Origin of the sequence: Rhodococcus sp. YH1 (assembly GCF_009939605.1) — a bacterium.
GTDB classification, from domain to species: Bacteria; Actinomycetota; Actinomycetes; order Mycobacteriales; family Mycobacteriaceae; genus Rhodococcus; species Rhodococcus aetherivorans.
In genome coordinates, this window is the sequence record NZ_WVTE01000232.1 from 1 (window position 1) to 42,646 (window position 42,646).

At 71.2% G+C, this 42,646-nt stretch carries 41 protein-coding genes and 2 pseudogenes; 26 read left to right on the forward strand and 17 right to left on the reverse strand.

Features of this window, described 5'->3' with window-relative positions; genetic code table 11:
• Positions 1-236 (reverse strand): aldolase/citrate lyase family protein (locus tag AIIKEEIJ_RS20485; RefSeq protein ID WP_338020996.1); only part of this gene is annotated, 236 nt, incomplete at its 3' end.
• A gap of 259 nt (positions 237-495) precedes the next feature.
• Between AIIKEEIJ_RS20485 and AIIKEEIJ_RS20490 the strand changes: the two genes are divergently transcribed.
• The 3 genes from AIIKEEIJ_RS20490 to AIIKEEIJ_RS20500 are packed head-to-tail and all read left to right on the forward strand — an operon-like array spanning position 496 to position 2,901.
• Entirely contained in the window at positions 496-1,647 is a 1,152-nt protein-coding gene (locus tag AIIKEEIJ_RS20490; RefSeq protein ID WP_102799480.1) for an acyl-CoA dehydrogenase family protein, read from the forward strand.
• 19 nt (positions 1,648-1,666) lie between these two features.
• On the forward strand, positions 1,667-2,431 hold the full coding sequence (locus AIIKEEIJ_RS20495; protein ID WP_029546198.1) for a GntR family transcriptional regulator: 765 nt from the start codon (positions 1,667-1,669) through the stop codon (positions 2,429-2,431).
• Between the two features lie 17 nt (positions 2,432-2,448).
• Complete coding sequence (locus tag AIIKEEIJ_RS20500; RefSeq protein WP_006941443.1) at positions 2,449-2,901, forward strand: MaoC family dehydratase; 453 nt, start codon at positions 2,449-2,451, stop codon at positions 2,899-2,901.
• Here the strand turns inward: AIIKEEIJ_RS20500 and AIIKEEIJ_RS20505 are convergent.
• Positions 2,829-3,524 carry a pyridoxamine 5'-phosphate oxidase family protein gene (locus AIIKEEIJ_RS20505; RefSeq protein WP_029546196.1) on the reverse strand — a complete coding sequence of 232 codons (696 nt, stop codon included), beginning with the start codon at positions 3,522-3,524 and terminating at the stop codon, positions 2,829-2,831. The two genes, AIIKEEIJ_RS20500 and AIIKEEIJ_RS20505, sit on opposite strands and share 73 nt — an antisense overlap.
• 19 nt (positions 3,525-3,543) lie before the next feature.
• On the opposite strand from AIIKEEIJ_RS20505, the gene pdxR reads away from it, so the two are divergent.
• Positions 3,544-5,046 carry a MocR-like pyridoxine biosynthesis transcription factor PdxR gene (gene pdxR, locus AIIKEEIJ_RS20510; protein ID WP_202917338.1) on the forward strand — a complete coding sequence of 501 codons (1,503 nt, stop codon included), beginning with the start codon at positions 3,544-3,546 and terminating at the stop codon, positions 5,044-5,046.
• A 32-nt stretch (positions 5,047-5,078) separates the two neighbouring features.
• Here the strand turns inward: pdxR and AIIKEEIJ_RS20515 are convergent, their stop codons facing one another.
• Positions 5,079-6,149 (reverse strand): alanine racemase, encoded by a 1,071-nt coding sequence (locus AIIKEEIJ_RS20515; protein ID WP_029546192.1) that lies wholly within the window; start codon positions 6,147-6,149, stop codon positions 5,079-5,081.
• Between the two features lie 117 nt (positions 6,150-6,266).
• On the opposite strand from AIIKEEIJ_RS20515, the gene AIIKEEIJ_RS20520 reads away from it, so the two are divergent.
• The 5 genes from AIIKEEIJ_RS20520 to AIIKEEIJ_RS20540 all read left to right on the forward strand — a co-directional run bounded on the left by AIIKEEIJ_RS20520 (position 6,267) and on the right by AIIKEEIJ_RS20540 (position 10,654).
• Positions 6,267-8,072 (forward strand): N-acyl-D-amino-acid deacylase family protein, encoded by a 1,806-nt coding sequence (locus AIIKEEIJ_RS20520; RefSeq protein ID WP_029546190.1) that lies wholly within the window; start codon positions 6,267-6,269, stop codon positions 8,070-8,072.
• On the forward strand, positions 8,069-8,701 hold the full coding sequence (locus AIIKEEIJ_RS20525; protein ID WP_006941449.1) for a TetR/AcrR family transcriptional regulator: 633 nt from the start codon (positions 8,069-8,071) through the stop codon (positions 8,699-8,701). The genes AIIKEEIJ_RS20520 and AIIKEEIJ_RS20525 overlap by 4 nt, the downstream gene beginning before the upstream one ends.
• A gap of 20 nt (positions 8,702-8,721) precedes the next feature.
• Positions 8,722-9,600 (forward strand): alpha/beta fold hydrolase, encoded by an 879-nt coding sequence (locus AIIKEEIJ_RS20530; RefSeq protein WP_161996461.1) that lies wholly within the window; start codon positions 8,722-8,724, stop codon positions 9,598-9,600.
• Positions 9,601-9,614: 14 nt separating this feature from the next.
• Positions 9,615-10,070, forward strand: a complete 456-nt coding sequence (locus AIIKEEIJ_RS20535; RefSeq protein ID WP_231772428.1) for a nitroreductase/quinone reductase family protein — start codon at positions 9,615-9,617, stop codon at positions 10,068-10,070.
• 86 nt (positions 10,071-10,156) lie between these two features.
• Positions 10,157-10,654 (forward strand): GNAT family N-acetyltransferase, encoded by a 498-nt coding sequence (locus tag AIIKEEIJ_RS20540; protein ID WP_231385953.1) that lies wholly within the window; start codon positions 10,157-10,159, stop codon positions 10,652-10,654.
• A gap of 141 nt (positions 10,655-10,795) precedes the next feature.
• On the opposite strand, the gene AIIKEEIJ_RS34085 is transcribed toward AIIKEEIJ_RS20540, so the two are convergent.
• The 4 genes from AIIKEEIJ_RS34085 to AIIKEEIJ_RS20565 form a co-directional block, all read right to left on the reverse strand.
• Positions 10,796-11,782 carry a monooxygenase family protein gene (locus AIIKEEIJ_RS34085; RefSeq protein WP_338020994.1) on the reverse strand — a complete coding sequence of 329 codons (987 nt, stop codon included), beginning with the start codon at positions 11,780-11,782 and terminating at the stop codon, positions 10,796-10,798.
• A 233-nt stretch (positions 11,783-12,015) separates the two neighbouring features.
• Positions 12,016-12,645 carry an antibiotic biosynthesis monooxygenase gene (locus AIIKEEIJ_RS20555; RefSeq protein WP_006941464.1) on the reverse strand — a complete coding sequence of 210 codons (630 nt, stop codon included), beginning with the start codon at positions 12,643-12,645 and terminating at the stop codon, positions 12,016-12,018.
• A gap of 421 nt (positions 12,646-13,066) precedes the next feature.
• Positions 13,067-14,749: an alpha/beta fold hydrolase gene (locus AIIKEEIJ_RS20560; protein WP_161996470.1), complete on the reverse strand. Its 1,683-nt coding sequence runs from the start codon at positions 14,747-14,749 to the stop codon at positions 13,067-13,069.
• 88 nt (positions 14,750-14,837) lie between these two features.
• On the reverse strand, positions 14,838-15,062 hold the full coding sequence (locus AIIKEEIJ_RS20565) for a hypothetical protein (RefSeq protein ID WP_161996462.1): 225 nt from the start codon (positions 15,060-15,062) through the stop codon (positions 14,838-14,840).
• Positions 15,063-15,711: 649 nt separating this feature from the next.
• On the opposite strand from AIIKEEIJ_RS20565, the gene AIIKEEIJ_RS20570 reads away from it, so the two are divergent.
• From AIIKEEIJ_RS20570 to AIIKEEIJ_RS33170, 5 genes and pseudogenes are all read left to right on the forward strand, one after another.
• The gene (locus AIIKEEIJ_RS20570) at positions 15,712-16,434 is read left to right on the forward strand and encodes a GNAT family N-acetyltransferase (RefSeq protein ID WP_161996463.1); all 723 of its coding nucleotides are present in this window, start codon (positions 15,712-15,714) and stop codon (positions 16,432-16,434) included.
• A gap of 209 nt (positions 16,435-16,643) precedes the next feature.
• Positions 16,644-17,657 carry an extensin family protein gene (locus AIIKEEIJ_RS20575; protein WP_238406500.1) on the forward strand — a complete coding sequence of 338 codons (1,014 nt, stop codon included), beginning with the start codon at positions 16,644-16,646 and terminating at the stop codon, positions 17,655-17,657.
• A gap of 222 nt (positions 17,658-17,879) precedes the next feature.
• The gene (locus AIIKEEIJ_RS20580; protein ID WP_161996464.1) at positions 17,880-18,578 is read left to right on the forward strand and encodes a UPF0158 family protein; all 699 of its coding nucleotides are present in this window, start codon (positions 17,880-17,882) and stop codon (positions 18,576-18,578) included.
• Positions 18,579-18,836: 258 nt separating this feature from the next.
• The gene (locus tag AIIKEEIJ_RS32695) at positions 18,837-19,007 is read left to right on the forward strand and encodes a hypothetical protein (RefSeq protein ID WP_174824758.1); all 171 of its coding nucleotides are present in this window, start codon (positions 18,837-18,839) and stop codon (positions 19,005-19,007) included.
• Between the two features lie 156 nt (positions 19,008-19,163).
• Positions 19,164-19,554: pseudogene (locus AIIKEEIJ_RS33170) on the forward strand (IS3 family transposase); the annotation flags it as partial.
• 80 nt (positions 19,555-19,634) lie between these two features.
• Here AIIKEEIJ_RS33170 and AIIKEEIJ_RS20590 read toward each other — a convergent pair.
• A complete protein-coding gene (locus tag AIIKEEIJ_RS20590; protein ID WP_006941478.1) occupies positions 19,635-20,510 on the reverse strand; it encodes a hypothetical protein in 876 nt (291 codons plus the stop codon).
• A gap of 325 nt (positions 20,511-20,835) precedes the next feature.
• On the opposite strand from AIIKEEIJ_RS20590, the gene AIIKEEIJ_RS20595 reads away from it, so the two are divergent.
• Together AIIKEEIJ_RS20595 and AIIKEEIJ_RS20600 are read left to right on the forward strand one after the other, a co-directional pair.
• The gene (locus tag AIIKEEIJ_RS20595) at positions 20,836-21,117 is read left to right on the forward strand and encodes a hypothetical protein (RefSeq protein ID WP_006941479.1); all 282 of its coding nucleotides are present in this window, start codon (positions 20,836-20,838) and stop codon (positions 21,115-21,117) included.
• A 188-nt stretch (positions 21,118-21,305) separates the two neighbouring features.
• Positions 21,306-21,707, forward strand: a pseudogene (locus AIIKEEIJ_RS20600) (dihydrofolate reductase family protein); the annotation flags it as partial.
• Positions 21,708-21,874: 167 nt separating this feature from the next.
• On the opposite strand, the gene AIIKEEIJ_RS20605 reads toward AIIKEEIJ_RS20600, so the two are convergent.
• On the reverse strand, positions 21,875-22,273 hold the full coding sequence (locus tag AIIKEEIJ_RS20605; RefSeq protein ID WP_029546168.1) for a DUF5313 family protein: 399 nt from the start codon (positions 22,271-22,273) through the stop codon (positions 21,875-21,877).
• Between the two features lie 146 nt (positions 22,274-22,419).
• On the opposite strand from AIIKEEIJ_RS20605, the gene AIIKEEIJ_RS20610 reads away from it, so the two are divergent.
• The 3 genes from AIIKEEIJ_RS20610 (at position 22,420) to AIIKEEIJ_RS20620 (ending at position 25,426) form a co-directional block, all read left to right on the forward strand.
• Positions 22,420-23,646: an acyl-CoA dehydrogenase family protein gene (locus AIIKEEIJ_RS20610; RefSeq protein ID WP_072636293.1), complete on the forward strand. Its 1,227-nt coding sequence runs from the start codon at positions 22,420-22,422 to the stop codon at positions 23,644-23,646.
• A gap of 91 nt (positions 23,647-23,737) precedes the next feature.
• Complete coding sequence (locus tag AIIKEEIJ_RS20615; protein WP_161996465.1) at positions 23,738-24,715, forward strand: alpha/beta hydrolase fold domain-containing protein; 978 nt, start codon at positions 23,738-23,740, stop codon at positions 24,713-24,715.
• Positions 24,716-24,820: 105 nt separating this feature from the next.
• Positions 24,821-25,426 carry a TetR/AcrR family transcriptional regulator gene (locus AIIKEEIJ_RS20620; protein ID WP_006941488.1) on the forward strand — a complete coding sequence of 202 codons (606 nt, stop codon included), beginning with the start codon at positions 24,821-24,823 and terminating at the stop codon, positions 25,424-25,426.
• Positions 25,427-25,432: 6 nt separating this feature from the next.
• On the opposite strand, the gene AIIKEEIJ_RS20625 is transcribed toward AIIKEEIJ_RS20620, so the two are convergent.
• On the reverse strand, positions 25,433-26,503 hold the full coding sequence (locus AIIKEEIJ_RS20625; protein WP_006941489.1) for a class I SAM-dependent methyltransferase: 1,071 nt from the start codon (positions 26,501-26,503) through the stop codon (positions 25,433-25,435).
• 191 nt (positions 26,504-26,694) lie between these two features.
• Between AIIKEEIJ_RS20625 and AIIKEEIJ_RS20630 the strand changes: the two genes are divergently transcribed.
• Positions 26,695-27,093, forward strand: coding sequence for a VOC family protein (locus tag AIIKEEIJ_RS20630; protein WP_006941490.1), 399 nt, complete (start codon positions 26,695-26,697; stop codon positions 27,091-27,093).
• On the opposite strand, the gene AIIKEEIJ_RS20635 is transcribed toward AIIKEEIJ_RS20630, so the two are convergent.
• Together AIIKEEIJ_RS20635 and AIIKEEIJ_RS20640 are read right to left on the reverse strand one after the other, a co-directional pair.
• Positions 27,090-27,911, reverse strand: coding sequence for an alpha/beta fold hydrolase (locus AIIKEEIJ_RS20635; RefSeq protein ID WP_161996466.1), 822 nt, complete (start codon positions 27,909-27,911; stop codon positions 27,090-27,092). The two genes, AIIKEEIJ_RS20630 and AIIKEEIJ_RS20635, sit on opposite strands and share 4 nt — an antisense overlap.
• Complete coding sequence (locus AIIKEEIJ_RS20640) at positions 27,908-29,455, reverse strand: ATP-binding cassette domain-containing protein (protein WP_161996467.1); 1,548 nt, start codon at positions 29,453-29,455, stop codon at positions 27,908-27,910. Before AIIKEEIJ_RS20640 ends, AIIKEEIJ_RS20635 begins: the two co-directional genes overlap by 4 nt.
• A 230-nt stretch (positions 29,456-29,685) precedes the next feature.
• Between AIIKEEIJ_RS20640 and AIIKEEIJ_RS20645 the strand changes: the two genes are divergently transcribed.
• The 3 genes from AIIKEEIJ_RS20645 (at position 29,686) to AIIKEEIJ_RS20655 (ending at position 34,013) form a co-directional block, all read left to right on the forward strand.
• Positions 29,686-31,461 carry a penicillin-binding transpeptidase domain-containing protein gene (locus AIIKEEIJ_RS20645; protein ID WP_161996468.1) on the forward strand — a complete coding sequence of 592 codons (1,776 nt, stop codon included), beginning with the start codon at positions 29,686-29,688 and terminating at the stop codon, positions 31,459-31,461.
• Between the two features lie 83 nt (positions 31,462-31,544).
• Entirely contained in the window at positions 31,545-33,221 is a 1,677-nt protein-coding gene (locus AIIKEEIJ_RS20650; protein WP_051359215.1) for an NTF2-like N-terminal transpeptidase domain-containing protein, read from the forward strand.
• A 54-nt stretch (positions 33,222-33,275) separates the two neighbouring features.
• A complete protein-coding gene (locus tag AIIKEEIJ_RS20655; RefSeq protein ID WP_006941495.1) occupies positions 33,276-34,013 on the forward strand; it encodes a sulfite exporter TauE/SafE family protein in 738 nt (245 codons plus the stop codon).
• Positions 34,014-34,020: 7 nt separating this feature from the next.
• On the opposite strand, the gene AIIKEEIJ_RS20660 is transcribed toward AIIKEEIJ_RS20655, so the two are convergent.
• The 5 genes from AIIKEEIJ_RS20660 to AIIKEEIJ_RS20680 all read right to left on the reverse strand — a co-directional run bounded on the left by AIIKEEIJ_RS20660 (position 34,021) and on the right by AIIKEEIJ_RS20680 (position 39,365).
• The gene (locus AIIKEEIJ_RS20660) at positions 34,021-35,487 is read right to left on the reverse strand and encodes a peptide MFS transporter (protein WP_006941500.1); all 1,467 of its coding nucleotides are present in this window, start codon (positions 35,485-35,487) and stop codon (positions 34,021-34,023) included.
• A 78-nt stretch (positions 35,488-35,565) separates the two neighbouring features.
• Positions 35,566-35,943, reverse strand: coding sequence for a DUF3054 domain-containing protein (locus tag AIIKEEIJ_RS20665; protein WP_006941502.1), 378 nt, complete (start codon positions 35,941-35,943; stop codon positions 35,566-35,568).
• Between the two features lie 79 nt (positions 35,944-36,022).
• Positions 36,023-36,577, reverse strand: coding sequence for a YceI family protein (locus AIIKEEIJ_RS20670; protein WP_006941512.1), 555 nt, complete (start codon positions 36,575-36,577; stop codon positions 36,023-36,025).
• Positions 36,578-36,689: 112 nt separating this feature from the next.
• On the reverse strand, positions 36,690-37,823 hold the full coding sequence (locus tag AIIKEEIJ_RS20675) for a lysylphosphatidylglycerol synthase transmembrane domain-containing protein (protein WP_338020995.1): 1,134 nt from the start codon (positions 37,821-37,823) through the stop codon (positions 36,690-36,692).
• 69 nt (positions 37,824-37,892) lie between these two features.
• Entirely contained in the window at positions 37,893-39,365 is a 1,473-nt protein-coding gene (locus AIIKEEIJ_RS20680) for an adenylate/guanylate cyclase domain-containing protein (RefSeq protein ID WP_161996472.1), read from the reverse strand.
• Between the two features lie 168 nt (positions 39,366-39,533).
• On the opposite strand from AIIKEEIJ_RS20680, the gene macS reads away from it, so the two are divergent.
• From macS to AIIKEEIJ_RS20695, 3 genes are all read left to right on the forward strand, one after another.
• Positions 39,534-40,751, forward strand: a complete 1,218-nt coding sequence (gene macS / locus AIIKEEIJ_RS20685) for a MacS family sensor histidine kinase (protein WP_161996469.1) — start codon at positions 39,534-39,536, stop codon at positions 40,749-40,751.
• Between the two features lie 40 nt (positions 40,752-40,791).
• Positions 40,792-41,421, forward strand: coding sequence for a response regulator (locus AIIKEEIJ_RS20690; protein WP_050036440.1), 630 nt, complete (start codon positions 40,792-40,794; stop codon positions 41,419-41,421).
• A 120-nt stretch (positions 41,422-41,541) separates the two neighbouring features.
• Positions 41,542-42,646 (forward strand): BTAD domain-containing putative transcriptional regulator (locus AIIKEEIJ_RS20695; protein WP_202917343.1); only part of this gene is annotated, 1,105 nt, incomplete at its 3' end.

Here is a 42,646-nt window from a genome sequence, read left to right on the forward strand (position 1 = left end):
CCGAGGGCGGCGCAGGCGCGCAGGTCGTCGGCGAACCACGGCGTGCCGGGACCGTTGACGCGGACCGCGATCGCGCGGCCGGTGCCGCGGGTGGACACCAGATCGGCGACGAGGTCGCGGGCGGTGTCCTTGAGGGCGGTGGCGACGGCGTCCTCGAGGTCGAGGACCACCTCGTCGGCCGAGGAGGCCAGCGCCTTGCCGGCCTTGCGTTCGTCGGAGCCGGGGGCGACGAGCACGGCTCGCCGGCGGCGGGGCTGCGCAGGATTCACGGATCAACCTCTGCTGTGGGGCGGTCGGGAACGGGATAAATGTACGGCCATTGTCCGGTCCGGCGCTACCCGGCGCCGACTCATAAGCGAGGACTGGGGCGACGCATAGGCCGTTCAGGGGGTGTCTCGCGCCCAGAGGTATTGACATCGCGAGGGCGTGAGGCCAAAAATGGCCGTACAAATGACGGGTGGGATCGCAGGTCCCGTGTCGATTCGAGGATTTTCCGTGAGCTACCTGAGCGACGAAGAGACCTTCCTGGTCAAGACGGTGCGCGAGTTCATCGACCGGGAGGTCAAGCCGTCGGTGCAGGAGGTCGAGCACGCAAACGAGTACCCCGAGAAGTGGATCGAGCAGATGAAGCAGATCGGGATCTACGGGCTGGCGGTGCCGGAGGAGTACGGCGGGATGCCGGTGTCGATGCCGTGCTACGCGCAGGTCACCGAGGAACTCGCCCGCGGCTGGATGTCGCTGGCCGGCGCGATGGGCGGGCACACCGTCGTCGCCAAGCTGCTGTCGCTGTTCGGCACCGAGGAGCAGAAGCGCACGTACCTGCCCCGCCTGGCCACCGGCGAGGTGCGGGCGACGATGGCGCTGACCGAGCCCGGCGGCGGCTCGGACCTGCAGGCGATGACCACCACCGCCCGCCGGGACGGCGACGACCTGGTCATCAACGGCGCCAAGACGTGGATCACCAACGCCCGCCGCGCCGGGCTGATCGCGCTGCTGTGCAAGACCGACCCGGCCGCCACCCCGCGGCACAAGGGCATCTCCATCGTCCTGGTCGAGCACGGGCCCGGCCTGACCGTCTCGCGGGATCTGCCCAAGCTCGGCTACAAGGGCGTCGAGAGCTGTGAGCTGAGCTTCGACGGCTACCGTGCCCCGGCGACGGCGATCCTCGGCGGCGAGCCCGGCCGGGGCTTCGCGCAGATGATGAAGGGTCTCGAGACCGGCCGCATCCAGGTCGCGTGCCGCGCCCTCGGTGTCGCAGCGGCCGCGCTCGAGGACTCCCTCGCCTACGCGCAGCAGCGCGAGACCTTCGGGCAGCCGATCTGGAAGCACCAGTCGATCGGCAACTACCTGGCGGAGATGGCCACCAAGCTCACCGCGGCGCGGCAGCTGACCCGCTACGCGGCGGAGAAGTTCGACAGCGGCGAGCGGTGCGACATGGAGGCCGGCATGGCCAAGCTGTACTGCTCGGAGATCGCGATGGAGATCGCGCTGAACGCGGTGCGCATCCACGGCGGCTACGGCTACTCCACCGAGTACGACGTCGAACGCTACTTCCGCGACGCCCCGCTGATGATCGTCGGCGAGGGCACCAACGAGATCCAGAAGGGCGTCATCGCGTCCCAACTGGTGGCCCGCGGCGGCCTGTGACCAGCCGTCACTAGGATTCATGGTCGTCATGGGCGAACGCGACACGGAACCGGCGTACGCGCAGCTGTCGCGACGGCTGCGCGAGGCCGTCGACGCCGGTGAGTACCGCGGCGGCGTCCGCCTGCCCACCGAGGCCGAACTCGCGCAGCGTTACGGGCTGAGCCGGCAGACGGTGCGGCGCGCGTTCCAGGACCTCGTCGCCGACGGCGTCGTCTACCGGGTGCCCGGCCGCGGCACGTTCGCCAACGAGGACGGGCGGCGCTACCGGCGCCAGCTCGGCTCCATCGAGGACCTGCTCGACCTCGCCGCCGACACCACGATGGAGATCGTCGCGCCGCTGCGCCGCGGCGTGCACATCGAGGCCGCGAGCCGGCTGCGCCTGGACACCGATCTGGTGCACGCGGTGGTGCTGCGCCGCGTGCACGACGGGATCCCGTTCGCGCTGACCACCGTGTACCTGCCCGATCACGTGGCCGCGCACGTGCAGGGCGCCCCGGAGCTCGCGGCCGGGGCGTCGAGCCGGAACACGGTGATGGGCCTGCTCGAGCCGTACCTCGAGCACCCCATCGTCGAGGCGGCCCAGACGATCACCGTCGCGCGGGCCACGGAAGAGGTTGCGCGCGAGCTGAACTGCGGGCCCGGACATCCGCTGCTGCGGGTGGACCGGCTGTACTCGAACGATGCGGGCGAACCGACCGAGCTGTCCGTCAGCTACTTCCTGCCCGAGCACTACACGTATCGCGTCACCCTCCGCCGCGCCGGGCACCGGCCACTGCGGCCCTGACACAGGAGAAATGGAACATGCGGACCTTCAACGGAATCGACGAGATCGAGGCGGCCGTCGGCGAGGACCTCGGCCACAGCGACTGGCTCGAGATCACCCAGGAACGGGTGAATCAGTTCGCCGATGCCACGGGCGACCATCAGTGGATCCACGTCGACCCCGAGCGGGCGAAGTCCGGCCCCTTCGGCCGGACCATCGCCCACGGCTACCTCACCCTCTCGCTGCTGCCCGTCCTCGGATCGCAGATCTTCGCCATCGAGGGCCTGAAGATGAAGATCAACTACGGCGCCAACAAGGTTCGCTTCCCGTCGCCCGTCCCGGTGGGTTCGAAGGTGCGGGCGACCGCGAAGTTCGCGTCCCTCGAGCGCACCGCCAAGGGCGCGAACCTCACCGTCACCTACACCGTCGAGGCCGAGGGCGCCGAGAAGCCGGCGCTGGTCGCGGAGACCATCGTCGTGCTCGTCGCGTAGCGGTCCACCAGCCTGCGGACGGACGCGGGTACAGGCACGTCGTCCGCGACCCACGGCGCGGCGACCGGCCGGCCCGCGACCGTCCGCAACGGGACCACGCCCGCCCAGGAGCCGTCGCTCATGTCGGGCGCGGACGGCGGTGCGTCGCGGATCTTGACCGTCCACTGCCCCGGCCGGATGGGCAGCGCCAGGGTGGCCGTGGCCGCCAGTTCCTTCCTGGTGTGTGCCCGGGTTTCGGCGCTGCGCCCCGGTATCAGGCCGTCCGACAGGACGTCCAGTGCGCCGGCGGACTCCTCTGCGGACAGGACGGTGACTTCGCCTCGGACCACGGCGGATCGGAAGTTCGCGGACGAGTGGAACAGGTCCTGCGCCACGACGACGCCGTCGAGGATCGACACGCACACGGCCACCGGCGCCCCGGACGTCGCCAGGCGCAGCGCGCCCGCTCCGGTGGAGCCGTGCAGGAGGAGCCGGTCGCCGTCGCGCGCGTAGAGCATCGGTACGACCCACGGCAGGCCGTCGGCGACGGTGGTGAACGTGCACGTGACCGCCGCGTCCAGTACCGCGTCGAGGTCGGCCCGCCGGGTCCGGGCCCGTTCGGGATAGCGCCTGATGTTGTCCATGCAGGCGAGCCTCGTCGATATGCGGACCGATGAACAGATCCACAAGACCCGCCGAATTCAGGACCAGTATTGTCGTGCCGTGCCCCGCGTCGCGCCCGTCGTCCATCTGACCTTCGAGCTGCCCGACACCGGCGCCCCCCTGCGGCAGCGTCTCGCCGAGGCCGTCGTCGACCGCATCCGGTGCGGTCACATCCGGGTCGGCGATCTCCTGCCGTCGACCCGCACGCTGGCCGCGGAGCTCGGGGTGTCCCGTGGCTGCGTGGTCGAGGCGTACGACGAGCTGTGCGCCTCGGGCTTCGCTGTGGCCCGGGCGGGCTCGGGTACGCGCGTCGCGGCCGGAGCGGACGTGGCGGCCCGGGCGCACGCCGCATCACACCCGGTCGTGGCCGCCGCGCCGCCGTCGGAGCCGGACCGGGCTCGTCGCGCGCCCGTACTGGACCTGCGGCCGGGCATACCGGACCCGGCGCTGGTCTCGGACGCGGAGTGGCGCCGGGCCTGGCGTGCGGCCGCCGCGGCACCACGCACCCTCGGCGTCGCCGATCCGGATGCGCATCCGGAGCTGCGCCGGGCGCTGGCCGATCACCTCCGGCGGACGCGGGGCCTCGCCTGCGGCCCGGACGAGATCGTCGTGTTGCCGGGCGTCGCCGCCGCGATCCGGGTGCTCGCGATCGCCGCGACGCTGCGGGACCGCGACGTCGCGTTCGAGGACCCGGGGTACGGCCGTGCGCGACGGGCGCTCGTCGGCGAGGGCGCCCGGCCGCGGCCGATCCCGGTGGGGGAGGACGGTCTGGATCCCGACCTGGTGCGGGAGACCGACGCCGCGGTGTACTGCACACCCGCTCATCAGTATCCGATGGGGGCGCGCATGCCGGTGTCCCGTCGGGCACGGCTCGTCGCCCGTGCCGCCGAGACCGGGACTGTCGTCGTCGAGGACGACTACGACGGCGAGTTCCGATACGACGTGTCCGCACTCCCGGCGCTGCGCAGCATCGACGGCGGGCGCGAGTGCGTCGCCTACGTGGGGACTGCCTCGAAGATCCTGTCGCCGGATCTGCGGCTCGCGTGGCTGATACCGCCGGTCCCGCTGCGTTCGCGGATCGCGGCAGCCGTGACCGAGAGCGGGGAGGTGGCGTGTTCGGTCACCGCGTCCGCGCTGGCCCGGCTGATCGAGTCGGGGGCGCTGTCGCGGCATCTGGCGCGTGCGTCCCGCACGTACCGCGCCCGGCGGTCCGCGTTCGTCGGTGCGCTACGCGATCTCGAGCGGTTCGGCGTGTCGGTGACCGGTATCGAAGCGGGTTTGCATGTGGTGCTGCGTTTTCCGGAGGACGTCGACGACGTGGCGGTCGCCGCCGCAGCACGACGGCTCGGGGTGGAGAGCGCGCCGCTCAGCACGTACAGCGCGGCCCCCGGCGGTCCGCGCGGACTCGTGTGCGGGTACGCGCGGTTGCCGGAATCCCGGGCGGTGGACGCGGCCGACGCGATCGGGGCGGCCCTGCGCGGTGTGTCCTTCGGGCTGTCCTAGCCGCCCAAAGGACGCACCGGCGGCGGAGCCGCCTACGTGTTGCAGCCGCGGGCGGCGACGGGCCACCGGTCGACGACCGTGTCCCCGGCGACGACGATCAGGTCGTCGGCGAGATTGACCGTGGTGCACACGTGATTGGGGATCACCCGGACCCGGGTGCCGAGCGCGGGGCGATCGGCGGCGTCCGGCCACTGCACGGTGGCGTGGTGCTCGGACAGCGCGACGATCCGTGCGTCCGGTGCGCCCAGGATGCGGCCGTAGCCCGTCGCCCAGGCGGCGCGATCGGCGCCGAGCACCTTGCTGCCGGCGTCGAGCACCACCGTGTCGTCACGCGCCGACACCACCGTCGACAGCGCCGTCAGCGCGATCGCGTCCGCACCGGCCGTGCCCAGCTCGAGCTGCTGCGCGTCGCCGAAGACGTACACGCCCGGCCGCAGCTCGGTGGCAGCCGGCACGTCGAGGTGCGCGGTGGGGGTCGAGCCGCCGCTGACCACGCTCGCGTCGTGTCCGGTGGCCGCCACCGCCGCCACCGCCCGGCTCAGTGCCGTGGCCTCGTCCGCCGCCGCGACGGCCGGCCGACCGGGCCCGTAGGAGTGCCCCGGGAACGTGAACACGCCGCGCACCTCGAGCCCGACCGAGGCGGCCGCGACGGCGACCGACCCGGCCCGCTCCGGGGCGACCCCGGTGCGGTGGTGACCGCTGTCGACCTCGACGAGCACGTGCAGGCCCGGTCGGGCGTGCTCGGCGAGTGCCCGCGCGCCCTCGGCCGAGTCCACCCCGACGGTCAGGCGGACCTCCGCGGCAAGCGCACGCAGCCGGGCCCCGCGCGCGGCGTCCGTCCACAGGGGATACGCGATGAACAGGTCGCGGAAACCGGCATCGGCGAAGACCTCGGCCTCGGAGACCGTCGCGACGGTCAGCCCGACGGCGCCGGCGGCGATCTGGCGACGGGCGATCTCGACGCACTTGTGCGTCTTGGCATGCGGGCGCAGGGCCACGCCACGAATGCGCGCCGCGTCGGCCATCCGCGCGATGTTGCGGTCGAGGATGTCACGGTCGACGAGCAGAGCGGGGGTGGCGGGGACGGCCGGGAACGCGGGCATGGCCGCACTCTATTCGTGGCCCCGACCGGTCCGGCGCCTGCCCGGGGAGTTACCGAAAATAGAGAGCGGTCGTCCTCTTTCTCGCTATGCTCGGTGCATCGACGTGAGGGAGGTCACATGGACACGACACCGGCGCCCGCCGAGTTCGACCTGGTTGTCCGCGGAGGTCTGTGGTTCGACGGCACCGGCGCACCCGGCGTCGTCCGCGACCTCGGTATCCGGGACGGCGTGGTGGCGGCGGCGAGCGCCGAACCGCTGCCCATCGGGCCGGACACCGAGGTGATCGAGGCGGAAGGCCGGTGGGTGATGCCCGGCTTCGTGGACCCCCACACCCACTACGACGCCGAGGTGCTCGTCTCGCCCGGCCTGCCCGAGTCGGTGCGGCACGGCGTCACCACCGTCCTCATGGGCAACTGCTCGCTCTCGACGGTGTTCGTGCCGCCGCTCGACGCCGCGGACCTGTTCAGCCGGGTCGAGGCGCTGCCCCGCGAACACGTGCTCGCCGCGCTCGAGCAGGGCAGGACCTGGTCGTCGCCCCGGGAATACGTCGCCGCGCTCGACGCCCTGCCGCTCGGCCCGAACGTCGCCGCGTTCATCGGGCATTCCGACGTCCGGGCCGCCGTCCTGGGGCTCGGCCGCTCCACCGATCCCGCCAGCGCTCCGAGCCGTGCCGAACTCGCCGCGATCGAGGCCGGTATCGAGGACGCCCTCGACGCCGGATTCCTCGGCGTGTCCACCATGACGAATCCCTGGGACAAACTCGACGGCGATCGCTACCGCTCCCGCACGCTGCCCTCGACCCACGCCTCGTGGTCCGAGTTCCGCCGGATACACCGCATCCTGCGCCGCCGCGGCCGCGTCCTGCAGGCCGTGCCGAACCTCAACACCAAGTACGACGTGGCGTTCTTCGCCCTCGCCACCACCGGCCTGGGCCGCAAGCCGATGAAGGCCGCCGTGCTCGCCGCCGCCGACACCAAGGCCGAACGCTGGGTGCACCGCATCTTCGCTCCGATCGCCTTCGCCGCCAACCGGATCGGCCGCGGCGCCTTCCGCTGGCAGCACCTGCCCACCACGTTCGAGGTGTACTCCGACGGGATCGACCTCGTGGTGTTCGAGGAGTTCGGCTCGGGGCGGGCCGCCCTGCACCTGAAGGAGGAGGTCGCCCGCAACGAGCTGCTGCGCGACGAGGCGTACCGCCGCTGGTTCCGGCAGGACTTCGACAAGAAGTTCTCGCCGCGCGTGTGGCACCGCGACTTCGACGACACCACCATCGTGGAGTGCCCCGACGCGTCGCTCGTCGGCCGCTCCATCGGCGACGTGGCGCGCGAACGCGGTGTGCACCCGGTGGACACCTTCCTGGACCTCGTCGTCGAACACGGACGGAAGTTCCGCTGGCACACGGTGATCGCGAACGATCGGCCGGAGGTGGCCAACCGGCTCCTGCGGCAGCCCGGCGTGACCGTCGGCTTCTCCGACGCCGGCGCGCACCTGCGCAACATGGCGTTCTACAACTACGGCATCTGCATGCTGCGCCGCATCCACGAGTACGCCGGGCGCGGAAAGCCCGTCATGCCGCTGGAATCGGCGATCCACAAGCTCACCGGTGAACTCGGCGACTTCTACGGCATCGACGCCGGGCACCTGCGCATCGGCGACCGCGCCGACCTCGTGGTGGTCGACCCGGCCGGTCTGAACGAGGACACCGACGCCTACCACGAGGCGCCCATGCCCGAGTTCGGCGGACTGAGCCGCATGGTCAACCGCAACGACGCCGCCGTCACCGCGACCGCGGTGGCCGGGCGCGTGGTGTTCCGTGCGGGCGAGTTCGTGCCCGGCTACGGCGCCACCGTCGGCACCGGGCGCTTCCTGCGCGCGGGCGTCGACGCGCGTGGACCCGTGCCGGCGCGGAGCGGCACCCGATGACGGAAGCGCCGGAGCGAGAACGACACCCGGTCGCGGGGCGGCGCACCCAGCAGCAGCGCCGCACGGCCACGATCGAGCGGATCCTCGACGCGACCGTCGAGGCCCTCGGTGAACTCGGCTACACCGCCACCACCATCGGGGAGGTGTGCCGCCGCTCCGGGGTGTCCTCCGGTGGGGTGTTCCGGCACTTCCCGGCCCGGCTCGATCTGATGGTCGCCGCCGCCGACGCCGTCCGCGAGCGGCAGTTCGCGAACTTCCGGCTCGGGCTCGAACAACTCGGTGGGCCCGGCGACAGCCCCGAGTCGGTCCGCGAGTGCCTGCGGCTGCTGCGGGCCGCGTGCCGCGCCCCGATCAACGCCGCCTGGTACGAACTGCTCGGCGCGGCGCGCACCGATCCCGCGCTGCGCGCCCGTCTCGCTCCGATGGCGCAGCGGTACCACGCCCAGATCGCCGAGTTCGGCCGCACCCTGCCGATCGCCTCCCGGTTCGAACCGGCGGAATTCGACACGCTGCTGTTCACGATCGTGCACCTGCTGGACGGGGAGGCCGTCGCCGCGGTGGTCCACCCGCAGCCCGAGCAGGAGGAGCCGCGTCTCGCTCTGGTGGCCCAGCTGGTGACCGGAAGGTGAGAGCGAAGTAGGTTCGGGTAATGAGCATCGACAACGAATCGGCGCCGAAGTGGTTCGTCGAGGCACTTGCCGCGCCGGTGGAGACCGGCAACGTCGAGGTCGACGGCGTCTCGATCGCCTACCGCGCGTGGGGTGAGGAGGGCCGTCCCGGCATCGTGCTGGTGCACGGCGGGATGGCGCACTCGCGCTGGTGGGATCACGTCGCACCCCAGCTCGCCGAGGGCCGGCGCGTCGTCGCGCTGGACATGAGCGGGCACGGGGACAGCGGCCACCGCGACGGCTACTCCCTCGAACTGTGGGCCGCGGAGGTGCTCGCGGTGGCGCAGGCCGGCGGGATCGCCGGGCCCCCGGTGCTGGTCGGCCACAGCATGGGCGGGATCGTCTCCTTCGCGGCCTCCCATCTGTACGGCGACCGGCTGGACGGGGTGGTGATTCTCGACTCCCCGATCCGGGACCTGACGCCCGAGGAGATCGAGATGCGGGCGCAGGCCGCGCGGGAGCGCAGTGGCACGAAGGTGTATCCGACGGCGGAGGAGGCGATGGCGCGGTTCCGGCTGGTCCCGCCCCAGGAGACCGCCGAGCCGTACGTGCTCGAGCACATCGCGCGGCAGTCCATGCGGCAGGTGCCCGGGGGGTGGAGCTGGAAGTTCGACGCCCTGCGGATGACCAAGGACCGGCGCACCAGCCTCGAGAGCTTCGAGGCGAAGTGCCGCATCGCCTACTTCCGCTCGGAGAACGGCATCGTCGGTCCCGACCTGCTGGCCCGGATGCGGCCCCAGTTCGGTTCGGACGCGCTGGTGACGGATCTGCCGGTCGCGGGACATCACCCGGTCATCGACCAGCCGCTGGCGGTGGTCACCGCCGTGCGCACGGTCCTGGCGGCCTGGTCGCCGGCGTGAATCCGATCCGGCCGGTGGCGGTGAAACTGGGGAGCCAGCCGTGGCTGCCGCGGTTCGGCAAGCAGATCGTCACCGTCGACCACACCATCCAGCGGGTCACGTTCGGCCGCGTCACCCTGCTCACCCTGGCCGGCCTGCCGGAGCTCGTCCTCACGGTCCGCGGCCGCAAGAGCGGGGTCGAGCGGAGCACGCCGCTGCTGGGCGTTCCGCACGACGACGCCTGGCTCGTCGCCGGCTCGAACTGGGGGATGCCGGAGCTGCCCGGCTGGGCCCGCAATCTCGACGCCGCCGACGAGGCCCGGGTCACCTACCGCGGCCGCGAGACCGTGGTGGTACCGCGACGCTCGGAGGGCAGCGAGCGGGCGATCCACTGGGAGGTGCTGGTGGAGGTGTGGCCCAACTACGAGGTGTACGCCCGGCGCACCGAGCGGGAGATCCCGATCTACGTCCTCGCGCCGTACGAGGACTGACAGGGCTCGCCGAATCGGTCAGGGTCGGCATCGGCCCGCCGACGAGCGCTGCGTGCGGTATCTGCCCGCGTTGCTAGTCTCGAACCGTGCGGGAGGCTTCGGAGTTCCACGTGCGGGCGCCCGGACCGGCCGACGCCGATGCGATCGCTCGGGTGCTGATCGTCACCTGGCGTGCCACGTACGGGCACCTTCTCCCGAGCTCCTTCTTCGACGACGACGCGCTCGAACAGCGGACGGCCATGTGGCGCTCCATGCTGAACGGGCCGCGGCGGCCGCCGCGACTACGCGTTGCAGAGGCTCACGGGGAGATTGTCGGGTTCGCTTCTGCAGGCATACCGATAGACGACGAGGACCCCGTCCGAGATCTTCAGCTCTACACCCTCTATCTCCTGCCCGAACACCACGGGAGTGGTGCGGGTCAGGCACTTCTCGACGCGGTTCTGGCCGGGGACCGTGCGCAACTCTGGGTCGCCGAGGACAATCCCCGCGCGCACAGCTTCTATCGTCGCAACGGCTTCCTGCCCGACGGAGCGGAGAAGAACTACCCGGGCACGGCTCTCGTCGAAGTCAGACTCGTCCGATAACCGGCCCCCTGTGACAACCACCGCGAGCGACGGGTATCCCTGTCTGCAGCGCCGGGGCCGGGCGGAACCGCAGTCGGGGCCCGGCGGGGGCTGCTTCCCCGGACCGGTCGCCGCGCCCACTCGGAACACCAGGGAGCAACGTCAGCGCGTCTCTGGTTCGTCGGCGTAGTAGTTGCTCTCCAAGACCACGGGCGCGACCGTTGCCGGCGTCGTGTCGCCCGCGCGCCGTCGTGCGGAGAACATCGCTCCGCGGGCCGGCACGCGTGGGGCAACCCGCGCGAGACCGGTCGGCTCGGCCATGTCGTCGTAGATCGCCTCGACGCCGCCGCGCATGAAGTAGGTCTCGTGCCAGAACCCGGTGCCGCCGGAGTCGCGCAGGAACGTGCGCCACCAGAGCCGATGCGGGTCGGAGCGGGTCCAGCGTTCCAGACTGTCCAGGTCGCGCCAGTATTGCCGCATCCCGGCGTGGGGCGGAAGCAGGGACCAGATGAAGTCCTCGTGCAGCAGCAGCCCGTCGGGCTTGTCCTTCCACGATCGGTTGATCTGCGGTCCGAGCCCCAGCATCCGCAGCAAGCCGCGAGGACGATTCACGCGCATTCCGAGGTAGACGACGACCAGGTCCGGGTAGCCGGACAGGTCGATGGTCGAACGGTCGACACGCATGACACGGTCCTTCGTCGGCAGGTGGCCGTCGGCCTTCGTTTCGAGCAGACCCTTGAGGTTCTCCAGGTTCACGGCAAATTCCCGTCGGAGGCCGGCGGCAACCAGCGGGTCACCGAGCTTGAAGAGGCCCCTCTGCTCCATCCGCATGCGGCACGTCACCCGGGTCCCGTCGGCCGTCGTGTCGGTCAGATACGCCGCCTCGAAACTGCTCGGTCCCGAAGCCCCGGTGAAGGTGATCTTCGTGTTCGGCTCGTAGTGGACGTACTCGTTGGTCAGCTCGAGCTTGCGTCCCATGAATCTACGGACAGCGACATGCCTGGTACCTACTCCCGGCGGTCCGTCGGTGATCCGGCGTACTTCCAGCAATCCGTCTTGCCATCGGGGAGCGTTGGTCTGGTCCGCGACAAAGGTGAACACTTCGCCGATCGGGCGCGCGATGACAGTGCTGTCCTCGACTTCGATCATGGCGGCCTCCTATCCGGCCTCGCACCGCCGCCCCCCACCGGGTGTGAGTGATGGTGACCGGTCTCCGGTCCCTGAATCTACGTCTTCGGACACGGCATTCATGTCTTCGGACACGGTTTCGGTGCGTAGACCGCTCCCCTTGCTCGAGCACATATTCGATTTTCGAACGCCGGCCGGTCGCTGCGGCAGCCGGCGCAACCGGCCGGGGTCGTCCTTCTCGAAAGTTGATCAGCTCACGCCATCTCGGGGACGTGCAGGTGCGCGATGGCGAGCTCGAACTCGCAGGTATCGAGCACCTCGGCGCCCGCCGCGCGAGCCACTTCGGCCCGGATGCTGTCGACGCGTTCTCTGCTGCGTTCCATCGCCTCGGCGCTGTCGAACGTCAGCGACGACACCCCGCGACCCGCGGCGCGGTCGAGCATCAGGCTGGCGCTGCAGAAGCCCTCGAGTTCCTCCATCTGGGGCAGTGCGGCCATCTTCCACATGTCCACGCCGCGGTCCATGTGGGCCGGCTCGGTCTTGACCCATGTGACGCGGCACCAGGCCCCGCGCTCGGAATGGTGGTCGCGATGCATGACAGCGATCTCCCACCGCGAGACCTCCGTGGTGCCGTGGAAGATCTCGGCGGCGGCGTCACGCAGCGTCCGCACCGGGCCCTCGCTGGCGCGTAGCGATTCCTCGTCCCGCCACGAACTGGTCGCGATGCACCGGCCCGAGCCGCGATCGATCAGCAGGGACATTCCGAGGCAGCCTTCGATGTCCGCCAGCGCGGGCATCACTGTGTCGCGTACGTGCTTGATCCCGGCGTCGATGTACGACGGATGCGCGTGAATTGTGGTGGAGCGTGCGAACATGATCGGCACCCTTCTCCTCAGGGCGGCGCCGACGCGGCGTCGCCGGTCATTCCCCCGTGCTTCACCCTGCTCCCTCAATCCGCCGGAGGCAATGGGCGGTGGCCGATTCTCTCGGCGGCCAGGAGCGGTCGCAGTCGTCGCGGGCTCGCGGGGTCTCGTGTTTTCCGAGGTGCATGCCCTCGGTGTCCACAGCAGAATGCTGCGCCGGTGTTGTGTCACCACGCCGTCGGGTGCGTCTGCGCGTTGTCCGACGGGTACGGGAGGCGCCCGTTCCATGGGTCGATGCAACGATCGGAAGGCGTTGCAAACCCGAGACGTCTCCAAGGTGCCGGAGAGCGGGTCTCCAGCAGGAGCAGAGCGGTCGTCACTACCGCTGTGGTGGGACACCCGTCCGGGTCCGGGTCCGGACGGGTCGTCGGGGGACGGGCGGTCAGCCGGCGGGCAGGTCGCGCACGTACCGGCCGGGAGCGGCGTCGAGCGCGGGATGCTGCGCACTGCCGGGTGCGTCCGGCGCGGCGGTTTCCTCCCCGCCGCGGGCGAGCACCCAGTCGGCCCAGGCCTGCCACCAGCTGCCCTGCTGCCGCTCGGCGTTCTCGAGCCAGGCATCCGGGTCCGGGCCGGGTGTGCCCCCGGTCCAGTAGTGTGCCTTCGGATTGCCCGGCGGGTTGACCAGGCTGGCGATGTGCCCGGAGAAGCTGAGCGCGAATTCTGTTTCTCCACCGAGCAATTGGGTGGTGCGGTAGCAGTTGCGCCATGCGGTCAGATGGTCGGCGATGGCGCCCGAGACGAACGTGGGCACGGTGATCGACTTCAGGTCGACGGGCGTGCCCAGCACGGCGAGCCGGCCGGGCTCGACGAGCACGTTGTCACGGAAGATGTCGAGGAACTGACCGTGCAGGGCGCCGGGCAGGTTGGTGCCGTCGTCGTTCCAGGCGAGGATGTCGAAGGCCGGTGGGGTGCGACCCATGAGGTAGTTGTTGACGACGTAGTTGAACACCAGGTCGTTCGGGCGCATCCAGGTGAACGCGGACCCCATGTCGCGGGCGCTGATGATGCCCTTGCGGCGGGACCGGCCCTTGGCGAACCGGATCAGGCCGGGCCGGGCGAACGCGCCGAGCAGTGCCGGATCGCCGAAGTCCAGCATCGTCACCGCATAGGCCATGCTGTGCACTCGGGTGTCGCCCTGCGCGGCAAGGTGATTGAGCACCGTGGTGGCGATGATCCCGCCGGCGCAGAAACCGATCAGATTCACGTCGTCGCTGCCGGTGATCTCCCGCACCTCGTCGATCGCCCGGATCACCCGGCCCGCGTACGTGTCGAAGTCCCAGTCGCCCTGCTCGGCGGTGGGATTGCGCCACGACAGCAGGAAGGTCTGCAGGCCCCGGCCCACGCTGTACTCGACGAAGCTGCGTCCCGGCCGCAGGTCCAGGAAGTAGTACCGGCCGATCGGCGGGGGCACCACGAGCACCGGCCGGCGGCGGACCGTCTCCGTGGTCGGGGTGTACTGCAGCACCTCGGCGACCTCGTCGCGGGAGATCACCGCACCCGGGGTCACCGCAAGGTCCTTCCCGACGGTGAAGGCGCCGCGCTGGACCATCGACGGCATGCCCCGGTTCTCGATCAGATCGGAGACGAAGTGCTTGGTGCCGCGTGCGAGGCTGAGTCCGGCGGTGTCGAACGCCTCCTTCAGCGCCGCGGGGTTGGTCCACAGGTAGTTCGTCGGGGCCAGGGCCGCGGTGAGGATGTCGGCGGCGAACCTGGCCTCGGCCGTGCGTCGCGGGCCGATCGCGCGACCGACCTCGTCGACGACTCCGTCGACGGCCTCGGTTGCCGCCAGGTAGGTCTGCCCGAGCCGGCGGTAGGCGGGGTTCGCACTCCACGCCGAGTCGGCGAACCGGCGGTCTCCCTTCGCCGGAGCCACCGTCGACCGGCCGACGGCGATCTTCGCCAGTTCCCTGCCGAACGACACGCCGTGCCGGGCCACCGCCCGGCCGTGACCGAACACGTCGGCCAGGGCGCCGACGGCCGGCCCGAGCCTCGGTGGCGCGACGTCCTCGCCACCCCCGATCGACTCCTCGACGCTCTCACCGATCACGGTTCGTGCCTGGGCCATCATGCGCCTCCCTTCGACTCCTGGATTGTCTCACCGAATTGATGCTGTGACGTCCAACAGTATCGAATTACATTAGGCGGTAAGACATTCAGACGGTATGTATCCATGTCGGCATGACGCGGCCGCTCGGGGGCCGGCGCCGTCGAACCGGGACGAGCGTCCAGTTCCACGCCCGCGAGCCGGAGGTGACGGTCGAGACCGCCGCGGACGAGTTCGCTCGGGCGGCGGACACCGCGCCCCCTGCGGCCCTGAGGCCGCAGCCCAGGCTCGTCGGCTCGACCAGGTCCCGGAGATGGTCGCCGATGCCGTGCATCTGCTCGAGGATGTTCCGTCGAGGAGATCGCGGTGGTGCTCGATTACGACCCGAGGCTACCGCCGTCCCGTCGCTGTCCTGACAGCCGAGTCCGGCAGCCGCGTTTCGGCCCAGCCGTGGTTTCCGGCGAGGGTCCGCTCCGTGAGACGCCCGGCTCGGGTCTCGAGCAGATTCCTCGGAAACGCGGGCGAAGCCATACCGCCGGGGGCACACTCGAGACAGGACTTCGTCTTCCCCGGTCCGGACCGGGGAAGAGGGTTGAGGGCAGGCCGTCGTCCGTGAGGAGCAGCACCCTGTTCGGGTACGACCACACCGTCGACTACGCCGCGTGCTTCTGAGCCCGCGGGAGGAGCCGCGACGCGCGTCGCCCTTCTCGTGTCGGCGCGATTGCTCGGGTTCCGCCATTTCACGGCCCGGACCACCCAGTTGCGGCGCAGAAGACTCCGTGCCCAGGGATCGGCGCAATGCTGTCCGGCCTTGCGTCGGAGATTCGGCGGCCGTATCGAGAGATGCGACGTCGAGAAATGACCACGGCATGCCCGGCCTGACCTGACCGCAGAAGGGGAACCGGTTCGTGCACCGACCGACGTTGCGTCGCCGCCGCCCGCGGTGCCGTGCCCGACCGGCGCCTTCTCCACGGCCCGGTCCGTTGACCGCGAACGATCTCGTCCTGCGAGGCACCACTGCCGCCGATCTCGACGCCACAGCGCAACTGCACATCGAGCAGCTGCCTGTCGGGTTCTTCCCCGCTCTGGGGCCGCGTTTCATGCGTCGCTGGCACAGGACATTCCTCGACTCACCGCATGCAGTGGCGTTCGTCGCGGTGCGTCGGTGCGACTCCGGCGAGGACGTGTGCGCCTTCCTGTTCGGATCGACCGACGAATCGGCACACATGCGGGCGGTGCTGGCCGACCGCCGCTGCATGCTGGCCCTGGCGTCGACCGCAGCCTTGTCGCTGCTGCATCACCCACCACTGGCGGTGCGGTTCCTGCGCACACGGGCGGGGCCGTGGACCCGACGCCTTCTTCGCACGATCACCTCACGGCCTGCCGCGCACTCGGCCCAGATCGATCCCGTGCCGGTAGCTCTGCTGGCCGCGGTCGCCGTCCGGCCGCCGCTGCGGGGTAGCGGGGTCGGTGCGTGCCTGGTCGAGCTGTTTCTCACCCATGCGCACGAGCGGGGCGCTGCAACAGCCGAGCTGCTCACCAGCGCCGGCCCGGACGGCGCCGGCGCGTTCTACGAACACCTGGGATGGAGCCCGGTGCGCGAACACCTCACCCGCGACGGCGTCGCCGTACGCAGCTATCGCCACCCCGTCGTGCCTCCGGCCCGCCCCGGCAGTTTCTGCGACCGGTGCGGGACAGATCCCTGATGAATCTGACCCGGCGTCAGCTGTTGACGTTGCTGACCGCGGGCTCGGCCGCCGCCGTGGCATCGTGCGCCGTCGAGTCGACCCCGTCCGAACCTGCGCACCCGGCAACCACGCCGACACCGCAGCAACCTCACCCTGGTCCCGGAGCCGGCCCACTTCGTTCTCCGTTGTCCGCCGACGCGAGTCGCTGGCGGCCGGCCCCAGGCGAAGTGTCCCCGGAGATCAAGCGCACCGCGGCGGCGTTTCTGGAAACCGCCGGCAACTGGAGCGACGACGGGACGGCCGTCGACAACCTCGTCCGGGCCGGCGCGTCACCGGCGGCGGCAGCGACCGCGTCCGTCCTCCAACCGGCCACCGCCCGCGCCGGGGAACTGACCGTGGTCTATCCGCAGTACGGCGGGCTGGCCCGCGACACCGCGGCGGTGATCGCCTTGGTCGGTCAGAACCTGCGCACCGTCTCGGGGCCCTGGATCCGAGAACTCGTCGTGGACGTGCGGCTGGCCCGAGAACCCGGCGGCAACTGGACCGTCGAGCGACTCGTCCCACCGACCTCGCTGGGTGCGCCGCTGCCGTTGACCGACACGGCCGCAGCGGTGCTCGCCGACCCGAAGATCGTCCTGCCGGACCCCGCCCGGAGCGACGTCCGCACCGGCAGGATCGACACCCAGCTGCTGGCGATACTTCACGCACTGTCCCGGGAGTTCACCCTGACGGTCCAGGTGATGCATACCGGCCACATCCAGACGGTGTTTCCGACCGCGCGGGTGTCCAACCACGCCGTCGGACGAGCCGTGGACATCCGCGAGATCGACGGTCGGCCGGTGGTCGCCCCGGCCGGTGACGATCGACCGCTTCGGCTGATGCGGCGAGCCGCCGAGTTGGGGGCCACCGAGGTCGGTGGACCTGTCGACCTCAACGGAGTACGCAAGGGCTTCTTCTCCGACCGCGTCCACCACGATCACATCCACCTCGGTATCACCGCCGGCGCACCTGCGGTAGGTGCTCGTCCCTGCAGGAGCTGCACCAGGTCACCGCATCGGGCACCCACAACAGCGGCTTCTGCTTTGCCCGCAGATGGTGGTAGGTCGGACCGTCGTTCCATCGCCGAAGCACGCCAGGCGCGGACCCGGGTCGAAGCAGCCGCTCGCGCGCAGGAGCAGGCTGCGCGGGCGGCGGTGGTGCATCTGCGCCGCCCTGGGCTGTCGGTGTGGGTATCGCAGTGATCCTCGGTGTCAGTCCGCAACGGGATTCGCAGCTCGACCGTGAGGCGGTCCGAAAAGCGAGTGCCTCGCTTTCATGTCGGTGCGAGGGAGCCATGGGCCGTATGGCGCCTGGGCGCTCGTCGTATCGGACGGTGCGGCTGTCGCGCCAGCGGCAGGGAAGTGGTCGACCGGGAGGCCGAAACGATGCCGCGTCGGGGCCGGTGCGATTATCGTCGGCACTCGATGGAGACCGGCTGGGACGAACACGCGGTGCGGGCGCTGCGTGCCGCTCTGCACACGAGTACCGACACGGTCCTCGAGCTGGTGCGGGGACGACCCGCCGATGCGGTCTTGCAGTTGATCGGTGACGCGCTCGTCGCGGCCGTCGACGATCGGCTGCCCGGAGCGCGGGAGGTGGCCACCCGGTGCGCCGCGGCGCTGCACGTGCGCGGCTGGACCGGAGACGCGGAGCTCGCCGACCAGCTCGAGGCCGCACTGGCCCGGGCCACTCCGACGCTCCGGCCACTGCCGGTCGATCTCGACGAGCTGTCATCGCAGCTCGAAGGCGACGTCGTCTACGGCGGCGGCCGTCTCGACCTCGAGACCGGGCACACGTGGCCGGCCATGGTCATCGACGAGATGTCCGACGACGACGCGGACGGCGACCCCGACCGCTGGTTGTTCGTCGAGTGCGTCGGATCGCGCCCCGGTTACCGCGACATGGAGGTGTTCCTCGACTCGGTGGCCGATCCCGCCCTGGCCGAGCAGCTGCGCATCGCGCTCGGCGGACGAGGCGCTTTCCGCCGCTTCAAGGACGTGCTCTCGCAGTCGCCCAACGAGTTTCACCGGTATCGGCTGTTCTCGGACGAACGCAGAGCTGGTCGCGCCCGCGCATGGCTCACGGACCAGGGGTATCGGGTACGTCCCCGCCGTATCGGATAGGTCCTGGGCTTGCGGACCACGGACGTGCCCGGAGTCGAGTCCTTGACAGCGTGCTCGTCGGCGATCGGCGTTGTTTTCTCGCGAGCTGCCGGACGAGGCTCCCGGCCCGGCGCGCCGTCTCGCCGAGCAGTTGGGTGCGCCGGCGCGGGCCGCCACCGCCGGGAATCGGGGTCCGCTGGGTCAGTGCGCTGCCGTGCCGAGGAGCCCGGTGCACCACCTCCGGATCCCGGACGAGGTGGCCACGACACTGTGGAGCTCATGCTGCTCGATACCGACTGCGAACGGGCCGTCTTCCGCGCGTACGTCCGCGGCATCACGACGCGCCACCCGACGATCGTCGAACGACGCGCCCCCTGGCGCGCCGACGTCGGACCGGGATGGACCCGGCCTGCCCGTCGCGCGGCTTCGGTATACGGCGACACCGGATAAAGTGTTTGATTGCAGAGCATTACAGCACTTTTCCTATCGTCCTTCTGGGACCGGTTGAGCGTAACCCGGAAAACGTCCACCACCGTTCGTCCGGGCCGGCGGCCGAGCTCAACCACACCGGCACGCCCCCGCGCCGTCGGCGGCGTGCACGGGTAAGCGCTGTTCATCCGGAAGCGAACCGATTTGCGTTCCACCTCAACAGGTTTGGTGTATCGCCCGGATGCGGTCGGTCAGTACACCTCGCGGACGTTCACCGAGGCACGGACCGAATCGGGCATCGCCGGCTCGATCGGTAGCGTCGGGGACGTCCTCGACAACGGCATGAGGGAACCGACCGTAGGGCTCTACAAGATCGAATTGATCCACCGGGACCGATTGGGGTCCGTGCGGACGCAAGCGGAGAAGTGGAGACGGAAACCGCGGAGCGGGTGCGCTGGTCAACGCGGACCGGCTGCATTCGTCGATCGGATACCGCTCGCCGATCGACTACGAGACACGCTCTCGCGAACCCCGTCCCACCGCCGCCTCAGGCCTCGAGGTGGCCTGAACGAGGTCTCCACTCGATCCAGGACGGTTCATCGTGCCGTCGGCAGCTACTTCTCATGGGCCCGAGTGCGACGGGCTACCTCAGGCGCCGGCGCTCGGCCCGCGGAGGTATCTGCCGAGGTAACTCTCGTCGAGGGCGAGTGCTTTGGTGATCGTCGCGGCACCCACGATCACCATCGACAGCGCGAACAGCCAGCTGATCGAGGTGAATACCACCCCCAGGGGACCGAACTTCGTCTCTGCTGTGGCTGTAAGCTTCGGCAGCACGATCCGACCTGCGGCACGGACCACCGTGAGGCCTGACGCGGTGAGCATCCCGGTGGCCCACAGCACGCGACCGGACAACGCGCCCCTGGTGAGCAGATACGGGCACACGGTCCACACGACCGCCCACACCGCCAGTTCGCCGAGGATCGCCAGCGACCTGCCGACGAAGTGCGGACCGGACACCTGGCGTATCACGCCGATCAGCGCAGCCGACGCAGCGACCAAGAGGAGGACCACCAGCCACCGCCAGGCATCGCGGGCGCTGATCGGCGGCACGTTCCAGATCTTTGCGTAGATCCGTGCCAGGGTCCGGGTGAATGATGTGCCGCTGATGGCGACCAGCAGCAATCCGAGGACACCGAATGCCGCGAAGGTCGGGTCGGTGGCGTCGTATTCGCTGGTCCAGGCCGACAGGTCGGTCGAGTCGATACCGAGTTGTTCCTCGATTGCGTGGGTGGCCAGATCCCAGTCACTGAAGATCGAGGCGGCTATGATCAGCGGCAGTACCGAGGTGAAGATCTTGGCTGCGAGGCTCATCGATCGGTCGGCGAGCTCGATGTCGATGAGTCCGTCGATGACACGCCGGACCGTCCGTCCCGGTGGTGTTCCCTGCAACCAGCCGTTCGCGGATTCGGTACGCGCGGCGAGGGCTTCTCGGCCCAAGGCGACTGACAGTTTGGTTGGACGCACAGAGTCGACTCAACTCCACGATAAGGCGTTTGTCACCGCATCACCCGGCTCGGACTCCGGGATCCGAAACCGGGGTGGTGTGAGGGCGGCGTGCCACCTCCCGCAGTCGAATCGACGCCCACCCAGGGTCGATCTCGGGCGCCTGCATCCCCGGACCGGCGACCCGGTCCCGCCGGCCGGCGACCCCGTCTCGTCGCGGCGGCAGTCTGCGACACCGGGCACGTCACCGACGGTGATCTCCTTGTTCCAGGCGTGACGCCGTGGGCCTGCGGGGCGGATAATGGCGGCGGGTGATCGGTGCTGGGCCGAGTCGAGGGCGGTCGGCATGCAGTGGCAGCAGCGTTGGGCGGTCGAGGGTGTACAGACCGGGGTTCTCATCGTGCGGTCTCTGGTCGCGGAGGCGCTCGAGGAGGTCCCCGCGGGAGTCGCACTGCGCGATGTTGCGCTGACCGACGATCTTCGGTGCCGCTACGAGCGTGCCCGCCGGTTGTTGGCCCGTGCGGTGGCCGAGGCGCGGGCGCTCGGTGTGGTGGTGGCCCCGGTAGCCGAACTCGACCCGGACCGGCTTTTTCGGGCGCTGCGACCGGATGAGTCGGGAACGAATTAGAGCACCCGCCGGTCGGCCGGAGCCGACGGCGGCGCCCGCGCCGAGCCGGGCGGCGAGCAGCGCACCCGTGGGGACCACCGGCGCCGGAAGGACGCCGAGGGCTGGTCTTCCCTAGCGCATCCCGATCACCGTGGAGCGGTGGTCCGTCGGTGGCATCCGGGCGGCCGGACTTCTGGAGTCCGACGGTGATGAGTTCGGCCGTGGTTTCAGTCTGTATCCACGCCCGATCACCCGCTCTCGAGGAGAGCATCAGGACCGCTACCTCCACCTTCGGCGTCTTTTCCAGCCCGGACGGCTACGGCTCCCACCGCGGCTGCTGGAGTAAGCAGGGCCCCGCGCTGCTCGACCACCGCCTCGCCCTGTACGACGCGGAGCGGCGGATGGTCCTCGGAGCCACTACCTATCGGCAATTCGTGCGACTGCCGGCCTCGAGGACCGAGGAGTCCGGCGCGAACGACTCATGGGTCACCCGGATGAGGAGCATGCCGCACGGTGTGTCGACCACACTGGAAGGGGCCCTCGACGGGCCGAACGCGACCGTCGTGAGCGGTGACGCCGTCGACGTCGTCGCGCGGCTCGAGGAGGAGACGATCGGTGCCGTCTTCTGCCGTTGGTGAGGCGATCGGCACGCCGCTGCCGTATCAGCTGTGAGAAACCGGATCTCGGGCTGAAAGGCCACACCGACGGCTGGTCGTCCTGTGGTGAAGCTTCCTCGGACCCACCTCTGCAACGTCAACTCGGCAGAGGTGACTGCGCCTTACCCCCGCGTCCGCAGGTCGGCGCGCATCGTGGAGTGGAGCCGCTCGTAGGCGGCCTTCTCGGCGTCGCGCTCCCGGACGCGCCGGGGATTCTCGAGGTCTCCCGGCAGACCGTTGCGCTCGAGCCGGCGCCGGCGGTTCTGCGCCATGTAGGCGGCGGAGAAGAACAGCGCGAGGGCGACGCCGAGCCCCATCGTCGACAGGCGCAGCCACACCGGGCCGGGCAGGAGCAGGAACGCGGCGTACAGCGGGAGGAACGGGACCTGGCTGCGGATCATGTGGCGGGCGACGGCGTGGTCGCCGATCAGGTCGTTGCGCACCCACTCGCGCATCGAGGCGGGCAGGGGGCGGCCGACGGCGTAGGCGAGCCACTGGAACGGGCCGGGACGGGTGCGCATCTCTCGGGCCTTTCGTGCGGGGGCGACACCAGGAGTCTACGCAAATAGATCGTGCATTAACTAATCGCAGGCTAAATATGCCCGATGTCACCGCCGGTTCCGTGGATCCGTATACGTACACGAGAACGTGTTCTATATTTCGAGGCATGTACGAGTGGTCCGACACCGATCTCATGTTCCGTGACGCGCTGCGCGGATTCATCGACAAGGAGATCCGCCCCCACGTGGATCGGCTCGAGAGCGGTGAGCTGCCGCCCTACGACATCATCCGCAGACTGTTCTCCGCCTTCGGCATCGACGAGCTGGCCCGCGACGGCCTCAACAAGGCCCTCGCCCGGGAGGAGGCCGGCGAGGCGTCGTCCGCCAAGCCGGGCGGCGGCATGGGCTCCGGCGGCATGGCGGCCCTGCTCAACAGCGAGATCGCCGGGGTCAGCCTCGGGCTCGTCGCTTCGATGGGCGTCAGCCTCGGCCTCACCGCGGGCACCATTCGCAGCCGCGGCACGCTCGCCCAGAAGAAGCGGTGGCTGCCCGAGCTGGTGACCTTCGAGAAGGTCGGCGCCTGGGCCATCACCGAACCCGACTCCGGGTCGGACGCCTTCGGTGGAATGAAGTCCACCGTCCGGCGCGACGGCGACGACTACATCCTCAACGGGCAGAAGACCTTCATCACCAACGGTCCCTACGCCGACGTCCTCATCGTGTACGCCAAGCTCGACGAGGGCGACCCGAGCATCGACCGCCGGGACCGCAAGGTGCTCGCATTCGTGCTCGAGAAGGGCATGGAGGGACTGACCCAGAGCCCGCCGTTCAAGAAGATGGGGATGAACTCCTCGCCCACCGGCGAGCTGTTCTTCGACAACGTCCGCATCACCCGCGACCGGCTGCTCGGCGAGACCGAGGAGGGTGGCCGCAGCGACGGCAAGGAGAGCGCGCGCGAATCCTTCGCCGCCGAGCGGATCGGCATCGCCTACCTGGCCCTCGGCATCATCGAGGAATGTCTGCGCCTGTGCAAGGACTACGCCCGCACCCGCAAGCTGTGGGGAGCGGAGATCTCCCGGTTCCAGCTGATCCAGCTCAAGCTCGCCGAGATGGAGATCGCCCGCATCAACGTCCGCAACATGGTGTTCAGCGCCATCGAACGCACGGAGGCCGGCAAGCCCGTCGGCCTGGCCGAGGCCTCGGCCATGAAGCTGTACTCCTCGCGCGCGGCCACCGACGTGGCGATGGAGGCGGTGCAGCTCTTCGGCGGCAACGGCTACATGGCCGAGTACCGCGTCGAGCAGCTCGCGCGGGACGCGAAATCGCTGATGATCTACGCGGGCAGCAACGAGATCCAGGTGACGCACATCGCCAAGGGCCTGCTCGCCGAGTGACCGGGACCCCGGGCCGGGCCGCGCGGTCCGGGGTCCCGGTACCCGGGACCGGTATCTGCACCTGCGCTGCAGATTCCACTATCGTGTCGCCATGACCGAGATCATGCCAGTCTCGACCGATGTCGATCCCGAACTGGCCGACGCGGTGACGACCCTCCCCGACCTCGATCTCGCCGACGTGGACGGAGGCCGTCGCACCCTCGACTCGATCGTTGCGGCCGCCGGCCCCGCCGACACCACCGGTGTCACCGTCGAGGAGTGGCTCGTCCCCGGCGCGCCCGGCGGCCCCGAGGTGCCCGTGCGGATCCACACGCCCGACATGTGTCCCGACGGCAACCCCGCGGGCCGGCCCGTCGTTCTCGAAATCCACGGCGGAGGATTCGTCCTCGGCAGCGCCGCCCACAGCGAAGCCTTCGCCGCCGCCGTCGCCCGCGCGACCGGTGCCGTCGTCATCTCCGTCGACTACCGGCTCGCCCCCGAGCACCCCTATCCCGCTGCCGCCGACGACTGTTACGCGGTCCTCGAGTGGATCGCTTCCGGCGCAGCATGTCTCGACATCGATCCGGACCGCGTCGTCGTCCTCGGCGATTCCGCGGGCGGCGCCCTCGCCGCGACCGTCGCGCTGCGGGCCCGGGACGAGGGCGGCCCGCGCATTGCGCTGCAGGCCCTGCTCGAACCCGCCCTCGACGACCGGCTCGAGACCGCCTCCATGCGCGGCGGCGCCGCCACCGCCGTGTGGGACAACCGCAAGGCCGCCCAGAGCTGGCGGCACTACCTCGGCGGGCAGGAGCCCACCGAGCAGTCCGTGCCCGCGCGCCGGGCCGACCTGACCGGACTGCCGCCCACCTACCTCACCGTCAACGAACTCGACCCGCTCCGCGACGAGGGGCTCGTCTACGCCCAGCGTCTCCTGCAGGCCGGGGTACGCGTCGAACTGCACTGCTGGCCGGGCGTATTCCACGGATTCACCCTCGTCCGAGGGGCCGGCGCCACGCGTCGCGCCGCTCGCTCGCTGTACGACGCGATCGTCCGGGCCACCGCCCGCACCCCCGTCCTCGACCACGACTGACCCGCCCCCGCGCGGCGCCACCCCCTCGGTGACACAGGCCCTGGCACAATCGAGTGCGCCGCACCGGTTGGGAGGAACCGGTCGGCGACACGGGAGGAGGGACACGTGACCGTCACCGACGGACGCGTCGCGCGGGCCGAACGGACCCGCCACGCAGTGATAGAGGCGCACATCGCACTGATTGAGGCCGGTGAGCTGAAACCGACCGGTGCGCAGATCGCCGCACGGGCCGGGGTCTCGCTCCGGGCGTTGTGGGCGAACTTCAACGATCTGGAAACGCTGTTCGAGGAGACGGGGACGGAGCTGCTGCGGCGGCAGGACACCGCGTTCGCCCCGGTCCCCGTCGACCTGCCGCTCGACGAGCGGATCGACGCGTTCTGCCGGCAGCGCGCCGAACTGCTCGAGCGGATGGCGCCGTTCGCGCGCGCGTCGGCGATCCGGGCCCCGCAGTCCAAGAGGATCCAGCGAAACAGGTTGCGGCACATCGCACGTGTGGTCAACGAGGTCGACGAGCTGTTCGCGGCGGAACTCGCCGCGCTCGACGCGTCGCGCCGGGCCACGCTGGTGCGCTCCGTGGCGGTGGCGAGCACCTGGGCGTCGTGGGTGGCGCTGCGCGATGTGCTGGACCTGCCGGTGGCCGAGGCCGCCGAACTGATGAAGCACACCGTCACGGCACTGCTGTCGGAGGCGCGCCAGCCGACATCGTGCTGAGGCCGGTCAGGGCGTCAGACGGTAGAACCGCCAGAACCCGAAGTCCTCGATCGGCAGCACCGACACGTCCGAGAAGCCCGCGTCGAGCGCGTACCGGCGCAGGGTGTCCGCACGCATCACCGTGCCGGTTCCCGCGCTCGGCGGGTGGCTCATGCCGTCCGGCAGGCAGCACGAGATGCTGAACCCGTACATCAGCCGCTCGACCTCGTCGCCGGGTGCGGTGAACCGGTCGGCGACGGCCTCGTCCATGACAACCATGACCCCGTCGGCCGCGAGCGAGCCGCGCACCGCGGACAGCACCTCGACGGGACGTGGCATGTCGTGGACGCACTCGAAGGCGAACGCCGCCGTGAAGCGTTCGTCGGGCAGGCTCGCCGCGTCGGTCTCGACGACGGTGATCCGGTCGGCGACGTCGGGGCAGGCCGCGACGTTCGTCCGGGCCAGGGCGACGGTCGCCGGATCGATGTCGATGGCGAACAACCGGGCCTGCGGGTACGCACGGGCCAGCGCGATCGTGGACCACGCACCGCCACAGCCGATGTCGGCGATCTCGGCATCCGGTCGGCGCAGCAGCGCGTCGAGGTCCGGCACGGACGCCAGGGCGCCCGGCAGCGCCTTCTCGTACCACGGCCGGTTCATGTCCGCCTGCCCCTCGCGGGCATCGGTGCCGAGCTGCGCCCAGCTCACGCCGCCCCCGGTGCGGTAGGCGTCGAGCAGGGCCGGAAGCTGCGCGGACACCCCGGCGAACATGCGGGCCAGGGGTCCGAGGTAGTTGAGACTGTGCTCGTCGGTGAGGACCTCGGCCACCGCGGGCGGCAGCGTGAAGCGCGGCGGATCGCCGTCGTCGACCTCGAGCAGGCCGGTCACCGCCTGCTGCTCGAGCCATTCGCGGGCGTAGCGCGGGTCGGTCCCGGTCCGCGCCGCGAGCTCGTCGGAGGTGGCGGGACCGTCGGCGGCGAGGCTGCGGTACCAGCCGAGCCGGTCGCCGAGATAGATCGCGATCAGATCGACGGCGCCGAGCGCCGAGTCGAGGACGCGCTGGGCGACGGTGTCGACGGGGGAAACGGTGTGCGTCACGGTGGGGCCTCCGGATGAGAGGGACAGGGGTGATTCCGAGAGTCCTCCGGTTCCGGGCGGCGGACAACGCCCCCATGGGGGCCGAATGTGACACCTCGTCGATCCGGTGTCACATTCGGCCCCGCAGCGGGGCGCGGGAACCGGACGGGGGCCCTGGACGTTCGGAGTCGTGCAACCGGAAGGAGTTCACCTTGCAGATCACCGCCAGTGCCCTGTCCCTCAACGTTCCCGACGTGGCCGCGTCGGCCGACTTCGTGACCCGTCACCTCGGGTTCACCGAGACGATGGCCGAGGACGGGTTCGTCTCGCTCACCCGTGAGGACGCGGGCTTCAGCCTCGTCTTCCTGCGCACCGGGCTCGGCACCTTCAAGCCCGCGAGCATCGCCGGCGACGCCGGGCAGGGGACGCTCGTCGCGTTCGTCGTAGACGCCATCGACGACGAGTACGAACGACTGCGGGCGGAGGGGGTTCCGATCGTCACGCCGATCGAGACCGAGCCGTGGGGCGAGCGGTACTTCCAGATGCGCGACCCGAACGGCATCGTCTACCAGCTCGTGCAGTGGATGGACGAGGCGCCCTCGGTGAGTTAGCCGGACGATCGGCCGGCGTGCGCCGCGAGGAACGGTCCGACCACCGACAGCACCTCCGGCGCCGCCGCGATCGTCGTGGCGTGGTCATATCCCCGGATCACCGCGAGCAGGGCACCGGGGATCGTCCGCGACAGCTCGCGGGTGTCGTCGATCCGTTCGCGGTCCTCCGAACCGACGAACGCCAGCGTCGGCACGTCCAGGGCGGCGAGGTCGGCGTCGTCGATCCCGGGTTCGCGATCCGACCGTCGCATGTACGCGGCCAGGGCGGCGGCGTCGTTCGCCCGGAACGCGGCCTGCGTCGCGGCATCGACGGGCGAACCGAGGTGTTCCGCCCACGCCTCGAGGAACCCGTCGATCCCGTAGTGCCCGAGCACGTCGGCGCATCCCGGGAAGAACAGGCGATCGAACGCCCCGGCCTGCGCGCGGGCACTGCCGCCGCCCACGGTGAGCGTCTGCAGCCGGCCGGCGTCGCGCACCGCCAGGGACAAGCCGACCCGCGCTCCGAACGAGTACCCGAGGTAGTGCACGCGCTCGGTGCCGGCGGCGTCGAGGACCGCCAGCACGTCCCCGACGATCAGGTCCATCGCGTATGCGTCGGGGACGTGCCGCTTGTCGCTGCGGCCGTGACCGCGCAGGTCGGGCAGGATCAGTCGGTACCGCTCGCGCAGGGGGCGCACGTATCCGAATCCCCGCCAGATGGCCGACGACAGGGCGCTGCCGTGCGCGAGCAGCAGCGACGGGCTGCCGGCGCCGGCGTCCGATTCGATCACCGTGAAGGCGATGCGGGTTCCGTCGACGGGGTTGATCGCGTGGCTCACCGCTCCAGTCTGACCGACCGGGTCACCCCGATGTCGGCCAGGAACCGCTCGTCGTGGCTGACCACCACGAAGGCACCCCGGTACGCGCGCAGTGCCTGCACCAGATGCGTCAGGCTGGGCAGGTCCAGGTTGTTGGTCGGTTCGTCGAGGAGCAGCAGCCGCGGAGCCGGGTCCGCCGCGAGCAGAGTCGCCAGCGCCGCCCGCAGTCGCTCGCCGCCCGAGAGGGCAGCCGCCGGCATGTCCGCGTCGGCGCCGCGGAACAGGAACCGGGCGAGCAGTGCCCGGACCTGCTGCGGCGACGCATGCAGGGCCCGCAGCGCGACGTTGTCCGCCACCGACAGCGACTCGTCGAAGACGTCCAGCCGCTGCGGCAGCACCGCAAACGGCACCCGGGGACCGGCCGCGACGATGTCGCGCAGCAGCGTCGTCTTGCCCGAGCCGTTGGGTCCGCGCAGCGCGATCCGCTCCGGGCCGACGATCTCGAGCGGCCCCTCGGCGACGCGCGCACCGGGATGCACCTCCGTCTCGGGCAGGTCCACCCGGATCTCCCGGTCGTCGCGCACGGTGCCCTGGGCGCGCTCGAGGTTCTCGCGCGCGCCGGCGAGCTTGCCCTCGTGTTCGCGGCGGAGCCGGCCCGCCGACTCCTGGGCCTGCCGCTTGCGGGCCCCCATCACGATCTTCGGTTCCCGCTTGTTCTCGAACATCTTGCGGCCGTATCGCTCTCGTCGGGCGAGCTTGATGTGCGAGTCGCTCAGCTCGCGTGCCTGCCGGCGCACGTCCGCCCGGGCGTCGCGCACCGCGGCCAGTGCCGCCTCCTGCTCGGCCGCGACGATGCGTTCGTACTCGCTGTAGTTGCCGCCGAACAGCCGCAGCCGCCCGTCGCGCATCTCCGCGACGGTGTCGACCCGCTCGAGCAGGTCGCGGTCGTGGGTCGCGACGACGAGCGTGCCGGCGAACTCGCGCAGCACGTCGTACAGCCGCGCGCGGGCCGCCGAGTCCAGGTTGTTCGTCGGCTCGTCGAGCAGCAGGACGTCCGGCTCGTCGAGCAGGCGTGCCGTGAGCGCCAGCAGGACGGTCTCGCCGCCGGAGAGGGTGCCGACGGTGCGCTCGAAGTCGCTGGGGGAGGCGACGATTCGTTCGAGACCGAGACGGTGCAGGGTGGCCAGGGCGCGCTCCTCGATGTCCCATCGCTCGCCGACGGCGTCGAAGTCCTCGACGGCGGTCGAGCCGGCCTCGATGCGCCGCAGCGCCGCGCGCACGGTGTCGATGCCGAGGACGGCGTCGACGGCGCGGTGTGGATCGAGGATGACGTCCTGCGGCAGCCGCGAGACCCGGCCGCGCACCGTGACGGAGCCCCGGGTCGGTTGAATCTCACCCGACATGATCTGCAGCAGAGTTGATTTGCCGGACCCGTTGCGTCCGACGAGTCCGGTGCGCCCGGCGGGGAGGGTGGTGTCGAGACCGTCGAACACGGCGGTGCCGTCCGGCCAGGCGAAGGTCAGGTCCGACAGGGAAAGGCCCGAGGACGGGGAAGGGTGTGACATGGCTGCTCCCGGAGTAGGTGACGGTACCGCGCGCAGGTGCGGCGCGGCGGGCGAAACCTCTACAGGAGCAACGGCCTTCTCCGATCGACGGGAATGTGACAGGAACCGACGGTAGAACAGCGTCCGTGGGGCCGGCAATCGATTTTCCCGAATTGGGGGCCGCGTCACTACAGGCAGCGTGTACGCAACGTGCGGGCGGTGGTGAACGACGGCACCGTCCGGCTTCGGGCATGATCGTTGCTGTGCCACTCCTCCGACGCCGACCGGTTCCGCTCCTGTTGACCGTCGCCGCCGCGCTGGCGGCCGCCGGGTGTTCCTTCGGGCCCGACCAGCCCGAGACGGTCGTGGGGGAGTTCGCCGCGGCGCTCGAGGCCGGTGACGTGCGGGCCGCGGCGGAGCTCACCACCGATCCCGCGGCGGCGGCCGCCACGATCGACGGCGTGTTCGAGGGGCTCGGCGGGGTCCGGCCCGACCTCGAGCTCGCCGGCACGGGCGACGGCGGCACCTTCGAACTCGACGTCGCGTGGCACTTCGCCGAGGGCCGGGACTGGTCGTACCGCACGTCCGGCAGTGCCCTGGACGTCGACGCGGAGGGCTGGCGCATCGAGTGGGACCCGGCGGTGCTGGCGCCGGGCCTGACCGCCGGCACCACGCTGAGCTACACGACGACCGTCGGCCCGCCGCCGTCCGTGCTCGACCGTGGTGGGCGGCCGATCCTCGAACAGCAGGTCGTGACGCTGGTGAACGTCGATGCCACCGCCGACCCGGCGGCCGTCGCGCCGCTGCTCGCGACCGCCGCGCCCACCGTCACCGCCGAGTCGCTCGCCGCCGACGTCGCCGCGGCGGCGGGCAAGCCCGTGACCGCGGTGGCCCTCCGCGACGCGGACATCGCGCCGATCGAGGCGCAGCTCGCCGCGCTGCCGGGCGTGACCCTCGTCCGGCAGACCCGGCTGCTGACGGTCGACCGCGCGCTCGCGTCCCCGGTCCTCTCCGGGCTCGGGGAGCTCTGGCAGCAGGGCCAGGACGCGTCCGCCGGCTGGGCCGTGCAGGCGGTGTCCGGGGACGGCAGCGCCCGCCGCGTCGCCGGTGCCGACGGTCCGCCGGCGCCGGACCTGCGGTCCACGCTCGACCTGGGTCTGCAGACCCGTGCGGAGGCGGTGCTGGCGCCACTGCCGCAGCCGGCGGTGATCGTCGCGATCGAACCGTCCACCGGGGCGGTACGCGCGGTGGCCCAGAACGCCGCCGCCGACGCCGAGGGACCGATCGCGCTGACGGGGCTGTATCCGCCCGGTTCGACCTTCAAGACCGTCACCACCTCGGCCGCCCTGCAGGCCGGGGCCGTGACCCCCGACACGGTGGTGCCGTGCCCCGGGACGGCGAACATCGAGGGTCGGGTCATCCCCAACGACGACAGCTTCGACCTCGGACCGGTCCCGTTGCACACGGCCTTCGCCTTCTCGTGCAACACCACGATGGGCCGGCTCGCGGTGGGATTGCCGGCGACCGCGCTCACCGACGCGGCCCTGCAGTTCGGGCTCGGGGTCGACTACGTCACGCCCGGACTGGTCACGGTCACCGGCAGCGTGCCCGAGGCGCAGACCCCGGCGGAGCGCGTCGAGTCCGCGATCGGCCAGGGCCGGGTGACGGCGTCACCGTTCGGTATGGCACTCGTGGCGGCGTCCATCGCGCACGGCTCGACGCCGCTGCCGGTGCTCGTCGAGGGCCGGCCCACGGTGGCCGATCGCACCCCTGGTGCCGCGCCGGCGGAGGTCACTGCCGCGTTGCGGACGATGATGCGGGAGACTGTGACGGGTGGAACCGCGAGCACGCTGCGGGACCTACCCGAACTCGTCGGTAAGACGGGGACGGCAGAGTACGGTGATGGCACCGGTGCCCACGGTTGGTTCGTCGGCTCGCAGGGAGACCTCGCGTTCGCGGTTTTCGTTGCGGGAGCGGGCAGTTCGGCGCCGGCAGTGGACGTGGCGGGACGCCTGCTGAGGGGGTGATGCGCGGCTTGTGGCGCAATCGTGATCGCATCGTAGGCAGGGCGTGCTTGTTACTGAAGTGACAGAAGTGAAGGTTGGTCGTTATGGGTTTTCGGGACTGGCGCAGGGGGCGCGGCCGCGTGACAGCCCTGGTCTCCGTCGTGGTTCTCGCGGCCGGCATGGCGTCGTGCGTGTTCGGTGAACCCCGGAGCGATGCGCAGCGACTCGTCGACGACTTCGTCGCGGAACTGAACGAGGGCGACGCCGCCGGCGCCGCCGCGCTCACGTCGTACCCGAACGCCGCCGAGGCGTCGATCCGGCAGATGTTCGAGGGCATGAAGGACGGCAGCGTCGACTACGACGTCGCCCAGTTCGTCGAACTCAACGAGCAGACGGGGTTCTTCACCCTCGGCGCCGACTGGAACTTCGGACCCGGCAAGGACTGGGGATACCAGGTGGACGGCGTGGCGAAGAACCTCGCCGTCGGCTGGCGGATCTCCTGGGACCCGCAGGTGCTGGTGCCCGACCTGAACCGGACCCGCACCGTGCACCACGTGCGCACCGACGCCGCGCCGCCGAAGATCTTCGACCGCACCGGTCAGTTGCTCATGGCCGAGCAGACCATCAACGCCGTCGTCGTCGATCCCGCCCTCATGCCCGACCCGGTCGACACCACGACGCGGCTGGCGAAGGTGCTCGAACCCGTCGCGCCGGTCATCACCGCCGACCTGCTGCAGCGCAACCTCGCGGCGGACCCCGGTGCGCGCATCACCGCGGTGAAGCTGCGCGACCAGGACTACCAGTTCCTCGAGGACGAGATCGTCCCGATCCCCGGCGTGGTGGTCGTCAAGACCCCGACGCTGATCAGCGCGGACCGGCGGATCTCCACGCCGCTGCTGGACCCGCTGCGCGCGGCCTGGCAGCTCGAGCGTGACGCCACCGCCGGGTGGGCCGTCACCCTCGAGGAGCCCGGCGCCGACCCGGTGCAGGTCGCCGGCTTCCAGGGCCCGCCGCCGCCGGACCTGCAGGCGACCCTCGACGCGCACGTCCAGCTCGCCGCCAAGGAAGCGGTGGTCAGCGTGGGCACCCCGGCGGCGATCGTGGCGATCCAGCCGTCCACCGGCGGCGTCCTGGCCCTGGACGTGAACAACTGGGCGATGGAACTCGGACCCGTCGCCTCCCGCGGGCTGTATCCGGCCGGGCAGACGCTGGATCCGGTGCGGCTGGCCGCGGGCCTGGACCGGGGCGTCGACCCGGCCTCGGTGAGCACCGACGATCTGGCCGACACCGCCCGCCGGCTCGGGCTCGGCCTGGACTACGACGTCCCCGGCTTCGACTTCGAGACCGCGCAGATCGGGGAGAACCGGTCCGGTGTGGTGCAGTTCTCCGGCTCGGACGGCGGCGGGGAGGCGCTCCTCAGTCCGTTCGGTGCCGCGCTGCTCGCCGCGTCCGTCGCGCGGGGGGAGGCGCCGTTGCCCGCGATCGTGCAGGGCAAGCCCGCGACGGTGGGGGAGGCCGCCGAACCGCTGCCGCCGCACGTGACCGACGCGCTGCGCGCCGCGATGGCCGAGAACGTGCGCAGCGGCCCGGCATCGTTCCTGAAGGGGCACCCCGGTCTGTCCGGCATCGCGGCCGCGAGCGGTGACGACCGCTGGTTCTACGGGTACACCGGCGACCTGGCGTTCGCGGTGTTCGTCGCCAACGCCGACGGCGGCGACCGCGCGGTGAAGATGGCCGACATGTTCCTGCGGGAGCTGGGCAAGCCGCCCGCCGACCGCTGACCGCTGCCGCCCTCGGCGGACCGGCCGAAGCGGACCCCGGTACGTTTGTCGGTCGTGACCCCTGTCGACCTGCTGCTGCTCGCGGTCGCGGGGTTCTTCGCCGGGCTCATCGGGTTCGTCACCGGCCTCGCGTCCATCGTCTCGTACCCCGCGCTGCTCGCCGCGGGGCTGCCGCCCGTCGCCGCCAACGTCACCAACACCGTCGCGATGGTGGGGGTCGGCGTCGGGGCGCTCGCCAACTCGACCCGCGAGGTCGTCGACACCGGCCCGCGGCTGTGGCGGTGGACCCTGTACTCAGCGCTCGGCGGCCTCGTCGGTGCCGTCGTCCTGATGTGGGCGCCCGCGGGGTCCTTCGAGACGGTCGTGCCCTACATGGTCGCGTTCGCCTCCCTCGCGCTGCTGGCGCAACCCCGGATCCGCGCCCTGTCCGGGAGCCGGGACCTGCCCCGGACGTACTCGGCGCTGCTGTTCGTCGTGGCGGTGTACGGCGGCTACTTCGGGGCGGGTGCGGGTGTCGTCTTCCTCGCACTCACCCTGATCTGCACCTCCGAGCACATCTGGCGCGCCACCATCCTCAAGAGCTACCTGCTGGGGGTCGCCAACCTCGTCGCTGCGATCGGCTTCGCCGTGTTCGGCCCCGTGCACTGGGGTGCGGCCGCCGCGATGGCGCTCGGCGCCGTCGCGGGCGGCTGGTGCGGGCCGCCCGTCGTCCGGCGCATCCCACCCGAGGTGCTGCGGGTGACGGTCGCGCTCGCCGGCCTCGGGCTCGCGGTGTGGCTGGCGGTGCGGTGAGAACCGGTCAGTGCACTCCGCGCATCATCCGCCGGATCCACGGTGACAGCAGCGCCAGCACGACGCCGATCGCGATCGAGCCGAGGCCGACCCAGGCGAAGTACGGCTTCTCGTTCGCCTCGTCGTAGTACTTGGCGAGGGTGCCGGCCATGGCCGTGCCGAGCGCCACCGACAGGAAGAACAGCGCCACCATCTGGGTGTGGAAGTTGCGCGGGGCCAGTTTCGTCGCCAGCGACAGGCCGACGGGGGAGAGCAGCAGCTCCGCGAACGTGAACAGCAGGAGGATGCCCGCGAGGCCGAGCAGGGGGGCGCTGTTGGGGCCGCCGCCGGACATCGGGATGAAGCACAGGAATGCGATGCCCATGATCACGGTGCCCATCGCGAACTTCACCGGCGACGACGGCTGCCGCGGGCCGAGCCGGGTCCACACGGCGGCGAACACGCCCGCGAACACGATGATGAACACCGGGTTGATCGACTGCACCCACGCCGGCGGGAAGTCCCAGCCGAACAGGTTGCGGTCGAGCCTCTTGTCGGCGTACACCGCGACGGTGGTGAACTGCTGCTGGAACAGCGACCAGAATGCCGCGCTGGCCAGGAACATGGGGACGAAGCTGATCACCCGGCTGCGTTCGACGGCGGTGATCTGCCGGCTGGACAGGATCACGACGAAGTAGACGACGGACGCGGCGACGGTCGCTGCGACCACGACGTCCGACAGGTTGTCGACGGTGACCAGCCCGGTGCCGAACAGCGCCGCGATCAGCGCGACGGCCAGGACGGCGACGCCGGCGGCCCTGGTGCGCCGGTCGGCGGGCAGCGGGTGCGGCGGCGTGGCGCCGATCCCGCGCAGGTGCTTGCGGCCGAGGGTGTACTGGATCAGGCCGAGTGCCATGCCGATGGCGGCCAGGCCGAAGCCGTAGTGGAAGCCCAGCTCGGTCTGCGCCCAGCCGGTGAGGAGCGGGCCGATCAGTGCGCCCAGGTTGATCCCCATGTAGAAGATCGAGAACCCGGCGTCGCGCCGGGTGTCCTGCTCGTCGTAGAGATCCCCGACCAGGGAGGTGGCGTTGGCCTTGAGGCCACCGCTGCCGACGGCGACGAACACCAGGCCCACCGCCACGCCGCCGAGGCCGGGGAGCAGCGCCAGGGAGATGTGGCCGAGCATGATGAGGATCGCGCTGTAGAACAGCGTGCGCTCGGAGCCGAGCAGCCGGTCGGCGATCCACGCGCCGAGGATGGTCGACAGGTAGACCGTGCCGCCGTACGCCCCGACGATCGACGTGGCGGCGAGCTCGCTGATCCCCAGTCCGCCGTCGGCCGCCGAGTAGTACAGGTAATAGATCAGGATGCCCTGCATGCCGTAGAAGGAGAACCTCTCCCACATCTCGACACCGAACAGGTTGGCCAGCGCGAAGGGCTGGCCGAAGAAGGTGCGTTCCTTCGTCCGATCGGGGGGCGCGGCGGTCTCGCTCATGGCTGACACTCTGGCACCGCGGCCACCTCCGGCGCGCGGCTTTCGGCGGTGCGGAGGGTCACCTCCGCGCGGCCGGGGTCAGGCGGCGTCGACGCGGCGCCGCAGCCACAGCCCGGCGAGCAGGCGCCAGCCGAGCAGGAACACGCCCAGCACGATGGACGCGACGACGATGAACGAACCGGCTGTGCCCTGGCCCGTGATCACGCGCAGCAGCATCCCGACGACCACGGTGGACACCCATGCGATCACGCCGGTCGGCACGACCAGCCACGGATCGAACTTCTCCTTGTAGAGGGCCGCCGTCGCGAGCCATCCGACGGTGAGGCCGCCGAGGAACGGCCACGCGGTGTTCGCCAGTCCCGCCAGCGTCAGCCCCTCGTCGTGACTTGCGCGCCCGAGGGCGGCGAACACGATGACCAGGACGACGTCGAGCAGGGCCGGTGCGTACTTCTTCACGTCGTCCAGCGTAGGTCGCCGACGAAAGCGAGCGCCCTCCGGGACGGAGAGCGCTCGCGTGTCGTGCGGGTGCGGCGGATCAGGCCTGCAGACCGGCCTCGATCTCGAGGTTGATGGTGATCTTGTCGCCGACGACGGCGCCGCCGCCCTCGAGCGGCATGTCGATCGAGATGCCGAAGTCCTTGCGGTTGAGGACGGTGGTGGCCTCGAAGCCCGCGACCGGGCCCTGGCCCATGCCCGGGTTCACGCCGTTGAACTCCAGCTTCAGCTCGACCGGCTTGGTGACGCCGTGCAGGGTGAACTCACCGTCGACGACGTAGTCGCTGCCGGCGGCGCGCACGCCGGTGGACTTGAACGTCGCGGTGGGGAACTGCTCGGCGTCGAAGAAGTCGGCGGAGCGGATGTGGGCGTCGCGGTCGGCGTTCTTGGTGTCGATGGACGTGACCTGGATCTCGGCGGCGACGGCGGGGGTGCCGTCCTCGGCGACGGTGATCGCGCCGGAGAAGTCGTTGAACGTGCCGCGCACCTTGCTCACGACGAGGTGGCGGACGGTGAAGCCCACGGTGGAGTGGACCGAGTCGATGGCCCAGGTGCCGGCGGTGAGTCCGGGGAAGGTGGTGGTAGCGGTCGTCATGGGATTCCTCCGAGTCGAGTTTTGGTTGAAGTTTCAACCTTCGATGTACTCAACGATCGCATCGAATGATTGATTCCGCAACTACTTCGGATGTGAGGTGGAACACACTTCGTCACTCCGGCAGGGCGGTGCCCTCGCTCGCGGCCCGTCCGCGCCGTCGCTCGAGCACCGAACGGGCGTGTTCCTCGCGTTCGAGATCGGCGTCGATGTGCTCGTCGTGCTGGCTCGACCGGAACTTGGCGGCCACCACCGTCCAGCCGACCAGCGCGACCAGGATGAAGCTGACGCCCCGGTACACGAACACGGCTGCCAGGGCCTGCGAGGCGCTCATCCCCGCCGCGGTGAGGGTCGCGATCAGCGTGCCGTCGACGAACCCCAGCCCGCCCGGCGCCAGGGGGATGCTCCCCACCGCCTTGGCCGCCGCGAACGCGATCAGCAGGCCCGGCAGCGACGGCTCCCCGCCCACCGCCCAGCACGCGAACCCCAGGCACGCGACGTCGAAGACCCGGTGCACGGCCGACCAGCAGATCGTCGCGAGCCCGTCGCGGCGACCCAGGTGCACCGCCTCGATCTGCCCGAGGACCTGCTCGAACTTCTCCATCCCGGTGTCCGCCGGCTTGCGCAGCAGGCGGTTGACGCGGGCGAGGACCCATTCCCCGGCCGACTCGACGGACGACGGATGCCGGGAGACGTACCGGACGGCGACGACCAGCGCGATCACGCCGGCGACCGACAGGACTAGCGTCACCGGGCTCACCCGTGTGCCCACCGCGAACGCCCCGCCCACGCCGACCGCCGCGAGCGTCGCCGCCGCGATCACCCCCGAGACCGCCAGCTGCCACGACGCCACCACCGGCGTCGCACCCCAGCGCCGGGTCTGCTGGTAGGTGAACGCGGTGGAGAACACCGGACCGGCCGGCAGCGTCACCGCCATCGCCGTGCTCGCATAGATCACCGACGCCGAGCGCAGGTGCCCGACGACGACCTCACCGGCCCGCAGCAGCCGCCGCTGCACCTCCGCGAAGCCGCTCAGCGACAGGGCCTGCGCGACGATGCACGCGGCGAGCCAGCCCCAGTGCAGCTCGGTCAGGGCGCGCCAGGAGTCGCTGAGCGTCGGCCACAGGTAGATGCCCTCGACCACCAGCAGGGCCACGAGGGCGACGGCGAGCAGCCACTTCACCCACCCGAAGCGGCCCCGGCGCCGCGCGGCGTCGGGTGCGGGCGGGTCACGTCGGGGCTGCGCCACAGGATTCAGCGTAGCCAAGCCGGCCGGAGGGCGGATCGTCCTTTTCGTCGCCGGGGTCCCGGCCGTCCGTCACTCGTCGTGGCCCGAGTCCGGATACCGCACCGGCCAGGCGAGATGCGTCACCCGCCGCCGGCCGCGCAGCTGCACCTCGTCGCCGAGTTCCCAGTGGGCGCGTTCCTCGTCGTCGGCGAAGTACAGCGCGCTCGACGACGCGAGCACCCGGCTCGGACGCAGCTTCGCCAGCTCGGTCAGCCGCGACGCCTCGTTCACCGGATCGCCGATGACGGTGTACTCGAACCGCTCGGCCGCGCCGATGTTGCCGGCCACCGCCAGCCCCGCCGAGACCCCGATGCCGATGTCGAGATCGGTGATCTCGTCCAGCGCGAACCGCAGTTCCCGGGCCGCCGCGAGCGCGGCGGTGGGCGCGTCGGGACGGTCCAGCGGAGCACCGAAGATGGCCAGCGCCGCGTCGCCCATGAACTTGTTGACGAAACCGTGGTGCCGGTCCACGACGTCCACCACGACCCGGAAGAACTCGTTGAGCAGCTCGACGACCTCGCCGGGCGGGCGTTCGGCCGCCGTCGCCGTCGAGCCCACCATGTCCACGAACAGCACCGCGACGTAGCGGGTCTCCCCGCCGAGCTCGGTGCCGTACTGGAGGGCGCGGCGCGCTACGTCCTCGCCGACGTGCTGACCGAACAACTGCCGCAGCCGCCGCCGCTCGTCGGACTCGGCCATCATCCGGTTGAAGCCGACCTGCAGGCGGCCGATCTCGCTGCCGTCGAACACCTCGACCTGCACGTCCGTCGCGCCGCGCTGGACCCGTTCGATGGCCCAGCGCAGCTGCTTGACCGGATCGGAGAGCTGGGCGGCGGTGAGCGACGACAGCACCCCGGCCAGGCCGATCGCCATGATCGACAGCGCGAGGACCGCCCACGCCATCGCGTCCGGCGGGAACTCGACGTCGGTGGTCAGCTGGGTGACGCACAGCAGCGCGATGCCGCCGGCCGGCATCAGCGTGCCGAGACCCCACGTCATGGCGAGGCGGGTGCGGACGCCGGGCGCCAGGGTCCGGTCGAACTCCCCCTCGCTCAAGGCCCGCGCCGCGACCGGCCGCAGGATCCGCTCGCCCAGCATGTAGGTGAAGCCGAAGGTGCTCGTCGCGGCCATTGCGACGGTGATCGCCACCGCCACGGCGAGCTCCGGCATCTCCTCCGCGGTGAGGAACACGAACAGCACGCCGCCGAGGATCCACAGGATCAGGTGCACGATCGCCTGACGCAACGGCGCGTGCAGCGCCGACATCTGCTCGGATCGGGTGGGCGGGCCGCCGCGCAGCTGCCACCGCACCACCGACCGCAGCATCAGGGCCGCGGCCGTCAGGCTCACGATCCCCGCGAACACCAGATACACCGCGAACACCGCGAAGTTGCGGACCCGGTCCGCGATGATGTTCTCGTTCTCGGACAGCGGGATGCCGTAGCGGACGAACGCGAACACCAGCAGCGCGCCGAACAGGTTCGAGGCGCCCATCGAGGCCATATAGAGCGGCCAACGACTGCGCAACGTCGCCGCGACGGCTCGATAGGACCCCAACACGACATCAAATCAAACCACTGTGCCCACCGTCACAACGCGCCATGGTCGTGATCCGGGCGTTTCGGGCGGCTACTCTCAGCGCGATCACCGACCGGGAAAGGGAGCATCCACATGGTCCGGCGCCGAGCCGACGGCAGGCTGTCGCGCCGCGCCGCCGTGCCCGCCGAACCGCCCCCGCCCGCCCGGCGCCAGGTCGGCGCCGACCCCGATGCGCCGCTGTGGCGGGCCGCGCAGGTGTTCCGGCTCGTCACCGTCGTCTACGCCGTCAGCTCCCAGTTCTCCACCGTCGCCCACTACACGTCGCCGCGGCTCAGCTGGTTCTTCGTCGCCCTGCTGGCGGTGTGGTCCGGCGTGTCGGCGGTGCTGCTGGCGCAGGGGGTCGGGCAGCGCGCCGTGGTGGTCGGGATCGACCAGGTCGTCGCGGTCGCGCTCATGGGCGCGACGCGGCTCGTCGCCGGCCACGACTGGTACAGCGCCCACCAGACGCTGCCCACCACCCTGTGGGTCGCCAACGCCGTGCTGTCGGCCGCGATCCTGGGCGGTCCCGCCGCGGGAGTCGCGTCGGCGCTGGCGATGGCGACGGTCAGCGCCGTCGTCCGCGACCAGGTCAACCTCGACCTGTGGCGCGACGCGACCGCCCCCGTGCTCGTCGCGGTCGGCGTCGCGATGGGATTCGCCACCACCACCGCCCGGCGCGCCCACCGGCAGCTCGAACAGGCCGTGCGTGTGGCGGCCGCCACCGAGGAACGCGACCGGCTCGCCCGGGAGGTGCACGACGGGGTGCTGCAGGTGCTGGCCCTGGTGCGGCGCCGCGGCACCGCGCTCGGGGGCGAGGCCGCCGAACTCGCCCGCCTCGCCGGGGAACAGGAGGCGGCGCTGCGGATGCTCGTCTCCGAGCAGGGCACCCAGCTCGACCGGGGCGAGGAGCTCGTGGACCTGCGGGCGCTGCTGCGGGCGCAGGCCGGTGCCGGCGTCACCGTCTCCGCGCCCGCCGACCCGGTCCTGCTCGACCGCGTCCGCGCCGCGGAACTGGCGGCGATCGCCGCGACGGCCCTGACCAACACGACGCTGCACGCGGGCGCAGGGGCGAAGGCGTACGTGCTGGTCGAGGACCTCGGCGACGAGGTGATCCTCAGCATCCGCGACGACGGGGTGGGCATTGCGGACGGCCGTCTCGCCGAGGCCCGCGCCGAGGGCCGGATGGGCGTGTCGAAGTCGATCGTCGGCCGCGCGCAGTGGCTCGGTGGCGCCGCCGTGCTCGACAGCTCGCCCGGCCAGGGCACCGAATGGGAGATCCGGGTGCCGAGGAGAGGAGCACGAGGTGCGTGAGGGCAGCAACGCGGCGAACGGTGACGGGCCGATCACGGTGATGATCGTCGACGACCATCCGATGTGGCGCGACGGCGTCTCGCGGGACCTCGACGCGGCCGGCTTCCGCGTCGTCGCCACCGCCGACGGGGTCGGTGCGGCCGCGCGCCGGGCCGCGGCGGTGCAGCCGACCGTCGTGCTGATGGACATGTCGCTGCCCGACGGCACCGGCACCGAGGCCACCGTCGCCGTGCTCCGGGTCTCCCCGGCCAGCCGCGTGCTGGTGCTGTCCGCTTCCTCCGAACGCGACGACGTCCTCGGTGCGGTGAAGGCCGGCGCGTCCGGATACCTGGTCAAGAGCGCGTCGGCCGCGGAGCTGGTCGAGGCCGTGCGGGCGACCGCCGCCGGGCAGGCGGTGTTCACGCCCGGACTCGCCGGGCTGGTCCTCGGGGAGTACCGCCGCATGTCGTCGGCCGCCGACCGGCGCGCGCCCGCCCCGCCCACCCTCACCGAGCGCGAGACCGAGGTGCTGCGACTCGTCGCCAAGGGACTGTCGGCCAAGCAGATCGCCGCGCGCCTCACGCTCAGTCACCGCACGGTGGAGAACCACGTGCAGGCGACCCTGCGCAAGCTGCAGCTCGCCAACCGCGTGGAGCTCACCCGCTACGCGATCGAGCAGGGGCTGGACTAGCGCACCGGACCCGCACCGGTCCTCTAGAATTCGACCGCTCCCGCAGTTCCGGTGCGGCGGTGGCGTGCTCGATCGAAAGGCGGAGCGATCGAAAGGCGGGGCGATCGAAAGGCGGGCGGGATGAGTTCCCCTGGCGTGGCGCTCGGCGTGCTGGGAGGCTTCGCCGCCACCGTCGACGGACGACCGATCGACCTCGGCGGCATCCGGCAGCGTGCCCTGCTCGCCGCCCTCGTCGTCGCGTTCCCGGGCGACGTCTCGGGGGAGCGGCTGCTCGAACAGGTCTGGCACGACGTCGACGACCCGAAGACGAGCTCGCTGCACTTCGCCGTCTCCAAGCTGCGCGACCGGCTCAGCCCGCAGCGACCGCGCGGGGACGAGGGGGTGATCGTCCGGGAGGGCTCGCGGTACCGGCTCGCCGTCGCCGCGGAGCAGATCGACGCCGTGCGGTTCGCCGACCTCGTCGCGCGCGGCGACCGGCTGCGCGAGCAGGGTGCCGCTCAGGCCGCGGCCGAGGCCTACGCGACCGCGTTGTCGTGCTGGCGGGGGTCGCCCTACGCCGACGTCGCCGACGCCGAGTTCGTGCGCCCCGAGGTCGCGCGGCTGACGGCGATCGAGTTGCGCACCCGCAAGGCCCTGCTGCAGATCCGGCTGGACCAGGGCGGCTCCGACGACGTCGTCGAGGCCGCCGAGCGGCTCGTCGCCGCGCATCCGCTCGACGAACGGGCCTGGGAACTGCTGGTCGTCGCCCTGTACCGGGCGGGCCGGCAGGCCGACGCCCTGGCGGCGCTGCGCCGCGTGCGCACCGTGCTCGACGGCGAACTCGGCATCGAGCCGGGCACCGGGCTGCGCGAACTCGAGACGGCGGTGCTGCGGCAGGACGACGTCCGGCTGCTCGGGACCGCCGGGGTCTCGCCGGGGCCCGCCGCCGCGCTGGGCACCCCGAGCGCGACCTCCAACGTGCCGTCGCCCCGCACCGCCCTCGTCGATCGGGCCCGTGAGCTCGCGGACGTCGGCGCGGCGCTGGCCGGGGAACGGTTGGTCACGCTCGTGGGGCCGGGCGGGGTCGGCAAGACGCGGCTGGCGGTGGAGGTGTGCCGCAACGGCGGTGAACGTCCCGCCGACGGGCCGTGGTTCGTGGACCTGGCGGCCGTGCGGGCCGATGCGCTGGTGGCCGCGACGGTGGCGTCGGCCCTGCAGATCCTGGGCCCCGGGACCGTCGACCACC

What these genes read in the sequence shown, in the direction of transcription:
- AIIKEEIJ_RS20495 (WP_029546198.1), top strand. Translation starts at nt 1,667, where the DNA reads ATGGTCGTCATGGGCGAACGCGACACGGAACCGGCGTACGCGCAGCTG.
- AIIKEEIJ_RS20500 (WP_006941443.1), top strand. Translation starts at nt 2,449, where the DNA reads ATGCGGACCTTCAACGGAATCGACGAGATCGAGGCGGCCGTCGGCGAG.
- AIIKEEIJ_RS20505 (WP_029546196.1), bottom strand. Translation starts at nt 3,524, where the DNA reads ATGGACAACATCAGGCGCTATCCCGAACGGGCCCGGACCCGGCGGGCC.
- pdxR (WP_202917338.1), top strand. Translation starts at nt 3,544, where the DNA reads ATGCGGACCGATGAACAGATCCACAAGACCCGCCGAATTCAGGACCAG.
- AIIKEEIJ_RS20515 (WP_029546192.1), bottom strand. Translation starts at nt 6,149, where the DNA reads ATGCCCGCGTTCCCGGCCGTCCCCGCCACCCCCGCTCTGCTCGTCGAC.
- AIIKEEIJ_RS20520 (WP_029546190.1), top strand. Translation starts at nt 6,267, where the DNA reads ATGGACACGACACCGGCGCCCGCCGAGTTCGACCTGGTTGTCCGCGGA.
- AIIKEEIJ_RS20525 (WP_006941449.1), top strand. Translation starts at nt 8,069, where the DNA reads ATGACGGAAGCGCCGGAGCGAGAACGACACCCGGTCGCGGGGCGGCGC.
- AIIKEEIJ_RS20530 (WP_161996461.1), top strand. Translation starts at nt 8,722, where the DNA reads ATGAGCATCGACAACGAATCGGCGCCGAAGTGGTTCGTCGAGGCACTT.
- AIIKEEIJ_RS34085 (WP_338020994.1), bottom strand. Translation starts at nt 11,782, where the DNA reads ATGATCGAAGTCGAGGACAGCACTGTCATCGCGCGCCCGATCGGCGAA.
- AIIKEEIJ_RS20560 (WP_161996470.1), bottom strand. Translation starts at nt 14,749, where the DNA reads ATGGCCCAGGCACGAACCGTGATCGGTGAGAGCGTCGAGGAGTCGATC.
- AIIKEEIJ_RS20565 (WP_161996462.1), bottom strand. Translation starts at nt 15,062, where the DNA reads ATGCACGGCATCGGCGACCATCTCCGGGACCTGGTCGAGCCGACGAGC.
- AIIKEEIJ_RS20580 (WP_161996464.1), top strand. Translation starts at nt 17,880, where the DNA reads ATGGAGACCGGCTGGGACGAACACGCGGTGCGGGCGCTGCGTGCCGCT.
- AIIKEEIJ_RS32695 (WP_174824758.1), top strand. Translation starts at nt 18,837, where the DNA reads ATGCTGCTCGATACCGACTGCGAACGGGCCGTCTTCCGCGCGTACGTC.
- AIIKEEIJ_RS20595 (WP_006941479.1), top strand. Translation starts at nt 20,836, where the DNA reads ATGCAGTGGCAGCAGCGTTGGGCGGTCGAGGGTGTACAGACCGGGGTT.
- AIIKEEIJ_RS20605 (WP_029546168.1), bottom strand. Translation starts at nt 22,273, where the DNA reads ATGCGCACCCGTCCCGGCCCGTTCCAGTGGCTCGCCTACGCCGTCGGC.
- AIIKEEIJ_RS20610 (WP_072636293.1), top strand. Translation starts at nt 22,420, where the DNA reads ATGTACGAGTGGTCCGACACCGATCTCATGTTCCGTGACGCGCTGCGC.
- AIIKEEIJ_RS20615 (WP_161996465.1), top strand. Translation starts at nt 23,738, where the DNA reads ATGACCGAGATCATGCCAGTCTCGACCGATGTCGATCCCGAACTGGCC.
- AIIKEEIJ_RS20640 (WP_161996467.1), bottom strand. Translation starts at nt 29,455, where the DNA reads ATGTCACACCCTTCCCCGTCCTCGGGCCTTTCCCTGTCGGACCTGACC.
- AIIKEEIJ_RS20645 (WP_161996468.1), top strand. Translation starts at nt 29,686, where the DNA reads ATGATCGTTGCTGTGCCACTCCTCCGACGCCGACCGGTTCCGCTCCTG.
- AIIKEEIJ_RS20650 (WP_051359215.1), top strand. Translation starts at nt 31,545, where the DNA reads ATGGGTTTTCGGGACTGGCGCAGGGGGCGCGGCCGCGTGACAGCCCTG.
- AIIKEEIJ_RS20660 (WP_006941500.1), bottom strand. Translation starts at nt 35,487, where the DNA reads ATGAGCGAGACCGCCGCGCCCCCCGATCGGACGAAGGAACGCACCTTC.
- AIIKEEIJ_RS20670 (WP_006941512.1), bottom strand. Translation starts at nt 36,577, where the DNA reads ATGACGACCGCTACCACCACCTTCCCCGGACTCACCGCCGGCACCTGG.
- AIIKEEIJ_RS20680 (WP_161996472.1), bottom strand. Translation starts at nt 39,365, where the DNA reads ATGGCCTCGATGGGCGCCTCGAACCTGTTCGGCGCGCTGCTGGTGTTC.
- macS (WP_161996469.1), top strand. Translation starts at nt 39,534, where the DNA reads ATGGTCCGGCGCCGAGCCGACGGCAGGCTGTCGCGCCGCGCCGCCGTG.
- AIIKEEIJ_RS20690 (WP_050036440.1), top strand. Translation starts at nt 40,792, where the DNA reads ATGATCGTCGACGACCATCCGATGTGGCGCGACGGCGTCTCGCGGGAC.